The organism is Acidobacteriota bacterium (assembly GCA_040752915.1).
Taxonomy (GTDB): Bacteria; Acidobacteriota; UBA4820; order UBA4820; family DSQY01; genus JBFLVU01.
Genome location: JBFMHB010000020.1, coordinates 1 through 45,141 on the forward strand (window position 1 = coordinate 1; position 45,141 = coordinate 45,141).

A 45,141-nucleotide genomic window follows, 5' to 3' on the forward strand; every position below is an offset into this window, starting at 1 on the left:
CCGATCCACCCCGCCTGAACGTCCGAGAAGCCCACCACGTCGGTGAGGTAGAGCGCCAGCGCGATGAATGTCCCGTAGTAGGCCGCCCGTTCGAAGAGTTCCACGACGTTGCCGGTCCAGAAGGCCGTGGGAAATCTCCACGTGAGCGAGGCCTTTGCGTCGGTCATGAGCCCTCCCGGGTCCGCGTCCGGTGCGGAGAGCCACTCTACCCGGCCTGGGAGGTTCCGCACAAGGCTCCCGGCTGGCGTGGCCGTCGGCCCGAGCCGGAGATCCGGGCCGGACGCGGGGAAGGCCGTGACGCATTGGGGGAATGGCCCCCCGCTCCGGCGCGGAAGCAGGGCCGGGTCGTTGACAGATTCCTCGTTGGATGGTAGCAACGTCGGTCAAGGGAGGTGTGGATTGAAGGGGGCCCTCGCGGCGATGGGGATCCGCCGCTGGAGTGTGGTTTTTCTGGGCCTGTGCGCCCTTCAGACCGCGGCCCTGGACCCCTCCAAGGCCGTGACCCAATACCTTCACTCGACCTGGACTTCCACCGACGGGCTCCCCCAGAACTCGGGCCTGAGCGTGCTGGAGACCCGGGACGGGTATCTCTGGGTGGGCACCCAGGAGGGCCTTGCCCGCTTCGACGGCCTGGAGTTCAAGGTCTTCGATCGCTCCAACGTGCCCGTCATGACGAACCTCACCGTCCAGGCCCTGGCCGAGGATCCCTCGGGAGCCCTCTGGGTGGGGACCGAGGGGGGAGGCGTCCTGTGCTACGAAAAGGGACGCTGGTCGGCCCACCGCGTCTCCTCGGGCCTGCCCAGCGACATCGTCCACGACCTCTGCGTGGACCGGACGGGCGTCCTCTGGGCGGGAACCTACGGCGGGGTGGGCCGTCTGAAGGAAGGGCGGTGGACCGCGTACCGACTCGGCCCCGCTCCCCACGGGTACCGCGTCCGGTGCTTGCTGGAGGACGACGGAGGCACCCTCTGGGCCGGCACCGAGGGGGGCGGGATCTACCGCTTCGTGGGGGAGGGGTTCCAGCCCTACACGCCCTCCGAGTCCCTTCCCGACCGGCGCATCCGGTGCCTGGGGCAGTCGCCCGAAGGCGACCTCTGGGTGGGGATGGAAAACGGGGGCCTGGCGGCGTGGCGCGGGGGGCGGTGGGAGCTCTTTACAGAAAAGAACGGACTCCCGGGCGATCGCGTCTTCTGCCTCCTGTGGGACCGCGACGGGTGCCTCTGGGTGGGGACCGAAGGGGGAGGGCTGGGGCGCTACGCCCGAGGTTCCTGGAGCCGGTTCACGACGCGCGATGGCCTGGGCACGAACCTCATCAACGCGCTCCACGAGGATTCCCAAGGGTCCATCTGGATCGGCGTCTTCGGAGGCGGGTTGGAGCGTCTGCGGGAGGGAAAGTGGACTCCCTACTCCGTCTCCGAGGGGCTCTCCTCGAACACCGTGTGGTGCGCCTACGCGGATCCCGAGAACGGGCTTTGGGCCGGGACGGAGGAGGGGCTCTGCCGCTTCGACGGGGTGAGGTGGACCTCCTGGAGCACCGCCGACGGCCTGCCCCACAACCGGGTCCGGTCCATCCTCAAGGACCGCCGTGGAGCTGTGTGGGTCGGGACGGGGGGAGGGGGGCTGGCCCGGTTCGAGGGAGGGCGCTGGTTCCACGTGACGCCTCCCGGCCTTCCCGCCAACGAGAGGGTCTACGCGCTGTTGGAGGACCGCGACGGGGTCCTCTGGGTGGGGACCTACGGGAGCGGTGTCCACTACTTCGACGGGAAGTCGTGGGGGAGATTCTCGACCTCCGACGGCCTGGGGGGAGACCGGGTGCGCTGTCTCCTCCAGGACCGGTCCGGAGCCATGTGGTTCGGAACCTACGGCGGAGGCGTCAGCCGCCTTTTCGAAGGGCGCTGGACGACCTGGACGACCCGCGACGGACTGCCGAGCGACCTCGCCCTCACGCTCTTCGAAGATTCCCTGGGCTGTGTGTGGCTGGGCACCAGCGGAGGCGGCCTGGCCCTGTGGAAGAACGGAAAATGGCACGGCTTCACGGCGGCCTCGGGGCTGTGCGACGAAAAGGCTTTCCAGTTTCTCGAGGACCGCTTCGGGCGTCTCTGGATCAGCTCCAACAAGGGCGTTTCGGAGGTGGAGCTGAAGGAAATGCACGACTACGCGGACGGAAAGGCGCCCTACGTTCGCTGCCGCCTCCACACCAAGAGCGACGGGCTCCTCAGTCAGGAATGCAACGGGGGCTCCCAGCCCGCGGGTTGCCGCACTCTCGACGGCCGGATCTGGTTTCCCACCCCGGGGGGCCTCGTCGTGCTGGACCCCGAACGAATCCCCCGCAGCGACACGCCGCCCCGCGTGGTCCTCTCGGAGGTCCTCGTCAACAAGGAGCCGGTGGACCTCCAGGGGCCCCCGCGCCGCCCCCTGGGACGGGGAGAGGTGGAGATCCGGTACGCGGGGTTGAGCCTCGAGGCCCCCGAGAAGGTCTCCTTCCGCTACCGGCTCGAGCCCTACGAGAGCGAGTGGGTCGACGCGGGACGCCGCCGGCAGGCCTTTTACACCAACCTGGCTCCGGGCGAGTACCGCTTCCGGCTCATGGCCTCGAGCGAGGAGGGGGTCTGGAGCGAGCCCGTGGAGGCGGTCTTTGCGCTGGACCCGCCGTTCTGGAAGACCGGTCTCTTCAAGGTCCTGACGGCGGGGGGCGTTCTGGCCCTGGGAGCGGGCCTGTTCTTCTTCCTTCTCCTGGGTGCCCGGCGCAGGGCGGCCACCCTGGAGCGGGTGGTGGCCGAGCGGACGAGCGAACTCGCCGACGCGAACCGGAGGCTGGAAGAGCTCTCGGTCCGGGACTTCCTCACGGGCGCCTACAACCGGCGGAGACTGGAGGAGTTTCTCGATCAGGAATGGAAGCGGGGCATCCGCACGGGCCGCCCCCTCTCGGTTCTGCTCGTGGACGTGGACCGCTTCAAGTCCTACAACGACGAGCAAGGGCACGCGGCGGGAGACGCCGTACTGACGTCCATCGTGGGCGTCCTGGAGGGCCTCTGCCGGCGGCCGACGGACCTCGTGGCCCGGTATGGGGGGGACGAGTTCGTGGTGGTCCTGGCGGAGATGGACGTTCAGGCGGCCCGGGAGCTGGCCGAAACCTTGCGGGCGAACGTCGAGAAGACGTGCCGGTCTTCCGCCTCGCCGAACCTGCCCGGAGACGTGACGGTGAGCGTGGGGGGTGCGGGGCGGGTGCCCGCTCCGGACGTATCCTACGAGACCCTTCTGCGGGAGGCCGACGCCGCCCTCCACCTGGCCAAACAAACGGGCCGCAATACGGTTCGGTGGCACGTGCTCTGACGCGCCGCTCCAGGCGGCTCGGGCAACCCCCGTCGCCGGCGAAACCTATCGCTCCCCAAGCCTCCGTCCTGCGGTTTAAGGGAGGATCGGCCTGCCCCCTCGGGTTTCTCCGACGAGCCCCGTTGCGGAGGGGGGATGGCCGTCTCCATCCGTCCCGAGGGCTTCGCCCGGCCGGGAGGTAGGCCGGGAGAGCCCGAAAAGAACGCGGAGCAAAGAGAAGGGAGCCCCGAGGGGCTCCCTTCTTTGCGTCGTTCCACGGGTCCGGCTCAGGTCTTGTCGGCCTTGGCAGACTTGGCGTGGCAGGTCTTCATGCAATCTTCGCGCAGGCCGATCACCTTCTCGAGGTTCTGGGCGTGGGCTTCGAGAAAGGCCTTCTCGGTGGCGGGATCCAAGCCCTTCTTGAGGGTGTCAAGGTCCTGGGAGAGGGCCTTGAAACCGGCAGCCATGGGATCCATGTGGGGGCAGGAGGAGGCCATGGAGGCCCGGTGGGCGCCGCAGGTGGACTCGCACTCACCCTTGGCTTTGAGGAGCTTGTCCAGGTTCTCGGAGTGGGTCTTGAGGAAGGCGGCCTTCTCGGCCTCGGGAACGCCGGTCTTGAGGGCGGCCACGTCCTTCTGCATGAGGGTGAAGCCGTCGGAGACGGCGGTCATGTGGGCCGAGCAGCCGCCCTTGGACATCTCGGCCTTCTTGGAGTGGTCGCAACCCGGTCCTCCCGCGAAGGCGAGGGTGGCGAAGGCGGCGGCGGCCAGGGAAACAAGCAGGACTTTGCGCATCGGAACCTCCTCGAAATGGGGCGCGCCGCTATGGCGCGCGGACTCATGTAACGACCAGGTCCTCCCCCTCCATTCCCGACATGGGTGTGCGCGGCGTCACGTGCGGGCCGAGACGGAAGGGCGGGACGCACTCCACACTATACGGCGTGGACATCTTGGGAGCAAGCCGGGAACACCGATCCCCCCGGCCATGCCAAAGACGCTCCGTCTTTTCCGTCGGGCGCGACCCCCGCCGAGGGCCAAAAGGGTGAAGGCCGGCTCCGGGTGATACCGACCCGCTTGCGGTGAATCTGCCGGGTAGGTACCCTTTGGGGAGAAGGGTCGGGTGAAGATGGCGGCGAGATGGAGCGAATCCGCGCGTCGGGAGGCCCGCTGGACGGTCCTGGCCGTCCTCGTCGCCCTTTCGATGCCATCGGCCCGGGCGGCGGGTCCCCCGTACGATCCCTCGGAGTACGTGGCCGGGCGCGAGGCGCTGGTCCGGGGGGACGTGGAGGGGGCGGTTTCGGCTTTCTGCTCCATGCTTCGCCCCGAGGCGGGGAAGCCCCTCTATACGGTGAGCGTGGTGCTCCTCTGCCGCCGGGAGAACCTGCGGGGCGAGTTCTCCAAACTGACCACCGTCGCCCCCGTCTTCGTCCAAGAGGTGCCCTACAAGGGGCAGATGTGTTACCGGGTCTGCGCCGGGCTGTCCTCGTCCAAAGGTGACCTTGGGGCGGTCCTGGAAAGGCTCTCTCCCGAGGCTCTGGCTCTGCATCCCTTCGTGACCTCCGTGGCCTGGCCCTGCGGACCTCCCTCTCGGGGGAACGGAGACAGGGCGGCGGCGGAGGCGCGGGAGGGGGCGCCGGTGGCGGCCCAGGCGGCGGAGATGGGCTCCGGCGCGCAGACCCCGTCCTCTGTCCCCTCTCCCGATCGCTCCACCCCACCGCCGACGCCTTCTCCCGCGGCGGGCGAATCGCCGGCGGCCTCCTCCGAGGCCTGGTTTCGAAAGGGGCTCGCGGCCTACGCCCAGGGCCGCCGGGAGGAGGCCGAGGCCTGCTACCGGAAGTCCCTTCAGGCCGCGCCCGGACGACCCGAAGTGCTCAACAACCTGGGCGTCCTGTGCCTGGAGGACCGCCGCCTCGAAGAAGCCCGGGGGCTCTTCCAGGAGGCCCTCGGCCGGGCGCCCGCCTACGGCCGGGCGCGCCTGAACCTGGCCGGCGCACTATGGGGGCTCGGGCGCGAGGCGGAGGCCCTCGAGGAGGCTCTGAGAGCGGCCGAACTCGACCCGAAGGACCTGGCGGCCCACCTGACCCTGGCCTCCTTCTATCTGGCCCGGGGCGAAAAGGTCGAGGCCCTTGCGGAGGCGGAGAAGGTCCTGGCTCTGGATCCTTCCAACGAGAGGGCCCAGGTCTTTGCCGCCGCCGCCCGGATGGAAGAAGACCACCAGTGACGTGCGCCCTGGAGGTTTCGGGCCTTCGCTTCGCCTACCCCGCCCTTCCAGGCCCGCTGGCGTGGCTGTCGCGGGGCCCGACCCGGACCCTGCAGGTCCTGGATGGGGTCTCCTTCCGCGTGGATCTCGGCGAGAAGGTCTGCCTCATGGGCGCCAACGGGGCGGGAAAATCCACCCTGCTCAAGGTGGTTCTGGGCTTCCTGAAGCCGTGCGGGGGGGAGATCCGGTTGTTCGGCCGGCCCGCCGACCGGGAGGGGCGCCGGAGGGTCGGATACGTCCATCCCGACGAGAGGTCCTTTTACTGGAGGCTGACGGTCCTGCAGAACCTGGAGTTTTTCGGAGGCCTGTGGGGGCTGGACCGGCGGGAGGCGCGGGCCCGCGCCGCCCTGTGGGCCGAGGAACTGGAGCTGGAGCCGTGGCTCGGGAGGCCCTTCGCGGACCTCTCCACGGGCCTGAGGCAGCGGACGGCCATCGCCCGGGCCCTCCTGCACGGCCCCGACGTCCTGGTGATGGACGAGCCCACGAGGAGCCTCGATCCTCCCTCGGCGGCCCGCTTCCGCCGGTGGCTGTCCGAGGGACCCTTGCGGGACAAGGCGGTCCTGCTCTCCACCCACGGACTGGACGAGGCGAAGGCCCTGGGGGGGGCCTGCCTGGTCCTTGCGGGAAGGCGGCTGGTCTGGCAGGGCGGCCCCCCCGACGAAGAGGCCCTCCGGGGCCTCATGGAGGCGCCGCTGTGAAACTCCTCCGGGTGGCTGCGGCGGTGTTGATCCGGGACCTGCGACTGGCCCTCTCCTACCGGCTCAACTTCCTCCTCACCGCGGCCGCGGGCGTCTTCAGCACGGTGCTGTGGTATTACCTCTCGGCCTTCGTCTCCCCGAAGGCGGGGTCCGTTCCCGGAGGGTACTTCGGCTACGTCGTCACCGGGACGGCCCTCCTGGGATACGTCCACGCCGCCCTCCACGGCTTCTCGCGGAGGTTGAGGGAGGAACAGACCACGGGGACGCTGGAAATCCTCGTCTCCTCGCCGGCCCCCCCCTGGGCCCTCCTCGTGCTTTCCTCCCTCTGGGAGATGGGCGCGAGAACGCTCGAGGCCGCGTTTCTGCTGGCCGTTGCGGGCCTTCTGGGGCTCCAGGTGCAGGTCGCGCACCCCTGGGCCCTCGTGCCGCTCGGGATCCTCACGGTGACGAGCTTCGCGGGCCTGGGGATCCTCGCCGCCTCCTTCCTCCTGATCTTCCAGCGCGGGGAGCCCGTCACGCCCTTCGTGGGCGGGCTGATGGCCTTGCTGGGCGGCGTCTTTTTCCCCCCCGAACTCCTGCCCCCCTCTCTCGCCCTCCTCTCCCGCCTCGTCCCCCTCACCTGGGCCGTGGAGGGTCTGCGGGGCGTTCTCCTGGAGGGCAAGGGGACGGGGGATCTCGGCGTCGTCTTCGCCGCCCTGGGCCTGTTCACGGCCCTGCTCCTTCCCGCATCCTTCGTCTACTTCACCTTCGCCCTGAAGGTCGCCCGCCGCCACGGTCTGCTGACGAAGTATTGAGGGCGGTGGAAGAAGGAAAGGAACGCCCCCCGCGCCTTCAAGGATCCCCCGATGCGAAGGACTTGCCGGCGCACCGTGGCCCCGGAGCCGAGACCGCATGGGCCGTCGTCTGGACTTGGCCGTGCCCGTGCCGTGCGCACGCAACGAGCCGCCGGGCCCGTTCCGGTCCGGCGGCCCTCTCGTCGAGGTGGGGGATAGCGGCGGGTGCGGCCTCCCTCACGGGAGCCTGGGTCCGCCTATTCGGCCAGGGGAGCCTTGATGAGGTGCAGGTCGTCGATCCACACGGTCCCGACGCCGTTCACCACCAGGTTCAGCTTCACCGAATCCGGCTTCTGCCCCTTCTGGAGCCGCAGGGAGGTCTCGGAGGTCGTCCAGTCGGCCGTGCCGCGCAGGGCGTTCTGGTAGTTCTGGGCCGTCACCTCGCCGCCGCCGGGGAAGTGGACCACCATCTGGAGGTAGGCGTCGCCGCCGAAATCCTGAGCCTTGAGCTTGGCCCGGTAGATCAGGTTGGCGTATTCCACGCCGGGGAAGCCCACCTCGTAAAGAGAGACGGTGATGGGCACTTCGGTGGCCACCTTGAGGGAGCCGTTCCCGTCCGCCGAAACGGCCTTGTCGAGGGAGACCTGGCCCGGCATGAGCACGCCGTCGAGGGTGTCCGCGGCATAGGCCTGAATGTCCTTGGGCGGCTCGGGTCCCTTCTTGCAGCCAACGGCCGCGAGGGCCACGGCGAGGGCCGCCGCGGCGGCCCGGATCCACGTGATCTTCATCGTTTCCTCCTCCAGGTACCGATGGTTCGCGAAACGTCCCCTCAGTCCAGGTCGATGTCCCTCGGGATGGGTCCCACGGGACCTTCCTTGGCCTTTTTAAACAGGTCCTGGAACTTCTGCTCCAGCACCTCCTTCTTCGCCTTTTCGGAGCGGATGGACTCCTGGAATTTCTCCTCGGCCTGGCGCTTCTCCTCGTCGAGGCGCTTGAGGCGGTCCTCGAAGGAGGCCTTCTCGGCGGAGGAGGGCGGGGCCTCGTGGGACAGGACCACGCGCGCCTCCGCGTCGAGGGTGATGAGGGCCCCGCAGCAGGGGCACGTGACGGTGAAGCGCGCGCCTTCGGACATTCCCAACGCTCCAGGAGACGAAGGATAGCACATCCGGGCGGGCGGCGGGAGGGTGCCGAGCAGGCCCGCACCGGGGTGCGCGCGGGGCGGTCCGCTCGCCGGGGCGGGTACCTATCCGCGCTCCATCCAGCTCCTGTGCTACCTTGGAACGATGGACGGCCAGGGCGGTCCCTCCCTCCTCGTGCGGGATACGGCGGCGGTGTCGGGGCTCACTCTGCTCAGCCGGGTGCTCGGATACCTTCGGGACCGCGTGGCGGCGCACCTGTTGGGCACCTCCTTCGCCGCGGACGCCTTCTACCTGGCCTTCCGCATCCCGAACACCGTGCGCCGGCTCGTGGCGGAAGGGGCCCTCGCGACCGCCGTCGTGCCCGAACTGGTCCGCGCTTCGGCGAGCGGCGGGATGGAGGACCGATCCACTCTCCTTGGCAGGCGGATCCTGTGGACCTTCGGGACCCTGGCGGGGGCCGTCGGGTTGGCCGGCGTTCTTCTGGCGCCGTGGGTCGTCCGCGTCCTGGCGTGGGATTTCCGCACCACGGCACCCGAGGCGTACCGTCTGGCCGGAGGGCTGACCGCGGCGCTCTTCCCGTACGTCGCCCTGGCGGGGGTCGCGGCCCTTCTCTCGTCCCTCCTCCTCGCGAGGGGCGAATTCGCGGTTCCCACGCTCTCCCTTTCCGTCCTCAACGCCACGGTCATCGCGGGCGCGCTCGCGCTGGCGCCGGTGTTGCCGTCTCCCGCGTGGGCGCTGGCCGGGGCCGTCCTCCTGGGAGGATTCTTCCAGGCGGCCGTCCAGGTTCCGCCTCTCCGGAGGAGGGGGATTCCGCTCGGGCCGGCCTGGGGCTGGTCGGATCCCGCCGTTCGCCGCCTGCTGGCCCGGGCGGCGCCCGCGGTTTTCGGGGCCGGGGCCTCGCAGGTGATCTTTCTTCTGGCCACGGTCCTCGCCCACACGGCGGGGGAAGGCTACGTATCGGCCCTGTACTTCGCCAACCGTCTGGAGGAGATCGCGCTCGGGCTGGTGACCGTGCCCCTTTCCCTGGTGGCCTTGCCGAGCCTCGCGCGGGCGGCCGGGGAGGGCGACCGGGCGCTTTTCCTGGGGACGCTCCGCCGCGTTCTTTCCATGGGCCTCTTCCTCCTCGTCCCCGCCGCCTCGGGCCTGGCCGTCCTGGCGGGGCCCATCGTTCGCGTGCTTTTCCAGACCGGAGAATTCACGGACCTCTCGGCGGACCTCACGGCGGGCCCCGTGGTCTGGCTCGCCGCGGGGCTGGTGCCCTGGGGGGCGGGGGCGCTTCTGGTCCGGGCATCGCACGGGCTGGGCGACGTGCGGAGTCCCGTGGCCGCGGCACTCACGGCTCTTGGGCTCTTCGCCGTGTCGGGTCCCCCCGCCTGCCGGCTCTGGGCCGCCGAAGGGATCGCCGGTGCGTTCTCGGTCTCGGGGTTCGTCTACGCGGGGATCCTGGCGTTTTCCTTGCGAAGGCGCCTCGGGCATCCATTCCTGCCGGGACCCGTCTGGTGGGCGCGCCTTCTCGCCGCCGCCTTCTCCGCGATGCTGGCCGCCACGGGGGCGGCGTGGGTCTGGCCTCCCCGGCCCGGTTGGGCCGGCGCACCCGCCCTCTTCACGGCCGTGGCGTTGGCCGTTATCCTGTTCTCGGCCCTCGCCTGGGTCCTCAAGATGGAGGAGATTCGGGAGTTGCGGGGCGCCATCGGGAAAGGGACACCGCGTTGATCCTGGTCCTCCAGAGAGTCCGTCGGGCCTGCGTCCGGGTGGATGGGGAGACGGTCGGGTCCATCGGGGCCGGACTGGTGGCTCTCGTCGCCGTGGAGTCCTCGGACGGGGAGGCCCAGGCGGCCTGGTGCGCCCGCAAGGTCTCGCAGGTCCGAGTCTTTTCGGACGGCGAGGGAAAGATGAACCGCTCCGTGCTGGACGTGGGAGGCGCCGTGCTCGCCGTGAGCCAGTTCACCCTGGTGGGAGACCTCAGGAAGGGAACGCGGCCCTCCTTCAGCCGCGCCGCGGAGCCGCAGACGGCGAAGCGCCTCTTCGAGTGTTTTGTGAACGGCCTGAGGCAGGAGGGGGTCAAGGTGCAGACGGGCCGGTTCCAGGCCATGATGGAGGTGGACCTCGTCAACGACGGCCCCGTGACCCTCGTCCTGAGGAAATCCGCTCCGGGCCTGGAAGGGGGAGGGGACCATGGCGATTCCTGAGGCCAACGCCCGGGTGACGGGCCGCGCCGAGGTGGCCCCCGGGCTCCTCACCCTGAGGGTGGCCCCCGAAGGCTGGGAACTCCCCGAATTTACTCCAGGCCAGTTTGCCGTGCTCGGTCTCCCTCCCGGATCTCCCCGGTGCGATTTCGCGGAGCCGGAGGATCCCGCCCCGGCCCCCGACCGGCTCCTGAGAAGGGCCTATTCCATCGCCTCCTCCTCTCGCGCGCGGGAGTACCTGGAGTTCTATGTGGCGCTGGTGAGGTCCGGGGCCTTCACCCCGAGGCTCTTCGCCCTGGCGGTGGGGGACCGGCTCTGGCTCTCCCCCCGGATCACCGGGATGTTCACGATCCGGGAGGTGCCCGAAGGGTCCGACCTCGTGCTCGTGGCCACGGGCACGGGCCTCGCCCCGTACATGAGCATGCTCCGCTCCGGCCTCGCGGCGCGGTCCGGGCGCCGCTTTGCGGTGATCCACGGGGCGCGCCATTCGTGGGACCTGGGGTACCGGTCGGAACTCATGGCGCTGGAGCGCGCCTGGCCGCGGTTTTCCTATTTTCCCGTGGTGAGCCGTCCCGAGGAGGAAGACCCGCCGTGGACGGCCCACCGCGGATACGTGCAGGACCTGTGGACTTCGGACGCCGTGGGGCGGGCGTGGGGTCGGACGCCTTCGCCCGAAGACACCCACGTGTTCCTGTGCGGCAACCCCTTCATGGTGGATGGGATGGCGGGGCTCCTGAAGGACGCCGGGTACAGGGAACACACGAGCCGGAGCCCCGGGGAGATCCACGTGGAGAGGTACTGGTGAAGGGGAAACCGGGTCGCCCGGGCCTGCCGGAGGAGGCGGAGCGCTTTCTCGAATACGCCACCGTGGAGCGGGGCCTCTCGCCGAAGACCACGGAAGCCTACCGGGGAGACCTGGGCCGCTTTTTCGCCCGGTGTCGGAAGGCGCCGCAGGAGGTCGGACGGGAGGACATCCGGCGCTTTCTCGGCATGGAGCGGGAGGCGGGTCTCGCCTCCGCTACGGCCGCCCGCAGGCTCGTGGCGCTGCGCACGTTCTACCGCTTCCTCATCCTCGAGAAACTCGTCGAGTCGGACCCCACCGAGAACATCGAGAGCCCGCGCCCCGTGAAGCGCCTCCCCTCCTACCTGACGCCCGAGGAGGTGGATCGCCTCCTCTCCGCCCCCGACGGCGCTTCGCCGAGGGGGCTGAGGAACCGGGCCATGCTGGAGGTGCTCTACGCCACGGGCCTGAGGATTTCGGAGCTCGTGGGCCTCACCACGGAGCGCGTGAATTCCGAGGCGGGCTTCGTGCTCGTCCTCGGAAAGGGCGGAAAAGAGCGGGTCGTTCCCCTGGGCGAGGTGGCCCTGGATTGGCTGGAGCGCTACAGGCGGGAGGCCCGGCCGCTCCTTCTCGGCGAAAGGACGTCGAGGGCCCTCTTTGTCACGTCCAGGGGAGGGGCCATGACGCGCCAGAACGCCTGGATGTTCATCAAGGCCTGCGCGCGGGGCGCGGGCATCACCAAGCCCATGAGCCCCCACACCCTCCGCCATTCCTTTGCGACCCACCTTCTGGAGCACGGCGCCGATCTGCGGTCCGTCCAACTGCTCCTGGGCCACAGCGACATTTCCACCACGCAGATTTACACCCACGTGGAGCAGGAGCGGCTGAAGCGGATCTACCGGAAATACCACCCGAGGGCGTAACGGACGTGGGTACAGGGAGGCGGAATGACCCGGGGGCAGGAGGGCCGGCGCCGGGACGCGCCTTCCTCCGCTTCGCTCCGGAAGGCAGGCGACACAAGGAGGGCAACAAGACCTCGGGCAGGCATGGGATGGCTTGAAGAAAAACAACGGGCGGGGCCCGGCCCCGCCCGCCGCGCGTTCCCGCCCCGATCGGCCTAGCGCATCTGGGAAAGGCCCTGCAGGACGTTCAGGCCGCCGAAGAAGAAGATCCAGATGATCTGGATGCATCCCAGGATCGTAGCGATGATGCCCAGGATCATGCCCGCGACGGCGAAACCCTTGCCCTTGGGGGAGCTCTCCCCCCGATTGATCTTTCCGTTTTCCATCCAGCCGCAGATCAGCGCCGGGATTCCGGCGAACATCCCGCAGCAGCAGAAGCCCAGGATCCCGAGAACCAGCGCCGCGATGGCCATCCCGCTGGCCTTTTCCGGTGCGACCGGCTGTGCCTGATAGACGTCGCTCATACCTCATCCTCCCTGAATTGGCGGCGGGTTTCGAGGCCACCGTTCCCTTCTAAGCAGTCTATGACTCTTTTTCCACCCGTGCAAGGAATGCGTCCCGCCGCCGGTCCCCCTGGGGCAAGTGACGGATCCCTGACCGCCGTTCGCTCTCCGGATAGTCGGAGCCTTGCGCCTCTCGTCGAGGGCGGAGGGGCGAACGCCTGGCGCTCACCGGACCATCTTCCATCCCCAGACGGCGAGGATGAGGATGATGAGGGAGAGGACGACGGGCACAAAGGCCCGCGTGTCGAAGATGTGCTCCAGCGGCCGCCGCCGGCGCCAGGCGAGGGGGAGGTAGAGCCAGGCCCAGAGCCCCGCCGCGAAGACCGCCACTCCGGCCGGTTGCGCCCGCAGGGCCTCGATGGGCCTGCCGTGCATGAGGAGGGAGAAGGCGGTGGTCATGCCGCAGGAGGGGCAGGGTTTGTGAAAGACCGCGTAGAACGTGCAGGGCGGGAGGTGAAGCCCGGTGTGGGTGCCCACTCCCGAGGGGTCGGGGTGGAGCCAGGCCGCCAGGGCCAGCACGGCCGCGAAGCCCAACCAGGCGCCGAGATAAAGGAAGTGGTCCAGCCGCGAGAAACGCCGGGGAACCACCGTGAACCTCGGATTTCCAGCGGCTTCTCCTGGAGTGCCCACTCCCGTCACCGCACGTCCCGCCCGCGTGTTCCCGATTCGAATCCCGCTGTCCGAATTCCCGAATCCGAAATCCGCAATCCGAAAACCGAAATCCGAAATCCGAAATCCGAAATTTCCTCCTCCTTCCTCACCCCCGCCCCCGCATCTTCCGTATGGCGGCCAGGATGGTCTCGATGGAAACGGGGTCGGGCAGCAGGAAGAAGTGTCCCGCAAAGGAGCGGTCCCGGGTGGAGAATTCGGTCTGAATGACGAGGGCCTTGCTCGTCACCTCCGCGAGTTCGATGAGCAGGAGGTCCACCACCGCCTGGGCCATGTCGAGCGAGAACGCAGGGATGGAGGGGATGAGGGGGATGGACAGCAGGCTCCCGATGGCGTTCAGGTAGGAGGATGTGAGGATGTTCCCCACCTCCTTCAGGGCCGAGATCTCCATGTCTCCGAAGGGCTTGGTCGCCCTTTGTCCATTGAAGAGGGCCGAGAGGAGCCGGTCCGCGGCCTGGCGGGGCATCACCACGAGCATGTTGCCCCGGGAGCCTCCAAAAATGCGGAAGAAGAGGCCCACCACCTCCTCCTCTGGCCCGCCCAGCGCTTCCACCACGCGCGAGAAGGGTACGAGGCGGACGTGAGGCACTTCCAGCGTGATGATGCGGTGCGTCATCTGGTGGAGGGCGGTGACGGCATGCCCCGCGCCGATGTTGCTCACCTCGCGGAGGGCGTCCAGATCCTGCGGTTCGATTTCAGAGAGCATGGGCTTCCTCTTCGGATCGGCGGGCCACGACCCGGCCGTCGAGGACGTAGGCCACCTCGCCCGTGGCCAGCAGGGCCCCTCCCATCCACTCGGGGACCATGTCCAGCGGGGGGCCGAGGGGCTGGATCACCACCCGCTCTATCTGGAAAACCGATCCTACGAGCAGGACCCGGTCGGCGCCTTCCAGCGTGAGCCGAAGCCCGAATCCGTCCCGGCCCACCGGCCCAAGACGCCAGGGCAGGACGGGAAGGAGCGATTCCCCGTCCACCAGGAGCTGGCGGCTTCCGGACCAGGTCAGGGCGTGGGAGGACAGGGGATAGATCCGGGACACCTGGGAGGCCGGCAGGCAGAACCGGGCCCCCCCGGGATCCCACGCGAAAACCAGGACCCGCGTGAGCGCCACCGCCGACGGGATGACGAGGGTAAACACGCTCCCCCTTCCCGGGGCGCTCCGGATCTCCAGGTGCCCTCCCAGGGACTCCACGGCGGCCCTCACCACGTCCAGGCCCACGCCCCGCCCGCTCACTTCGGTGACCTCCTTCCGCGTCGAGAAGGCGGGAAGGGTGAGCAGGTCAAAAAGGCGGGCCTCGTCGAGGAGCGAGGATTCCTGGGCCGTCAGGATTCCGCGCTCGACGGCGGCCTGGCGGATTTCCTCCGCGTTGATGCCTCGTCCGTCGTCCGTCAGGGTGACGAAAAGCGCTTCGGCATCCCGGCGCACTTCGATGCGGAGAAGGCCGTCCGCCGGCTTGCCCGCCGCGGCGCGGCCGGCGGCGTCTTCGATTCCATGGTCCAGGGCGTTGCGGACCAGGTGGAGGAGCGGGTCCCTCAGCCGCTCCAGGAGCCCCCGGTCGAGCTTCTCCTCGGCTCCGGCCGCTTCGAGACGCGCGCGCTTGCCCAGGCGGCTTCCCAGTTCCCGCACGGTGCGCTGCAGGTGCTCCACGAGGGGCTCGAAGGGCACGAGGCGGATGGTCAGAACCTGGTCGTAAAGGCGGCCGAGGCGCGATCGGTGCGCGTCCAGCCACAGACCGTGGGCGCGGCGGCCCGCCTCTCCGAGGCCCGCTTCGAACTGGTTCAGGCCATGGAGGAGATCGGAGGTCTGGTTCAGGAGGGCGTCCAGGTCCTTCGCCGGAACCCGCAGGTCGCGGACGATGGTGGCCTCCGGCGCGCGATCTCCTCGTGGAGCCCGTTGGATGGAGACGGCGGCCACCTCGGGGAGCGACTCCACGGTTCGGGCCAGGTCGCGCACGCGGGGGTCCTCGGGCAGGTGGAACTGCACCTGCCGCCCGTTGGTCTGTTGGAGGGTCGCCAGGTCCGGATCCATGCGGGCCTCGGGGAAGACCTCCCGGACCTTCTGCGCCACGACCAGGACGCGCGCCGCCGGCAGGACGGAGGCGCCGTCGATGGACACCGCGAGACGGAGCGCGGCCGAGGGCTCTGGGGAGGGAGGCGGCGTCGGCGGCCTGGCGGGCGGGGCGGGACGGGAGCCCGGTGCCTCGGGCGCCCCGGTGACCCGGAGTCCCTCGCTGGCCGCCGCGGCCGCCGGGGCCGCGAATTCGTCGGAGGCCGTGTCCCGGACGGCGTCCAGGAGCGCCTCCAGGGCGTCGGAGGCACGCAGGGCCGCCTCCACCTGGGGGGGGAGGGGCGGGGATCCCTTTCGCCAGAGGTCGAAGAGGTTTTCGAGGGCGTGGGCGAGGTCACCGGTGGCCGTGAATCCCATGGAAGCCGCCATCCCCTTGAGGGAGTGGGCGTGGCGGAAAAGGTCGTGGACCGATTCGATCCCCGAGCCCTTGAGCAGGTCCTCCAGAAGGCCCCTCAGGCGCGAGAGGTGCTCCCGGCTCTCCGACAGGTAGAGTTCGCGGTACTTGTCGAGGTCCATCGCTCTGCGGCCGAAACGCCGTCACGCGGAGACGACGGCGTCCAGGACCTTGAGCACCTTCTCCGCCGAGAAGGGCTTGACGATGAAGTCCTTGGCGCCGGCCGCGATGGACTCGATGACCAGCGCCTCCTGTCCCAGGGCCGAGCACATGACCACCCGGGCCCGGGAGTCCGCCTTCAGGATCTCCCGCGTGGCCTCGATTCCGTCCATCAGCGGCATGACGATGTCCATGGTTACCAGGTCGGGCCGGAGTTTTCCGTAGAGTTCGACGCACTCCTGCCCGTTGGCAGCCTCCCCGACGACCTCGTATCGGTTGGAGTTCACCAGGATGTCCCGGATCATGGCCCGCATGAACATGGCGTCGTCGACGATCAGGACCCTATGAGGCATGGTCTCTCCCCGGCACGTGAGGATGGATGGCGGAAGCCATGGATCGGGCCAGTTCCCGGGCCACGGCAGGAGGGTTCACCACGTTCACCCATGCGTCCTCCCACGGATACAGCCCCGCCCAGATCCCCTCGGCGCTCTCCTCCCGGAGTCTGAGATCCGAATAGTCCAGGACGGACTGGATGGCGGGAAGTGGGAACCCGATATGATCGTGCGGGGGCGCGAGCCGGAGCAGGAGGCCGTTCTCCGGGGTTTCGGGCGGTTCCCCCATGAGGGGGAAAGTGTCGACCACCGTCACCAGCCGCCCGCTCAAGAAGGCGGTGCCGAGAAGGAGGGGATAGGGCTCGGGGAGGGGCGCGACGGGCGGCATCGGGCGAACGTCGGAGAGGTGGCCCGTGAGCCACCCCGCGTACCGACGGCCGATGCGCGCCACGATGAGTCTCTCCAAATCACCCTCCAGGATCGACCGCCCCGGTGCCGATTATAGCCGAAACCGCTCCACCAGGGATCGGAGGCGGTTGGATTCGTTCAGGAGCGCCTTCGCCTGCTGGTTGATCTCCTCCATGCTGGCGGTGGTCTCCTCGGTGGCCGCCGAGACTTCCTGCGTGCCCGCGGCGTTGTCCGTCGCCACGGCCTGGATCTCCTCCATGGCCGTGTTCAAGGATGCGGCCCCCCGGGCCTGTTCCGCCGCCTCGAGGGTGATGCCCCGGACGGCCTCGCGGGTCTCCGCGGCCTCGGCCGTGATGCGCGCCAGGGACTCGGCGACGGCCCCGGTCCGCCGCTGGGCCAGGAGGGACGTTTCCTGCATCTGCTCCATCCTCCGCACGACGTCCTGGGTCCTGCCCGTGATGTCCTGGGACAGGCGGGCGATCTGGGCGGCCAGGTCCCGCGTGCTTTCCGCCAGGCGCCTCACCTCCTCGGCCACTACCGCGAAACCGCGGCCGGCTTCGCCGGCCCGAGCCGCCTCGATGGCGGCGTTGAGGGCCAGGATGTGGGTCTGGTGGCTCAGGGTGGAGATCCCTTCCACGAGACTCTGGATTTCCATGGAGTGCTGCTGGAAGGTCCGGACCTGGCCCCCCGAGTTCTCCACGTGGACGAGCAGGTCGCCCATGGCGTGGTTGGCCTCTTCCGCCGCGGACGCTCCTTCCGCGGCCCGGCCCGCGGAGGTGACGGCTCTCTCCTCGGCGGCGCGGCTCTTCTCCGCGATGGCCTGGGCCGAGGAGGCCACACGCTGGGTGGCCTCCGCCGCGCGCTCCACCGAGGCCACCTGGGTCTCGGCGCCCTTGGCGATGTTCTGGATGTTCCCCGCCACCTCCGCCGTGGAGGCCGTGACCTCGGTCGTGGAGACGGTGAGATTCTGAACGGCGTCGTACATGAGCGCCGTGCTGTCCTGGACCTGCCGCACGATCTCCCGGAGGTTCGTCACGACGGTCTTGAGGGACCGGGCCAGGAGCCCGACCTCGTCGGAACCCTCGAAGGCGACCTGCTGGGAGAGGTCGCCCTCGGCCAGGCGCTGGCTCACCTCGGCCAGGTCCGTCAGGCGGCGCGTCAAGAACCGCGTCACGACCAGCGCGGAGAAGGCCGCCACGAGAATGCCCGCGAAGATCTTGAGCCACATGCCCTGCCACTGGCCGACGGCCGTCATGGTGTCGAGGAAGATGCCGAAGACCAGCGGAACGAACACGATGATGATGAAGGCCAGACCGATTTTCAGCTTCATTCGGCTCTCCCCGCCCTTTCGTAAATACGGGCCTCCCGGTCCAGAACGGCGAACATACCCGAACAGGCGCGCGCGGGCGCCTCCACCCTACCCAGCACGAGCAGGCCCCCCGGGACGAGGGCCCCGTGGACCTCCCGCAGGAGGCGGGCCTGGGCCTCTTCCGTCAGGTAAATGAACAGGTTCCGCATGACCACCGCGTGAAACCCCCTGCCCGGAAGGCCCTGGGTCAAGTCGGCGCAGACGGCCACGACCCTGCGCCGAAGGGCCGGCGCCACCGAGACCGCGTCTTCCTCCGCCCTAAAATAGCGCGAGAACCTCTCTCTGTTCAACGTTCGGAGGGTCCTGAGAGGATACTCCCCCCGGCTCAGGGTCCGCAGGGAGGCGCGCGAGCGGTCGGCGGCGAGGATCCTGCCTCGAATGCCCCGCTCCTCCATGAGGGCCGCCAGGCTGTACGTCTCTTCGCCCGTGGAACTGGGCGCGCTCAGGAGACGGAGGGTCTCCCATCCGGGGCGCCCAGCCCGGACGGCAAGGAGCGACTGGAGGCGGTCGAAGACCTCGGGATTGCGAAAGAACTCCGTGGTCGGCACCAGGAGCTTGCCGAGGAAGGCTCGGGCTTCGGCGGGGTGGGCGTCGGCGTGGGCGAGGTATGCCTGCAAGGAGGAGATCCCCGTGGCCCGGAGCCTGGGAGCGAGCCGGCGCTCCAGGAAGGAGGCGCGGTACTCCCCGGCCGCCAGGCCCCAGGAGCGTGTGATCCATGCCCTCAAACGGCGCAGGTCCTCGTCCGGGAGGGGGCTCATGGGGACGCATCCCGCGGAAAGGCCGCGAAGCGGGCTCCCCGCAGCCAGGAGGGGTCGTGGGGATCCGTTCCCGTCGGGAGGGCCGCCGCGGGGAGGGGCCCCGAGCCGCCATGACCTTCCGGGGGGCGGCAGGCCCACAGGGCCTCGCTCCAGGTGAGGGCCTCGCCTTCCCGGTGGGTGAGCGCCGCAAGGAGCGTGCGCGCCGGGTCGGGCTCCTCGATGGGAAAGTCCGTTCCGAGGTGGAGGGGGATCCCGGCCCGAAGGAACCGGGCCAGGGCGTAGGCGTCGTCCGAGCGAGAGCCGAGGCGGGCCGGCGCCCAATCCGCGTCCGAGAGCCGGTGGCAGGGCTGAAGAGACGCGCGCAGGCCCAGCCGCGCCATCCGCTGGACGGACCGGGCCGGGGCCACCTGGGCGTGTTCGACCCGCAGAAGGGGGCCCATCCGGGCCGCCTCCGCGGCCGCGAGGACCTGGTCCAGCGCCCGGTCGCCGATGGCGTGGACGGCCGCCTCCATGCCGTCGGCGGCGGTCCTTCGGAGGGCCTCCCCGAGGTCCCCCGTCTCCCAGAGGAGATGGCCCCTCTCCCCCGGAGCATCCGAGTAGTCTTCGAAGAGGGCCGCCCCGCGGCTGCCGAGGGCGCCGTCGGTGAAGAACTTCCGGCCCGCGAGCCGGAACGCCTTGCCCGGTGGCAGGTCCGCGGAGGGAAGGCGGCCGTCCCGGGCCCAGAGGTATCCCACCACCGCGATGGGGAGGCGGCCCGACCGGTCCAGGTCCGAGAGAATCTGTGCGTGTTCGGGCTCCAGCCCCATGTCGGTGGCGCCGCAAAGGCCCAGGGACCGCAGGTGGTTGCAGGCGGAGAGAAAACGCCGTTCGAGAACCTCCCGTCCCGTCTCCCGGGCGGCTTCCTCCACCGGTTCCATGGCCCGGTCCAGGAGGATCCCCGTGAGGCGGCCTTCCCGGCGAAGGAACCTTCCACCTGCAGGATCCTCCGCGTCCTCGGAGATCCCGGCCCTCCGCAGGGCCTCCGTGCTCGCCCACCCGGCGTGGCCGTCGACCCGGTTCGCGAGGACCGGAACGCCGGGCAGGCGACGGTCCAGGAGGTCCCGGTCCGGGAACTCGCCGCCCCAGAGATTCTGGTCCCAGCCGAAGCCCCGGACCCACGAGCCGGGGGCGATTTCCGCCGCGGCCGACGCCAGCCGCTCCACGGCCTCCAAGGCGGAGGCGCTGCCGCGCAGGTCGGTCTGCTCCAGGAGGGATCCCAGCCATAAAAGATGCCCGTGGTGGTCCCACAGCGGGGGGAAGACCGCGGTGTCGCCGTGCAAACCCGCCACCTCCAGTGCGCCGCGAAGGGCCGGGTCGACGGTGCGCGATTGCCAGCGTCCCGCGGCTGGATCGAAAGTCCACGCAGTATTCATAGGCCCATTATATGGGTTTGAGCCCACGCCTGTCCAAAACGAACGGCGGGGGTTCCCGTTTCACAGAGGCGAACCCAAAGCGTCGCCCTTCGGGCCCGTCAGCCCTCGAAAACGAGCCTGTATCCCACGCCGGGTTCGGTGCGCAGGTATCGGGGATTGGCGGGGGTGGCTTCGATCTTGCGGCGAAGCTGGGCCATGTAGACCCGGAGGTAATGGGCCTGGAAGTCGTATTCCGGCCCCCATCCGGCATTCAGGAGCTGACGGTGGGTAAGGACTTTTCCCGCATGCTTCGCCAGGGTGACGAGGAGCCGGAACTCGATGGGCGTGAGATGGACTTCCCGGCCCGCCACGGTGACGACCCTCGCTCCAAGGTCGATGCGCAGATCTCCCGTCGTGAAGACCGGCTCCTGTGGTCCGCTCGCGCGTAAAGCGTGCCGGAGGGCCACCCGAAGGCGCGCCAGGAGTTCGGGGGCCCCGAAGGGTTTGGTCAGATAATCGTCGGCCCCCGCGTCCAGCGCCTCCACCTTGGCCCGTTCCGATTCGCGTGCGGTGAGGACCAGGATGGGAACGGCCGTCCACTCCCGAAGGTCCCGGATGACCTCCATGCCGTCCCGGTCGGGAAGTCCGAGATCGAGGACCACGACGTCCGGACGTTCCGCCGCGGCCTTTTTCAGCCCGTCCTCCGCGCAGGCGGCCTCCACCACTCGAAACCCGCTGCTTGACAGGGTGACGCGGAGGAACCGCCTTATCCCGGGCTCATCTTCGATCAGAAGGACGAGAGGGAGGGCCGGGCTCATGGGGGGGCTCCCGGATGCCCGAGAAGGAGTTCCGGCGGCCCCGCCACGGGAAGGGTGACGACGAAAGCCGCACCGCCTCCGGGCCGGTTGATGCCCCGGATCGTTCCCCCGTGCGCCTCGGCCACAGCCCGGCAGATGGCGAGGCCGAGCCCCGCGCCCTCCGCGTGCCCGGAGGCCCGGAAGAACTTCTCGAAAACGTGAGACTCCTCGCCCGTGGGAAGCCCCGGTCCCCGGTCCGCCACGGTGACGGTCACCCATCCTTCCGAGGCTGTCGCCCGGATTTCCACCGGACCGCTCGGGGCGTGCCGAACCACGTTTTCAAGGAGGTTGATGAAAAGGTGCTCCACGAGCCGGGCGTCGATGGAAACCATGGGCAGAGATTCAGGGAGATCCAGCTTGATCTCCCTTCCCTCCAGACGGGTCCTGACCCGGTCCAGCGCGGCCCCGACCACTTCCTCCACGGGCTGAGGTTCCCGGTTCAGCGACATGGATCCAGCTTGGAGGCGTGTCATGTCCAGCAGATTGGCGACGAAGCGGCTGAGGCGGAGGGACTCGTCATAGACCGACTGGGCCAGCTCCCGGACCTCTTCTGGATCCAGGTTCCCGTCGGCGATGGAACTGGAGGCTCCGACGATGGAGGCCAGCGGGGTCCGGAAGTCGTGGGAGAGCGAGCTGAGCAGGTCGCTGCGAAGGCGCTCCGACTCTGCGTCCATTTGGGACTTCCGGGCCCGTTCCGCCAGAAGGGCCCTCTCGAGCGAGAGGGCCGCCTGATTCGCGGCGGCTTCGAGACGGTGACGGATTTCTGTGGGTTCCTCGCCCCGGTCCTGGGGCAATCTGGCTGCCAAGACACCCAACACCTCGCCGGAGGCCTTCAGCGGGAGGTAAAGCGCCTCGCTTCCCGGAAGGGTGTCGGTGTCCTGTCCGGCGGGGAGCCCTCGCTGGAGGACCCATTTCGCTACCGCCAGCTCGCTGGCCCGATAGGCGAAGGACGCCTCGTCGGAAGAGACGGTCTCGAGCGGAGGGTCGGATCCCGGCAGGAAGACGGCGGAGGGAAGGCCATAGCGGTCCGAGAGGTGCCGGACGGCGACTTCGGCCACGGCCCTGGCGTCTCTCGCCCGGGCCAGGTCTATCGTGAGTTCGGCCATGGCCTCCGATCGCTGTTGGGCCTCCCGTGCCCTCCTCGCCTCACGGCGGACCCTGGCGGCCAGGTTGCTGGTAAGAAGGGCCACCACGAGCATGACTGCGAAGGTGATGAGGTACTGCGAATCGCTCACACGGAACGTCAGGTGGGGAGGGACGAAGACAAAGTCGAAAAGGGCCACGCTCAGTACGGAGGCCAGGACGGAAGGACCCACCCCAAGCCTCGTGGCCACGAGGATTACGCCGAGCAGGAAGACCATGGCGAGGTTCGTGGGTTCCACAAACGGGGAGAGGAGGCCCGAGGCGACGGCGGAGAGGGCAACCACGGCGGATGCCTTGAGGTAGGGTCTCCAGGTCTGCCGCTCGGGACGCCGGAAACGACGTAGCCTTTCCAGCCGCTCGTGGGCCGTTCCTCCCATGATGTAGACGTCCATGCCCTCGCTCCCCCGGATGAGGTCGTCCACGAGCCTGTCGCGGGAGAACCTCCACCAGCCGGCGCGCGGAGGTTTTCCCAGAAGGATCTTGGTGACGTTTCTGGACCGGGCGAAGGACAGGATCTCCTCGACCGTATTCTCAGCCGGAAGGGTAACGGCCTTTCCGCCGAGCTGCTCTACCAGCCTGAGGGTTCGCTGGAGCTGCTCCCGGTCCGCCGGGAGCATCCGGTCGTGGGAAGGGGTTTCCACGTAAAGGCCGATCCAATCCGCCCGGAGGCGCGCCGCCAGGGACCGGGCCGATCTCACCAGATGCTGACCGTAGGGGCTCGCCCCCAGGCAGACCAGGATCCGCTCTTTGGCCGGCCAGGGCTCGCTGACGGCGTGGTCCTTGCGGTAGCGCTCCATCTGCACGTCCACCCGGTCCGCCGTCTTTCGGAGGGCCATCTCCCTCAGGGCGATGAGGTTGCCCGGCCGGAAGAAATTCTCCAGGGCCCGTTCCGCCAAATGGGGAAAGTAGACCTTCCCCTCCTTCAGGCGGAGGATCAGATCGTCCGCCGTAAGGTCCACGAGTTCGACTTCGTCGGCCTCCTCGAACGCGGTATCGGGAACGCGCTCCGAGATGGAGACTCCCGTGACCTGGGCCACGACCCCGTGAAGACTCTCGAGGTGCTGAACATTCAGCGTCGTGTAGACGCCGATACCGGCGGAAAGCAGTTCCCGGGCGTCCTGCCACCTCTTCGCGTGGCGAGATCCGGGGGCGTTGGTGTGGGCCAGCTCGTCCAACAGGATCAGCGCCGGCCTTCGGTCCAGGGCGGCTTCCAGGTCGAACTCCTCCAGTTCACGGCCCTTGTAGCTGAGGACCCTTGGGGGGAGCCGCTCGAGTCCCTCGAGAAGGGCCTCCGTTTCTCTGCGCCCGTGGGTTTCTACCCACCCCGCGACCACATCTACGCCTTCGGACCGCCGGGCCCGGGCCGCTTCCAGCATGGCGTAGGTCTTACCCACTCCCGGGGCGTACCCGAAGAAGATCTTCAGGCGCCCGCAGCGGGAGCGGACCTCGTCGGACTGGATCCGTTCCAGGAGTTCGTCCGGGTCGGGCCGGTCGTTCATGCTCCCTCCGCGTTTCCGGCGATCACGGCTCCATTATGCCACGTGGGGGCGGAGCCCCTCCGGGATATCGCTCGTCCAGGGCCAGGTTCAACTCCATCACGTTCACCCGGGGCTCCCCCAAAATGCCCCAGGTCCGACCCTCCATGTGCGCCTCCACCAGCGCGCGGAGCGCTTCCTCGGATGCTCCCCGGGCCTTCGCCACCCGGCGGACCTGGTAGAAGGCGGCGTCGGGGCTGATGTGAGGATCGAGCCCGCTCGCCGACGCCGTGACCAGGTCCACGGGGACCGGCGAGGCGTTCTCCGGGTCGGCCGACCGAAGGGTATGGAGTCGCCTTTCTACGGCTTCCAGGAGGGCGGGGTTCGCCGGTCCGAGGTTCGAACCCGTCGAGAGGGAGGGATTGCACGGAAAGGGCCGGGTCGCCGAGCCGCGTCCCCAGAAGTGCGCGGGGTCCGAAAAATCCTGTCCGAGCAGGGCCGAACCGACCGCGCGGCCCCCGCGGAAGACGAGGCTCCCCGAAGCCCTGCCAGGGCAGAATAGGGCCGCCAGGCCCGTTACAGCCAGGGGGTAGGCCACTCCCGTGAGGAGGGTCAGAACTCCGACGGTCAGCACCGCAGACAACACATTCCGGTTCATTCGCCGCCTCACGCCAGGTGGAGGGCCGCGAGGGCCATGTCGATGAGCTTGATGCAGGGAAAGGGAAGGACCAAACCGCCTACTCCGTATCGGAGGAGGTTGCGCGCAAGGAGTGCTTTGGCGGTGGACGGCCGGTAGGGCACCCCCCTCAAGGACAGGGGGATGAGAGCCACGATGATCAGGGCGTTGAAGATCACCGCCGAGAGCACGGCGCTCCGGGGGGTGGCCAGGTGCATGATGTTCAGGACGGAAAGCCCTGGATACGTCGCGGCGAAGGCCGCGGGAAGGATGGCGAAGTACTTCGCGAGGTCGTTCGCGATGGAGAAGGTGGTGAGCGCCCCGCGGGTCATCAAGAGTTGCTTGCCGATGGACACGATTTCCAGGAGCTTGGTAGGGTTTGAATCCAGGTCCACCATGTTTCCCGCCTCCTTGGCGGCCTGGGTTCCCGAGTTCATGGCCACGGCCACGTCCGCCTGGGCCAGCGCCGGGGCGTCGTTCGTACCGTCTCCGGTCATGGCCACCATGTGGCCCTTGGATTGGAGATCCCGGATGAGGGAGAGCTTGGTCTCCGGCGTCGCTTCGGGGAGGAAGTCGTCCACTCCGGCCTCGGCGGCGATGGCGGCCGCGGTCAGAGGATTGTCCCCCGTGATCATCACCGTGTGGATTCCGATGCGCCGGAACTCCATGAATCGCTCCCGGATCCCGCCCTTGACGATGTCCTTCAGCTGAACGACGCCCAGCACCGTCGGCCCGTCCGAGACCACGAGGGGAGTTCCGCCTTCCCGGGCCACACGATCCACGGCTCTCCGCACATCCTCTGGCATCGCCCCGCCCAGCGCCACCACGTGGGATTCCACGGCGTCCGCCGCCCCCTTGCGGATCTGCCTTCCGTCCAGGTCGACCCCGCTCATGCGGGTGTGGGCGCTGAAGGGGATGAAAGTGGCGCCCAGGGCGCGCAGGTCTCTTCCACGCAGGCCGAACCGCTCCTTCGCCAACACGACGATGCTTCGGCCTTCGGGGGTCTCGTCGGCGAGGGAGGCGAGTTGGGCCGCGTCGGCCAGGGCCGCCACGGAAACACCGGCGGCGGGGACGAGGTCCACGGCCTCCCGGTTCCCGAGGGTGATCGTGCCGGTCTTGTCAAGGAGCAGGACGTCCACGTCCCCGGCGGCCTCGACGGATCTTCCCGAAAGGGCGATCACGTTGGCTTGGATGAGTCGGTCCATTCCGGCGATGCCGATGGCCGAGAGAAGTCCGCCGATGGTCGTCGGGAGGAGGCACACGAGGAGGGCGAGAAGGGTGGCCAACGGGACCGCCGCTCCGGCCCCGGCCGAGTGCGCGGCGTACAGGGAAAAGGGAAGGAGCGTGACGGTGACCAGCAGGAAGATGATGCTCATGGCGGCCAGGAGAATGTCCAGGGCAATCTCCGTGGGTGTCTTCTGACGCCGGGCTCCCTCCACGAGGGAGATCATCCTGTCCAGAAACGTCTGCCCGGGGTCCGCCGTGACCCGGACGACGAGCCAGTCCGAAAGGACTAGGGTTCCGCCCGTCACCGCGTCCCGGTCGCCACCGGCCTCGCGGATGACGGGAGCGCTCTCGCCGGTGATGACCGCCTCGTTCACGGAGGCGACTCCCTCGACGACCTGGCCGTCGCAGGGGATCTCGTCTCCCGCCTCAACCAGAAAAGCCTCGCCCTTCTTGAGTTTGGAGGACGTGGTGAGCGTGTACGGGGATCCTTTTCGCGCATCGGCCAGGACCTTTGCAGGGACCTGGCGTCGCGATCTTCTGAGGGCGGCCGCTCGGGCCTTTCCCCGCCCTTCCGCCAGGCCTTCCGCGAAATTGGCGAAGAGGACGGTGAACCAAAGGCCCAGGGCCACGGCCAGAACGTAGGACAGGGTGGCTTCCCCGGGTTCCCTCACAGCCTGCACCACCAGCAGTGTGGCGAAGGCGGCCCCCGCTTCCACCACGAACATCACCGGGTTCCTTGCCATTCGGCCCGGAGACAGCTTCAGGAGCGAGTCGAGCAGCGCCCGCCGGAGGAGGGGGGGATCGAACAGGGGAGCTTGACGTCGGGAGTGGCTCATCGGCGTCCTTTCTCTCTCGCGATCACTTGAAGTGGGTCACGTATTCCGCAATGGGCCCCAAGGCCAAAGCCGGAAAGAACGTGAGCCCGCCCACGATGACCACGACGGCGAGAAGCCAAGCGATGAACAGCGGTGAATCCGTGGGAAGGGTCCCCGGGCCTGCGGGCGTGACCTTCTTGCGTGCCAGGGAGCCCGCGAGGGCGAGCACCGGGATCATGACGAGGAATCGACCCGCAAGCATGGCCAGAGCGAGGGCCAGGTTGTAGAAGGGGGTGTCCCCGTTCAGGCCCGCGAAGGCGCTGCCGTTGTTGTTTCCGCAGGAGGAGAAGGCGTACAGGATCTCGCTGAAGCCATGGATGCCCGGATTCGATGGACCCGCCGCCCCGGCCTCGGTGACGCTCGCCACGGCCGTCCCGATGAGCACAACGAGCGGCATGGCCAGGATTCCCAAAGAGGCCATCTTCATGTCGTACGGTTCGATCTTCTTGCCCAGGTACTCTGGGGAACGCCCGACCAGGAGGCCCGCGGCGAAGACGGCTACCACGATGTAGAGAAGCATGCCGTAAAGCCCTGAACCCACTCCCCCCAGAGCCACCTCGCCCAGTTGCATGAGGAACAGGGGAGCGAGGCCTCCAAGCGGCGTGAACGAATCGTGCATGGAATTCACGGCGCCGCACGAAGTGGCCGTGGTGAGGGAGGCCCACGCGGCCGATCCGGATGCTCCGAAGCGGACCTCCTTCCCCTCCATGTTCTCGCCCGGCAAGATGGGGACGGCGCCCGCCTCTGCCCCGAGCCGCATCAGGAGGGGATTCCCAGACTGCTCCTGGTGAACACAGAAGAGCATGGGGAGGACGAGGAGGACGAGCATGGCGGTCAAGACGGCCCATCCCTGGCGTCGATCGCCAACCTGGATCCCGAAGGTCAGGCAGAGTCCCGCCCCGAGGATCCCCATGGCCAGCATCTGCAGGAAGTTGGAGAGCGGCGTAGGGTTCTCGAAGGGGTGGGCCGCATTGGCGTTGAAGAACCCCCCGCCGTTGGTTCCGAGGTTCTTGATGGCGACCTGGGAAGCCACGGGCCCGAGTGGGACCACCTTCCCGATCTCCGGGGATTGGGACCCCGGCTCCGATCCGGGGGGATGCGGGTCAACCGGGTTGTTCGCCCCGCTCGTCGGCACCGCGGCCTCGAGCGGAGTGAGGACGACGGATCCGCGGAGGGTCTGCACGACGCCCTGAGAAACCAGCGCCGGCGCCAGGACGAGGGACAGCGGGAGGAGGACATAGAGCACGGTTCTCACGACGTCGACCCAGAAATTGCCGATGGTGTCCGAGTGCCGCCTCGCGATGCCGCGGACGAGCGCCGCCAAGACCGCCATTCCGGAAGCGGCCGAAAGAAAATTCTGGGCCGTCAAACCGGCCATCTGGGATAGGTGGCTCAGCGTGCGCTCTCCGGCGTAGTTCTGCCAGTTCGTGTTCGTAACGAAACTCACGGCCGTGTTGAAGGCCAGTTGCGGGGGAACGGGTCCCAGGTGGAGCGGGTTCAGGGGAAGCCAGGCCTGAGCCCTTTGGAGCCCGTAGAGCGCCAGCAAGCCCACGAGGTGGAGGAGGAGCATGCTTTTCGTATAGTCTTTCCATCCCATTTCGCTCCTGGCGTCGATTTGGCAGACCCTGTAGAGGAGTCGCTCCACGGGTCCGAACAACCCGCCCGGGCCGGGGCGCCCCCCCTCGAACACTCGGGCCATGTAGGCGCCAAAGGGTTTTGCGAGGGCGACGAGGAGGCCGATGAGGAGCGCAATCTGGAGCAGGCCTGAGGAGGTCATTGGAGCTTCTCGGGCTTGAGCAGCGCGAAGAGGAGGTAGAGGAGCAGAGCGGCAGCGGCCGCCGCTCCCAGGACGTGCATTCCATTCATAGGTCACCCCACCTGTCTCCGGGATCTTCGCGGGACCATTCCTCCCAGCCCCTCTTTCCCCATCTGTACAGGGAGTAGATGATCAGCAGGCCGATCAGGGACGAAACGATGGTCTTTATGGTTGCCATGGATTCGACCTACAGTCTGTCCAGCCGGTCTATGAGGGACCAGAAAAAGCAGAAAATGGCGAGGCTCAAGGCGATCAGCGCGGCGTCCACGGGGCTCTCCTCCTTGCATCCGCTCAGATCATGGGGCCGGATGCGTCAAGGAGGTGCAAAGAAGGGGGCCGCGCGCATCAAGAAAGGGTCAAGACGCGAGGATCCGCCGCGAAGGGCCGGGTCGAAACGGGTCTCGAGGGCGGGGCGACCGCAGGACGTGCCGGGGCAGGGCCTGGAACCGCGGCCTGGTGGGCCGTGAGGGGACTCGCGCCCGGCGGGAGTTGTCCAGCGGGCGGCGGAAAGGCCCTTGCGGCCCACAAGGGGTTTCGCAAGAGCCTGCTAAAGGACCGAGAGGGCCTCCTCGAGGTCGGCCATGATGTCGTCGGCGCGCTCGATGCCGATGCTGATGCGGATCCCTCCCGGGTCCAGGCCCGCGGCCACTTGCGCCTCCACGGGAAGGGGAGCGTGGGTCATGGAGGCGGGGTGTTCGATGAGGGTCCGGATCTGTCCCAGGGAGACCGCCAGGGTCACGGAGAGAGCGTGATCGGCCAGGTGGTCCATCATCTTCCGGCCGGCTTCCCGGGCCTGCTCGGGGGTCCCCTTGAGGATGAAGTAGATCATGATGCCCGGGGCGAAGTTCCCATCGGGGTCGAGCATCTGCTTGCGGGCCAGGGTGTGCTGGGGGTGCGTCGGCAGACCGGGATAGAGCACCTTCGCGACCGCCGGGTGGCCTTCGAGGTAGCGGGCCACCTTGGTGGCCGTCTCGATCTGCTGGCGGGACCTCAGGGCGAGGGTCGGAAGCCCGTACACGAGGGGCGGCCAGGCGTCCTTGGGGGCGAGGGGCGCGCCGAAGTCCTTGCGGAAAAGGAGAACGTCGGGCTCGAGCAGGCGGGGGCCGACCCAGACGCCGCCCATGTCCGTTCCGAAGCCGCCCACGTTCTTGGTCAGGGAGGCCACCACGACGTCGGCGCCAAGAGTGATGGGGCGCTGGCAGAAGGCCGTGGCGAAGGTGTTGTCCACCACGATGAAGATCTTCCGCTTCTTCGGGTTTCTCGCGGCGTTGGCCCGGTCCACGGCCTGGCGGATCGAGGCCAGGTCCACGATCTCGAGGATGGGGTTGCTGGGGGTCTCGAAATAGACGGCGACCACGTCCTCGGTCAGCATGCGCTCGAGGGCCGCCACGTCCTTCATGTCCACGAATTTGGCGGTGATGCCGAAGCGGGGAAGCCAGTTGGCCATGAGGGAGTAGGTGCAACCGTACATGGTCCGGTGGGCGAGGATCGTGTCGCCGGCCTTGGCGAGCACGCCCAGACTGGCCGTGATGGCCCCCATCCCGGTGGCGAAGCAGACGGCGCACTCCCCCTCCTCCGCGGCCGCCAGGTTGTCCTCGAGCATGGAGCGGCTGGGTTCGTCGAGGCGGTCGTAGATGTAAATCGGCGGCTGGGTGTGGCGGTTGAGTTCCGGGTTGGCGAAGGCCTGAAACCCTTGGGCGCCGCGCTCGGCGCTCTCGAGCCGGTAGGCGGCCGAGGCCGAAATGGGCGGGACGATGTGGTCGCGGTAGTCCCAGTGGGGCGAGTGGAAATCCCCGTGAATGAGGCGGGTTTCCTTGTGGTAGGCGCGCTTCTTGTCTTTCCGGGCGGTCATCCCCGTGCCCTCCTCGGCGCTCATTCTACTCCAGTCGGCGGACCGCGCCAGGGTTTTCCGCCTCCGGGGCCGGGGCGTGGGGCAAAATGTGCTATGTTGGGGCGCTGTTTCCGGGCCCGAAGGTCCGGGAAGAAAGGAAGGACGGATCGTGGATCTGGGGTTCTTGAGGTCCGTGGCCAAGCCCACGCGCTACACGGGCGGCGAGGTGAATCAGGCGGTCAAGGCGGAGCGGGAAGGCCTGCTCCATGTGGCGCTCGCCTTTCCGGACGTCTACGAGATCGCCATGAGCACCCTGGGCCTCAAGATCCTCTACGGGGTGCTGAACGAGCGGGAGGACGTCTGGGCCGAGCGCGTCTTCATGCCCATGCCCGACATGCAGGAGGCCCTCGAGGCTCGCGGTCTGCCCCTCTACGGGCTCGAATCGGGCCGGCCGCTGAAAGCCTTCGACCTGGTCGGGTTCACGCTGCAGTTCGAGTTGACGTACACGAACATCCTCCACATGCTCCGCCTGGGGGGGGTGCCCCTGAGGGCGGCCGACCGTGGCCCCGAAGATCCCGTGGTGGTGGCCGGCGGACCCTGCGCCGTGAATCCGGAACCTCTGGCCCCCTTTTTCGACGGGTTCTTCGTGGGGGACGGCGAGGAGGGGATCCTCGACCTGTGCGAGGCGGTCCGGGCTACCCGCGGACGTCCCCGCCGCGACGTGTGGCGCGCCCTGGCCTCCGTGGAGGGGACGTACGTTCCCGCGCTCTACCGCACGGAACGCGACCCGGCTACGGGAATGGAGGTGGTGACGGGTCCGGCGGAGGAGGGAGCCCCCTTCCCCGTCCGCCGCCGACTCCTGAGGGACATCGACGCCTTCCCCTTCCCCTCCAAGGTCATCGTTCCCCACCACGAAGTGGTCCACGACCGGTACAGCCTGGAGCTTTCCAGGGGATGCGCCGTCGGGTGCCGCTTCTGTCAGGCGGGGTACATCTACCGTCCCCAGCGGGACCGGGACGCCGGGGCGGTTCGCGCCGCGGTGGCGCGAGGGCTCGAATCCACGGGCTTCAACGAGGTGACGCTGTTGAGCCTGAACGCGGGGGAGTACGCGGGGATCGAGCGCCTGGCCCGAGCCATCGCCGCCGAGGCCGCCGACCGGGGCGTGGGCGTCGCCATGCCCAGCCTGCGCGTGAGCAGTCTCACGCGGGAACTGGTGGGGGCGCTCTCGGCGGGGCGGAAGTCGGGCTTCACCATCGCCCCCGAAGCCGGGACCGAGCGCCTCAGGGCCGTGATCAACAAGAAGATCTCCGAGGAGGACCTCGTCAACGCCGTGACGGTGGTCTTTTCCTCGGGGTGGAGCGTCCTCAAGCTCTACTTCATGATCGGACTCCCCACGGAGCGGCCCGAAGACGTGGACGCCATCGCACGCCTGGCGGATCTTTCGGCCCGGGCGGCCAAGAATGCGGGCTGCCGAAACCCCGTGGTGACGATTTCCACCTCCTCCTTCGTGCCCAAGCCCTTCACCCCCTTCCAGTGGTTCCCCATGGAAGGCCCGGACTCGCTCCGAGACAAGCAGGCCCGGCTCAAGTCCCTCCTTCGCCGCCCCGCGCAATACCGGTGGCACGACGTGGAGGGAAGCCTCCTGGAGGGGGCCTTCTCCCTCGGGGATCGCCGGCTGGCCGACGTCCTGGAAGAAGCTTCCGGGCTGGGGTGCCGCCTCGACTCCTGGACCGAGCACTTCCGGCCCGATCTCTGGAGGGAGGCCTTCTCCCGAAAGGGCCTGACTCCGGAGGAATACCTCCACCGGGAGCGGGGCCGGGAGGAGCGCTTCCCGTGGGAGGTGGTGGACGTCGGGGTGACGCGGTCCTTCCTGTGGCGGGAGCGGGAGAGAGCCCTGGCGGGGGAAACCACCGAGACCTGCGGCCCCGAGGCCTGCCACGGCTGCGCCCCCTTCGCCAAGGACTGCCTCGCGAGCGTCTTCGCCCGCGCGCTTCCAAAGGAGGCCGCCTCGGTCCCCCGTCCTCCGGTACCGGCGCCCGCCCGCCATCGGCTGCGGTTCCGGAAGGAGGGGCCCTCCGTTTTTCTGGGGCACCTCGACCTCACGGAGGCCCTCGTCCGGGCCCTGCGCCGCGCCGGAGCCGCCCTGGCCTATTCGCAGGGGTACCACCCCATGCCCAAGATCGAGTTGTGCGCGCCCCTCCCTCTGGGCGTGGAGGGGAGGGAGGAGTGGATGGACTTCACGGCCCACGTGGGGGACCGGGGGCTCTTCCTGGGGCGCCTCGCCGCCACCCTCCCCAGCGGCATCCTCGCCGAGCGCCTGTTTCCCGTTCCGGAGGGCTCGCCTTCGCTCTCGGAACTCGCCCTCCAGGTCTATGAAGTGGGGCTCGGCCGCCTGGACGAGGCGGAGCGGGCCGAGGTCCGGCGGAGAGCCGAGGCCTTCCGGGCATCCGAATCGTGGCCCGTCACCCGGGAGGGGAAAGGAAAGACCCGCACCTTCGATCTTCGGGCCCGCGTCCAGGGTCTGGAGGTGGAGGAGGGCCGCATCGAAGTGCGGCTCCTCCAGGGGGGCTTCATGGACCTGGTGGAGGCCGTCGCGCCCGAGCCGCTTCGGGACCGCCTCTCCCTGGTTCGGTTGGGTCTCCGTTTCGCCCCCCGGCCCGCCCCGCCCCCCGCCCAACCCGCGTCGAAGGGGCGCGCGGAGCGTTGACAGCGAGGGGCCGGGCTGGTAGCCTGAAACCCTTGCGGGGGCGGGGCCCCGGCCAAGGGAGACCGGATTGAGACGGACGAGGTTCCTCTTTCAGGCGGCGCTGGTGGCCGCGGCCGCGGGGGCCGGGTTTGCCTACAGCCGGGGGTGGCTTCTGGGCAGCGTGGAAAAGTACTGCCCCTTCGGCGGACTCGAAACGGCCTACGCCTTCGTCACCAACCAGCGCTTCACCTGCGCGGCGGGGGAGCTGAACCTGGCCTTGTTCGTGGCCCTTCTGGGGCTCACCTTCGTGGCGCGCAAGGCCTTCTGCGCGTGGGTCTGCCCCGTGGGGACCGTCTCCGAATGGCTGGGCCTCCTCGGCGAGAGACTCTTCCGAGCGGGCCGCAAGGAGGCGTCCGGCGCTCCTCTCCGGGCTCTGGAGCCGCCGCGGAGCGCCGACCGCGTCCTCCGCTGGCTCCGGCTGCCGGTCCTGGCCATCGTCCTCTATTTCACGTACAAGACGGGGGAACTGGTGTTCCGCGGCTACGACCCCTATTACGTGCTCTTCAGCTTCCACGGCCACGACGTGCGCGGGTGGAGCTACCTCCTCGTGGCGGTCCTCCTCGCGGCGGCGGTGGCGGTCCCCATGGCCTGGTGTCGGTACTTGTGTCCCCTCGGATTGGCCTTGTGGCCCTTCTCGGCGGTTGGCCGGCTGCGGTTGAGGCGCGACGCCGAGACCTGCACCTCCTGCCGGGCCTGCGACCGGGCCTGTCCCCACGCCATTCTGGTTTCCACGGCGGGGGAGGTGAGGTCCGGTGAATGCACGCTCTGCCTGGCCTGCGCGGACGCCTGTCCGGCGGGCGAAACCTTGACCTTGCGGTTGAAGGCGCTCAAGCCGTGAGAGTCCCCATGGCCGCCGTGCCCGCCCTCGTGGTCCTCTTTGCCCTGGCGGGCCTTGGGTCCGCCCGGTTCTTCGCCGTTCCCACGCTGACGAGGGACTTTGCGGCGGGCGGGGGGAGCGCCCTCAGGACGTCTTCCTTCCGGGTGGAAGGCCTGAAGTGCCGCGACACCGCGGAGAAGGCTTTCGAGCACCTCGATGGCCTGCAAGGCCTCGGGCGGGCCGAAGCCTTCGCCTCTCGAAACGAGATCCGCCTGACCTACGACCCATCCGTGACCGGCCCCCAGGCCATTCGGGAGGCCCTCGAGGGCCCCGAGTTCGACCCCGCCACCGGGGAGATTTGGTTCGGGCGCTTTCGCGTGATAGAAATAGACGGGAAGCCCCTTCCAGTGGGGACGGGGAGTGCGTCCTCCGGGGCACCGTAGTCCGTAGAGGGAGATTGCACATGAGGTCGAATCTGCGCGTGTGGGTGCTGGTCCTGTGTGCCGCCGTGTTGGCCGGGGCGGTTCTCGCCGCCGACCCGGCGCCCGCCGCCGGTCAGGAGACGGCGGTCTTCGAAGTGGCCAAGCTGTCCCAGGGTACCGTGGTCAAGGACCTGGCGGGGGCCCTCGCCAAGGAGCCGGGCGTGGTCAAGGCGAAGGCGGATCTGGACCAGGGGCTTTTCTCCGTGACCTTCGAGCACGGAAAGACCAATCCCGAGGTCCTCGCCAAGGTGGTGAACGCCGTCGCGGGCGAATCGAAGCTGAAGGAAGTCGTCGCCGCTCCAGGCGGAGCGAAGGCCGCCTCGGGTTGCGGGGCGTGCCCCAGCCGGAGCACCTGCTCCTCCAAGAAAAAGTAGCGCGAGCACCAGGGTTTTGTGGAGGCGGCGGCCCCCAGGACGGGGACTGCCGCCTCGTCGCGTCCGCCGGGGGGCGGCGTTTCCCTCCGGCCCGCGGGCGGGTACAATAGGAGCTTGCAGGGAGGCTGAGGTTCCTCAACCCGATGCCATGAAGCTGGAGCTCCTGATCACGCGAGATGCCTGGCAGACGCAGGTGGCCGTCCTGGAGGACGGCTTGCTGGTGGAGTTCCAGCAGGAGCCCCGACACCTGGACGGCCTGGTGGGCAACCTCTACCTCGGGCGCGTGAGCCGGGTCCTGCCTGGCATGGAGAGCGCCTTCGTGGACGTGGGGCTGGACCGTGACGGCTTCCTCTACGAGGGGGACATGGGCCCCCTGCCCGACCTCGCCGACGCCGATGGAATCGAGGGCAAGTTTCGGAACCCCTCCATCCGCGACTTGAAGGAAGGGTCGGGGATCCTCGTGCAGGTGACGAAGGAGCCCATGGGGGCGAAGGGCGCGCGGCTCTCCACACAGATTTCCCTTCCCGGGTCCTACGTGATCTACCTGCCCTTCATGGAGCACGTGGGGGTTTCCAGGAAAATATCGGGCGGAGAGCGGGCCCGCCTGAAGGAGATCGTGCGGCGCCTCAAGGCCCGGGTTTCGGGCGGGTTCATCATCCGGACGGCCGCCGAGGGGGTGGCGGAGGAGGATCTCGCCCTGGAGATGCAGGGCCTCCTGGACCAGTGGGCCCTCATCCGTTTGCGAGGACAGCGGGCCGAGCCCCCGGCGGTCCTCCACCAGGAGGCCGACCTGGTGGCGCGCCTGATTCGCGAGGTTCTGTTGAGAGCCGACGGGGAGGTCCTCACCGACGACGCGGAAGCGGCGGAACAGGCTCGCGACCTGCTCTCCTCCATGGGCCATCCCCGGGAGAAGGTGCACCTCTGGCCGGGGAAGCCGGGGTCCCTCTTCGAGCACTTCCGGATTCAGGAGGAGATCGACAAGGCCCTGCGGGCGAGGGTGTGGCTGAGGTCCGGCGGATGCATCGTGATCCAGTCCACGGAAGCCCTCGTGGCCATCGACGTCAACTCGGGGCGCTTCACCGGGAAGCGCTCCCTCGAGGAGACGGCCTTCGCCATCAACATGGAGGCGGTGGACGAAATCGTCCGGCAGATCCGCCTTCGGGGCCTGGGGGGCATCCTCGTCATCGATTTCATCGACATGACCAAGAAGGCCCACCGCGAGGCCCTCTTCGCCCGGCTGAGGGAGGCCCTGGAACGGGACCGGGCCAAGTCCAGGATCCTCAACATCTCGGAATTCGGCCTGGTGGAAATGACGAGGAAGCGGAGCCGGAGGAACTTGGAGCGGGTCATGACGGGCGTTTGTCCCTGCTGTGAGGGTCGCGGCCGGCTTCCCGCACCGTGGCGGACGGCCCAGATGATCGCCGAGACGCTTTCGGGCCGCCACGCGCCGAAGAAAGCCGTGGTGACGGCATCGCAGGAGGTGGTCCGGTTTATCGAGGAAAACCGGGACCGGTACGCCTTCCCCTCCGGGATCTCCTTCGAGGCGGCGGAGACGCCGCGCCTCTCCCACTTCACGATCCGGCCCGCTTCCTGACGGGGCCGCCCCGCTCAGGACGTCAGTTCCGGCAGAAGCTCAAGAAACCTCTCGTACTCCGCGCAGGCCAGGAATTTGTTGAGGATCGCCTCCTCCCCGAGGGTCCTCTTCTCCACGGCCCCATAGTGGTGGCCGGGGTGGATCACCAGCGCCGAGGGCAGGGAGCGAAGGCGGGCGAGGCTATCGAACAGGGCCCGTGGATCGCCGCCCGGAAGGTCGGCGCGGCCCACCCAGTCCACGAAGAGGACATCGCCGGTGAAGAGCGCCCCGTCATAGAGGTAACACACCCCGCCTGGCGTGTGGCCCGGAGAGTGGAGGGCCCGGACTTCGGGAAGGCCGGGGAGGGGCCCGTCCGCTTCGATCAGAGAGGATCCGGCGGGGATGGCTCGCTCCGTCCAATGAACCCAAACGCGCGGATCCGAGGCGGCCCTCAGCTCGGGCAGGGTGGCGGTGTGGTCTCCGTGGGTGTGCGTCAACAGAACATCCGTGAGGCGGCACCCCGCCTTTCGGCACAGCGAAAGGACCGCGGAGGCGGCGTAGGAGGGGTCCACGCACCAGGCGACCCCCCGGGACCTGGAAAGGACCACGTAGGTTCGGTTCTCGTCGCCTCCGGCGTCGAGTGTCGCGATCTCGTCCATGGGGCCCGTGCGCGGAAGGCGACCGGCGGTTCGGTCGTCAGAAGGGGATGTCGTCGTCGCTGAACTCGGGGGAGGCTTCGGCGGCGGTGCGCCCGCCCTCTCCCGAACCGCCTTCCGGGCGACCCACCATGACCAGGGTGTCGGCCCGGATTTCGGTGGCCGTGCGGTCGTTGCCGTCCTTGTCCTTGTAGGTCCGGCTGCGGATCCCGCCTTCGATATAGACCTGGCGGCCCTTCTTGAGGTATTCGCCGGCCACTTCGGCGAGCTTTCCCCAGACCACGACCCGGTGCCATTCGGTGTGTTCCTGCTTCTGCCCCTCCTTGTCCTTCCACACCTCGTTGGTGGCCAGGGTGAAATTGGCCACGGGCGTGCCGTTGGGGGTGTAGCGAAGCTCCGGATCCCTGCCCAGGTTGCCCAGGAGGATAACCTTGTTCACGCTTCCCATGACGCACTCCTTCACGAGGGGCCGCCCTTGCTTATAGGACGGATCGATTTTCCTTATAATACGGGCCTGTCCGGGAGGGAGTCAACTTGAGGATCGTCGGCGGGGATCTGAGGGGGCGAAGGCTGGACGTCCCGCGGGGCATGGACGTGAGGCCCACGTCTGAGAAGGTCCGCGAAGCCCTCTTCGACATTCTCGGTTCGCGTGCGGCGGGCGTGGTGTTTCTGGACCTGTACGCGGGGACGGGTGCCGTGGGCCTCGAAGCCCTGAGCCGGGGGGCCGCGGGCGCCGTGTTGGTGGAAAAAAGCGCGAGGGCGCTGGCGGCCCTCCGGTCGAACGTGGAGCGGCTGGGGGTCGGCGGCCGGTGCCGGGTTCTGCCCGTGTCCTCCGAGAAGGCCCTGCGGGTCCTTTCGGAGGAGGGGGCCGCGGTGGGCGTGGCCTTCTGCGACCCGCCCTATGCCGATCCGGGCTGGCCGGACCTTCTCGGCCGGCTGGCCGCCTTCCCGATCTGGGTCCCTCCGGGAATCCTGGTCGTGGAGTCCGCCGCCAGGTCATTGCCTGCGTGTCCCGCGGGCTTCGAGGCGGGGAGAACCTATCGCTACGGGGACACCGCCCTGTCCGTGTATCGGTTCTCGGACGAGCGGGCCGGCCTGTCTCGGGAGGCGACGCCATGAGGGACGTGGTGGTTGGAACGGCGGGGCATATCGACCACGGGAAGACCCTTCTGGTGAAGGCCCTCACGGGAATCGACGCGGACCGGTGGGAGGAGGAGAAGCGGCGCGGCATCACCCTGGACATCGGATTCGCCACCCTCGAAACCCCGGAGGGGGCCCTCCACTTCGTCGATCTTCCGGGCCACGAGCGCTTCATCAAGAACATGCTGGCCGGGGCCACCGGAATCGACCTCTGCCTCCTGGTGGTGGCGGCGGACGAGTCGGTCATGCCCCAGACTGTGGAGCACGTTGAGATCCTCGGGCTCCTCGGCGTGTCCCGCGGGGTCGTGGCCCTGAACAAGGTAGACCTCGTGGATGTGGAAACCCGCGAACTGGCCCTCTTGGAGCTCTCCGAATTCCTGGACGCCCACGGCCTCGGGCACCTTCCCGTGGTTCCCGTCAGCGCCGCCTCCGGAGAGGGTCTGGAGGCCCTGCGGGAGGCCCTGTTCCGGGAGGCCGCCCTGTGCCCCGAACCCCCGGCCGACCGGCCCTTCCGTCTGCCGGTGGATCGCACCTTCCCCGTGAAGGGCTTCGGCACGGTGGTGACGGGAACCTGCATCGACGGCTCCTTGAAGGTGGAGGACCCGGTGGAGGTCTTTCCCCAGGGCTGGGAGAGCCGGGTTCGCGGGCTCCAGATCTTCGGCAAGCCGGTGGAGGCGGCCCGGGCGGGCCAGCGGGTGGCGGTCAACCTCTCGGACATCCACCACGCGGACCTGAGGCGCGGACATCTTCTGGCCCGTCCCGGGACGGTGTGGCCCACACACCTCCTGGACGTGCAGCTGACCGTCCTGCCCTCGGCGAAAAGGCCCCTCAAGACGGGCGCGATCTGCACCCTCCACCTCCACACCCAGGAGGTGGAGGCCCACGTTCACCTCGCGGATGCCGGGGCCCTGGCGCCCGGGGAGGCGGGTCTGGCCCAGATTCGCTGCCCGGAGAAGGTGAGCGCCTGGCCCCAGGACCGGTTCATCCTCCGACTGCCCTCCCCGGCGCGGACCGTGGCCGGCGGCGAAGTCCTCCTTCCAGCCCGTCGCCGTGCTCGCTGGAGGCGTGAGCGGGACCGCGCCGTGGGCCAGGCCCTTCTGGGGAAGGATGCCCTGAGGGCCATGCTCGTGGAGGCCGGTCCCGCCGGGATCCCCCCGAAGGACGGCTTGGCCCGCCTCGGGGTGACGCCCGGGCGTTTGGCAGCCCTTGCGTCGGAGGGAGAGAAGGCTGGAAACCTGGTTCGGTGGGGAGAAGGGACCTGGTGGCTCGATGCGGGGGAGGCCTCGGGGTGGTTGGACCGCGCCGCGGCCTGGCTGAAGGCGCGCCATGCGGGGAAGTCGCCCGTGGATTCGATCCCACGCCAAGAACTCCTGGGCCGGTGGAGCCGGATGCTCGGTGCGGCCCGCTGCGAAGCGCTCCTTCAGGCCCTGGTGGCGGCGGGGCGCGTGGAATTGGACGGGGACAGGGTGCGTCCCGCCGGCCACCGCGTGACCCTAACGCAGCCCCAGCGGGCCGCATGGGACGGGATCCTGCAAAGGCTGGCCGAGGCCGGCACGCCCGTCCAGACGGGCAAGGAACTGGAGGAGGCCTTCGGGCCGGCCGCACGGCAGGTCTTGCCCCTGCTCGCGGCGGAGGGCCGATTGCGCCGGTTCGGGGGAGATTTCTTCATCGCGCCCGCCACCCTGGACACCCTCCGTCTGGCCCTGGCCGCGTGGGGGAAGGGCAAGTCGCCCCTCATCGCGGTGCCCGACTTCAAGGACCTGTTGGGCATCACCCGCAAGTACGCCATGCCTCTCCTGGAGTTCCTCGACGAAATGAAGTGGACCCGGCGGGAGGGAGAGGGGAGGAGGATCCTGGTCTCCTGACCCCCTCCACGGTCAGCGCGGTTGGCTCAAGAAACGCATCTTGGCCCGCGAGGCCGGAGGGCTTCGCCACCTGAATCAGTGCCGGGCGTCGCATCATGATGCACCGTTCGGCGAGTGTCGAGCCGCCACCGCGAGGCCCCATCGCGGGATAGACATCCACTCGCCGCTCCCACTCCGAGGTCGGGCGGTGATATGATAAACATCTTCTTGGGGGGGCTCCGGCTCGCATTGGAGGAACGCATGGTAGACGTCGGCGGGAAACGTGCGTCATTGGAAGGGAAGGGGAGGAAACGGATCCGATCCCGGGTTCTCCTCCTGATCTTGGTCCTATCTATCTTGGCCTTCGGCACCACGGGGTGGCTGGCCTCCGAAGGGGCGCCCGCGGCGCTGGAACACCCGCCCATCGGGGAGGTGCTACCGCTCTGGTCCGTCCTGCCCTTCGTTGGGATCCTCCTCTCCATCGCCCTCTTCCCCCTGTTGGCTCCCCATTTCTGGCACCATCATTATCCCAAGGTCTCCCTGGCCTGGGGGCTTCTGTTTCTTCTCCCGTTTCTCCTGGCCTTCCGCGGGGAGGCGGGTCACGAGACCCTGCACATTTTCCTGATCGACTACGTGCCCTTCATCATCCTGCTGTGGGGCCTGTTCACCGTTTCCGGCGGAATCGTGGTGCGGGGCACCCTGGCGGGCACTCCGGGGATCAACACGGCGCTCCTCGCCATCGGGACCTTGATCGCCTCGTGGACGGGCACCACGGGTGCGGCCATGCTCCTCATCCGCCCACTCCTGAGGGCCAACGCCGCGCGGAGGCACAAGGTCCACGTGATCGTCTTTTTCATCTTCCTGGTGGCCAACATCGGCGGCTCCCTGACGCCTCTGGGGGATCCGCCGCTCTTCCTCGGTTTCCTCCACGGGGTGCCCTTCTTCTGGACGATGAAACTCCTTCCCGTAATGGGCGCGGCCTCCGCCTTCCTGCTGGTCCTCTTTTACCTTCTGGACCGCCACTACTATAAGAAGGAAGATCCACAGGCCGTGGCCGTTCCGGATGGAGAGAAGACCCCCCTTCGGGTGGACGGCCTGGTGAACCTCCTCTTCTTGGGAGGCATCTTGGGGGGAGTACTCCTCTCCGGCTTCTGGCGCCCCGGGTCCTTCTCCCTCCTTGGCATCCACATGGAGATCCAGAACCTCGTGCGGGACGCCATCATCGTGGCCATGGGTGGGCTCTCCCTCTGGGCCACGCCGAAGGCCCTCCGGGACGACAACGGGTTCACGTGGGAACCCATCCGGGAAGTGGCCATCCTCTTCGCCGGGATCTTCGCCACCATCATTCCGGCCCTGGCCATCTTGAAGGCCGGCGAGCAGGGCCACCTCGCCTTTCTGATCCGGTCCGTGAAGGAGCCCTGGCAGTACTTCTGGGCGGCGGGCGGCCTCTCGTCCTTCCTGGACAACGCGCCGACCTACCTCACCTTCTTTAACATGCAGTTGGGGCGCTTCTACCCGGGGCTGCCCGAGGCCCAGGCCGTTCCTCAACTGATCGCCCAGAACGCCGTGTTCCTCAAGGCTGTGGCCGCCGGGGCCGTCTTCATGGGGGCGAACACCTACATCGGGAACGCTCCCAACTTCATGGTGCGCTCCATCGCCGAGGAAGCGGGTGTGGACATGCCTTCCTTCTTCGGCTACATGTTCAAGTGGTCCATCCCCGTCCTGATCCCGCTGTTCGTGGGCATCGGGCTCATCTTCTTCTGATCGGGAGGCTCAGCCATGGCAGTCAAGTACTGGGAACTGGTGATTGACGGCCCGAAGGGGTGGGACATTGGCTTTCTCAGGGGCTACCTCGCCGGCAAGGGCCTGGATGGGAACATCGTGGACCTGGAGGCGGAAGGGTTCGACTGCGAGCCCTATCGAGAGAAGATCCGTGAGCTGCTGAACCCGGGACAAGACACCCTCCACGTGGCGGTGCCCGAAGGGTCCCTCGAAGGCGTGGCGCAGGCCTTGGGCGAATCGGCGGCGGCGGGCCGCCCCATGGTTCTGCGTCACAAGCGGCTCCTCGCCGGGGCTGGCTTCGGCTTCTCCCTGCGGGTCTACTCGCGCGAACACGGAGCCCGCTTCCTCGCCTACTTCCGCAACCTCCCCGCTGGATGCCGACTCGTGGAGGAGGAGCCCCTTCGGGAGAAACAGGACCCCAACTCCAAGGGGGTGGAGCTGTATGCGCCCTCTCATGACTACGAACTGGCCGGCCGCGGACGGGTGGAGGGAGCCTTCGATGCCGTATTGGAAGCCTACCGCTTCTGCCGGAAAGAAGACCTCATCCACCAGGAGCGGGCCGAGGTCCATCCCGAGTAGGGTCAGCCTTACGGACAAAAGAACAGGGCGCCGGCCGTGAGGCCGGCGCCCTTCTTTCTGCCCTGCTATGAACTCAGCCGCCGTAGTGGATGGCGTAGAAGATGGGGGCCAAGATCATGGCCACCACGCTGATGAGCTTGATGAGGATGTTCAGCGAAGGACCGGAGGTGTCCTTGAAGGGGTCCCCGACGGTGTCGCCGGTCACCGTTGCCTTGTGCATGGCGTCGTAGTTCTCTCCATACACCTTGTGACCTTCTTCCTTCACCTGCTTCTTGGAGTTGTCCCAGGCGCCGCCCGCGTTGGCCTGGAAGATGGCCAGGCAGACGCCCGAGATGGTGACGCCCACAAGCAACCCGCCCAGCATGTCGGGGGAGATGAGGCCCACGATCAGGGGGGCGGCGAGCGCCATGATGCCGGGGGCCATCATCTTCTTGATGGCGGCGGCGGTGGAGATGTCGATGCACTGCGTGTACTGGGCCTTTCCGTCCGCGGCGCGGATGATCTTGGTCTCCTCCGCATTGGGCTCGCGCTCCTCGCTCTCGGCCTTCTGGGCGGCGATGAGGGCAGGGCGGAGTTCGGGAATGTCACGGAACTGGCGGCGGACCTCCTGGATCATGTCCTGGGCGGCCTTGCCCACCGCGACCATGGCCATGGCGGAGAAGCGGAAGGGGAGCATGCAGCCGATCAGCAGGCCGACGAGGACGTAGGGGTTGGCGGCGTCCATGTCGATCTTTCCCTGCATCTTGGTGATGTAGGCGGCGGTCAGAGCCAAGGCCGTCAGGGCCGCGGATCCGATGGCGAAGCCCTTGCCGATGGCCGCGGTGGTATTGCCGACGGCGTCGAGCTTGTCGGTCCGGGCGCGCACGTCGCGCCCCAGGCGGGACATCTCGGCAACTCCGCCGGCGTTGTCCGCGATGGGTCCGTAGGCGTCGGTGGCGAGCTGGATGGCCAGGGTGCTGAGCATGCCCACGCCCGAGAGGGCGATGCCGTAAAGTCCGGCGAACTTGTAGGCGACCAGAATAGCCGCGCTGATCATGAAGATCGGCAGGGTGGTGGAGTTCATGCCCACCGCGATGCCCTGGATGACGGTGGTGGCGGGCCCCGTCTTGGAGGCCTCCACGATGCTCTGGACGGGCTTCTTGAAGGTGGCGGTGTAGTACTCGGTGATGAGGCCGACGGCGATACCGGCGACGAGGCCGGAGACCACGGATAAGGCCACGCCCCACCAGTGGTAGGTGGCCGTCTTGCCGGTGATGATGTCCATGACCTGCACGTCGCCGGCGGGGATGAGCCAGCGGATGGCGAGGATCGTGGCGATGACCATGAGGATGCCCGAACCGAAGGTTCCCATGTTCAGGCCAGTCTGGGGGTTCCCGCCCTCTTTCGTGCGGACGAAGAAAAAGCCGATGATGCTGGAAAGGATGCCGATAACCGCCACGATCAACGGGAGATACACGGCGTTCATGCTGGCGCCCTGCTGGAGCGCGCCGAGCCCGCCGAACCACGCCACGCCGAGGATCATGGCCGAGACGATGGCCCCGATGTAGGACTCGAACAGGTCCGCGCCCATGCCCGCCACGTCGCCCACGTTGTCGCCCACGTTGTCGGCGATGGTGGCCGGATTCAGGGGATGGTCCTCGGGGATTCCGGCCTCGACTTTGCCCACCAGGTCGGCGCCCACGTCGGCGGCCTTGGTGTAGATGCCGCCGCCCACGCGCGCGAAGAGGGCGATGGAGGAGGCGCCCAGGGAGAAGCCGGAGAGGAGGTTCAGGACGAGCATCATGGCCGATTCGCTCGTCTGGGACTCGGGGTACAGGAAGGTGTAGAGGATGAAGAGGAGGCCGAAGCCCGTGATGGCCAGTCCCACAACGGAGAGGCCCATCACGGAACCGCCCGCGAAGGCCACCTGCAGGGCGTTGTTGAGACCGAAGCGCGCGGCGGCCGTGGTCCGGACGTTGGCCTTGGTGGCGGTCTTCATGCCCAGGTATCCGGCGAGGGCGGAACAGGTGGCGCCCAGTACAAAGGACAGCGCGATGAAGGCGTTGGTGTCCTCGGCCACGTAGTGGTTGGAGACGCCGAGCAGGATGGCCACGGCCACGACGACCACCGACAGCGTCTTGTACTCGCGCTTGAGAAATGCCATGGCGCCCTGGGCGATCCAGCTCGAAATGAGTTGCATGCGCTCGTCGCCCGGATCCTGCTTGGCCACCCAGGACGCCTTGATGAAGGCGTATACCAGGGCCGCCAGGGCCGCCAGCACCGGAAGGTAGTAGTACAGGAACATCTTCATGCGGATCCTCCCTTTCTTCGAAACCTCGCCGCGTCAAACGATTCCGCGTTCCCCTGTGTCCTTGGCTTCCCCTCCCATGTGAACGCCCCCCCTTCGGGCCCGCTCCGTCGGAGCCGCGGGTTGGTTCGGAAGGCGTAAGTGTCTGCGCGTCAATCCGTTGCGTGCGCCGAGAAGGCGCCGACCCCCCCCCCATGCTCCTCCAATATTGGCACGGCGGCGAAGCTGGGTCCATATGGACCGCGGGGCGGAGTGGACGACTGTGCAATTTGCCCGAGCCGTTCGTGCCCCTGGGGTGCGAGCGTGGAGTTCGGTCCTTCGCCCCGTGGGGGAGGGGCGCTCGTAATTTACTGATCAGACTGGGCATTTGTAAAAGGAAGTGGGAGCCTCCTGCGGGAGGCTCCCACTGACAAGTGAAACAACTTGAACCGCTGCCCCTTGAAAAGCGGGCGGCTGGTTCAGTTCAAGACGAACCCGATGGTCTCGACCTTGCCGGGGCCGCGGGCGATGTCCAGGGCCTTCACCACGGATTCGTAGGGGGCCTTGTCGTCCACGTCGACGAAGAGGACCTTGTCCGCGCGTGTGGCGAAGATGGCGCCGAGCCGTTCGCCCAGGTCCTGCAGCGTGACGGGTTGACGGTTGATGGACATCCCGCTTCCGGCGTCGATTTGAAGGACGATCGCGTTGCTCTGGCTGGGGTTGGTGGACGGAGGCGCCTTGGGGGGCACCTGCGTCGTGAAGCCCTTCTGGAGGATGGGCGTGATCACCATGAAGATGATGATCAGCACCAGGAGAATGTCCA

At 68.4% G+C, this 45,141-nt stretch carries 41 protein-coding genes; 17 read left to right on the forward strand and 24 right to left on the reverse strand.

Translation table 11 applies throughout. The features are described from left to right. On the reverse strand, positions 1–167 hold a 167-nt coding region (locus AB1824_05495), incomplete at its 3' end, for an MFS transporter (protein ID MEW5764412.1). Positions 168–399: 232 nt separating this feature from the next. On the opposite strand from AB1824_05495, the gene AB1824_05500 reads away from it, so the two are divergent. After that, entirely contained in the window at positions 400–3,333 is a 2,934-nt protein-coding gene (locus AB1824_05500) for a two-component regulator propeller domain-containing protein (protein MEW5764413.1), read from the forward strand. A gap of 266 nt (positions 3,334–3,599) precedes the next feature. Here AB1824_05500 and AB1824_05505 read toward each other — a convergent pair whose 3' ends face one another. Further along, positions 3,600–4,106, reverse strand: coding sequence for a hypothetical protein (locus AB1824_05505; GenBank protein MEW5764414.1), 507 nt, complete (start codon positions 4,104–4,106; stop codon positions 3,600–3,602). 331 nt (positions 4,107–4,437) lie between these two features. On the opposite strand from AB1824_05505, the gene AB1824_05510 reads away from it, so the two are divergent. From AB1824_05510 to AB1824_05520, 3 genes are read left to right on the forward strand one after another with little or no spacing between them, the layout of a single operon-like run. Beyond that, entirely contained in the window at positions 4,438–5,532 is a 1,095-nt protein-coding gene (locus AB1824_05510) for a tetratricopeptide repeat protein (GenBank protein ID MEW5764415.1), read from the forward strand. Then, positions 5,529–6,269 (forward strand): ABC transporter ATP-binding protein, encoded by a 741-nt coding sequence (locus tag AB1824_05515; GenBank protein MEW5764416.1) that lies wholly within the window; start codon positions 5,529–5,531, stop codon positions 6,267–6,269. The genes AB1824_05510 and AB1824_05515 overlap by 4 nt, the downstream gene beginning before the upstream one ends. Beyond that, positions 6,266–7,063 carry an ABC transporter permease gene (locus tag AB1824_05520; protein ID MEW5764417.1) on the forward strand — a complete coding sequence of 266 codons (798 nt, stop codon included), beginning with the start codon at positions 6,266–6,268 and terminating at the stop codon, positions 7,061–7,063. The genes AB1824_05515 and AB1824_05520 overlap by 4 nt, the downstream gene beginning before the upstream one ends. A gap of 236 nt (positions 7,064–7,299) precedes the next feature. On the opposite strand, the gene AB1824_05525 is transcribed toward AB1824_05520, so the two are convergent. After that, entirely contained in the window at positions 7,300–7,830 is a 531-nt protein-coding gene (locus tag AB1824_05525) for a hypothetical protein (protein MEW5764418.1), read from the reverse strand. Positions 7,831–7,871: 41 nt separating this feature from the next. After that, complete coding sequence (locus tag AB1824_05530) at positions 7,872–8,174, reverse strand: hypothetical protein (GenBank protein ID MEW5764419.1); 303 nt, start codon at positions 8,172–8,174, stop codon at positions 7,872–7,874. Positions 8,175–8,226: 52 nt separating this feature from the next. On the opposite strand from AB1824_05530, the gene murJ reads away from it, so the two are divergent. Genes murJ through xerD form a run of 4 tightly spaced genes read left to right on the forward strand, consistent with a single transcriptional unit; the run spans position 8,227 to position 12,071 of the window. After that, positions 8,227–9,894 (forward strand): murein biosynthesis integral membrane protein MurJ, encoded by a 1,668-nt coding sequence (murJ, locus tag AB1824_05535; GenBank protein MEW5764420.1) that lies wholly within the window; start codon positions 8,227–8,229, stop codon positions 9,892–9,894. Then, complete coding sequence (dtd, locus tag AB1824_05540; GenBank protein ID MEW5764421.1) at positions 9,891–10,370, forward strand: D-aminoacyl-tRNA deacylase; 480 nt, start codon at positions 9,891–9,893, stop codon at positions 10,368–10,370. The genes murJ and dtd overlap by 4 nt, the downstream gene beginning before the upstream one ends. Next, positions 10,357–11,172 (forward strand): ferredoxin--NADP reductase, encoded by an 816-nt coding sequence (locus AB1824_05545; GenBank protein ID MEW5764422.1) that lies wholly within the window; start codon positions 10,357–10,359, stop codon positions 11,170–11,172. The genes dtd and AB1824_05545 overlap by 14 nt, the downstream gene beginning before the upstream one ends. Continuing rightward, positions 11,169–12,071 carry a site-specific tyrosine recombinase XerD gene (xerD, locus tag AB1824_05550; protein MEW5764423.1) on the forward strand — a complete coding sequence of 301 codons (903 nt, stop codon included), beginning with the start codon at positions 11,169–11,171 and terminating at the stop codon, positions 12,069–12,071. The genes AB1824_05545 and xerD overlap by 4 nt, the downstream gene beginning before the upstream one ends. Before the next feature lie 194 nt (positions 12,072–12,265). Here the strand turns inward: xerD and AB1824_05555 are convergent, their stop codons facing one another. The 16 genes from AB1824_05555 to AB1824_05630 form a co-directional block, all read right to left on the reverse strand. Beyond that, positions 12,266–12,574 carry a DUF4190 domain-containing protein gene (locus AB1824_05555; protein ID MEW5764424.1) on the reverse strand — a complete coding sequence of 103 codons (309 nt, stop codon included), beginning with the start codon at positions 12,572–12,574 and terminating at the stop codon, positions 12,266–12,268. A gap of 204 nt (positions 12,575–12,778) precedes the next feature. Then, positions 12,779–13,201 (reverse strand): DUF2752 domain-containing protein, encoded by a 423-nt coding sequence (locus AB1824_05560; GenBank protein ID MEW5764425.1) that lies wholly within the window; start codon positions 13,199–13,201, stop codon positions 12,779–12,781. 169 nt (positions 13,202–13,370) lie between these two features. Then, positions 13,371–13,988 (reverse strand): chemotaxis protein CheC, encoded by a 618-nt coding sequence (locus AB1824_05565; protein ID MEW5764426.1) that lies wholly within the window; start codon positions 13,986–13,988, stop codon positions 13,371–13,373. After that, positions 13,978–15,864 carry an ATP-binding protein gene (locus AB1824_05570; protein MEW5764427.1) on the reverse strand — a complete coding sequence of 629 codons (1,887 nt, stop codon included), beginning with the start codon at positions 15,862–15,864 and terminating at the stop codon, positions 13,978–13,980. The genes AB1824_05565 and AB1824_05570 overlap by 11 nt, the downstream gene beginning before the upstream one ends. Before the next feature lie 21 nt (positions 15,865–15,885). Beyond that, positions 15,886–16,254 carry a response regulator gene (locus AB1824_05575; GenBank protein MEW5764428.1) on the reverse strand — a complete coding sequence of 123 codons (369 nt, stop codon included), beginning with the start codon at positions 16,252–16,254 and terminating at the stop codon, positions 15,886–15,888. After that, positions 16,244–16,699, reverse strand: a complete 456-nt coding sequence (locus AB1824_05580; protein ID MEW5764429.1) for a chemotaxis protein CheW — start codon at positions 16,697–16,699, stop codon at positions 16,244–16,246. Before AB1824_05580 ends, AB1824_05575 begins: the two co-directional genes overlap by 11 nt. A 33-nt stretch (positions 16,700–16,732) precedes the next feature. Further along, on the reverse strand, positions 16,733–17,971 hold the full coding sequence (locus AB1824_05585; GenBank protein ID MEW5764430.1) for a methyl-accepting chemotaxis protein: 1,239 nt from the start codon (positions 17,969–17,971) through the stop codon (positions 16,733–16,735). Then, a complete protein-coding gene (locus tag AB1824_05590) occupies positions 17,968–18,768 on the reverse strand; it encodes a CheR family methyltransferase (GenBank protein MEW5764431.1) in 801 nt (266 codons plus the stop codon). The genes AB1824_05585 and AB1824_05590 overlap by 4 nt, the downstream gene beginning before the upstream one ends. Continuing rightward, complete coding sequence (locus AB1824_05595) at positions 18,765–20,087, reverse strand: amidohydrolase family protein (protein ID MEW5764432.1); 1,323 nt, start codon at positions 20,085–20,087, stop codon at positions 18,765–18,767. The genes AB1824_05590 and AB1824_05595 overlap by 4 nt, the downstream gene beginning before the upstream one ends. Positions 20,088–20,278: 191 nt before the next feature. Beyond that, entirely contained in the window at positions 20,279–20,977 is a 699-nt protein-coding gene (locus AB1824_05600; protein ID MEW5764433.1) for a response regulator, read from the reverse strand. Next, positions 20,974–23,658 carry a sensor histidine kinase KdpD gene (locus tag AB1824_05605; protein MEW5764434.1) on the reverse strand — a complete coding sequence of 895 codons (2,685 nt, stop codon included), beginning with the start codon at positions 23,656–23,658 and terminating at the stop codon, positions 20,974–20,976. The genes AB1824_05600 and AB1824_05605 overlap by 4 nt, the downstream gene beginning before the upstream one ends. A gap of 22 nt (positions 23,659–23,680) precedes the next feature. Continuing rightward, a complete protein-coding gene (kdpC, locus tag AB1824_05610; GenBank protein ID MEW5764435.1) occupies positions 23,681–24,292 on the reverse strand; it encodes a potassium-transporting ATPase subunit KdpC in 612 nt (203 codons plus the stop codon). A gap of 8 nt (positions 24,293–24,300) precedes the next feature. Then, positions 24,301–26,373, reverse strand: a complete 2,073-nt coding sequence (kdpB, locus tag AB1824_05615) for a potassium-transporting ATPase subunit KdpB (protein ID MEW5764436.1) — start codon at positions 26,371–26,373, stop codon at positions 24,301–24,303. A gap of 22 nt (positions 26,374–26,395) precedes the next feature. Continuing rightward, on the reverse strand, positions 26,396–28,189 hold the full coding sequence (gene kdpA, locus AB1824_05620; GenBank protein ID MEW5764437.1) for a potassium-transporting ATPase subunit KdpA: 1,794 nt from the start codon (positions 28,187–28,189) through the stop codon (positions 26,396–26,398). Continuing rightward, a complete protein-coding gene (locus AB1824_05625) occupies positions 28,186–28,278 on the reverse strand; it encodes a potassium-transporting ATPase subunit F (GenBank protein ID MEW5764438.1) in 93 nt (30 codons plus the stop codon). The genes kdpA and AB1824_05625 overlap by 4 nt, the downstream gene beginning before the upstream one ends. Positions 28,279–28,775: 497 nt before the next feature. Further along, entirely contained in the window at positions 28,776–30,080 is a 1,305-nt protein-coding gene (locus tag AB1824_05630; GenBank protein MEW5764439.1) for a PLP-dependent transferase, read from the reverse strand. A gap of 148 nt (positions 30,081–30,228) precedes the next feature. Between AB1824_05630 and AB1824_05635 the strand changes: the two genes are divergently transcribed. From AB1824_05635 to AB1824_05655, 5 genes are all read left to right on the forward strand, one after another. Next, a complete protein-coding gene (locus AB1824_05635; GenBank protein MEW5764440.1) occupies positions 30,229–32,766 on the forward strand; it encodes a TIGR03960 family B12-binding radical SAM protein in 2,538 nt (845 codons plus the stop codon). A gap of 67 nt (positions 32,767–32,833) precedes the next feature. Then, positions 32,834–33,643, forward strand: coding sequence for a 4Fe-4S binding protein (locus AB1824_05640; protein ID MEW5764441.1), 810 nt, complete (start codon positions 32,834–32,836; stop codon positions 33,641–33,643). Positions 33,644–33,651: 8 nt separating this feature from the next. Beyond that, positions 33,652–34,065, forward strand: a complete 414-nt coding sequence (locus AB1824_05645) for a hypothetical protein (GenBank protein ID MEW5764442.1) — start codon at positions 33,652–33,654, stop codon at positions 34,063–34,065. Between the two features lie 20 nt (positions 34,066–34,085). After that, a complete protein-coding gene (locus tag AB1824_05650; protein ID MEW5764443.1) occupies positions 34,086–34,478 on the forward strand; it encodes a hypothetical protein in 393 nt (130 codons plus the stop codon). A 148-nt stretch (positions 34,479–34,626) separates the two neighbouring features. Further along, positions 34,627–36,072, forward strand: a complete 1,446-nt coding sequence (locus tag AB1824_05655) for an Rne/Rng family ribonuclease (GenBank protein ID MEW5764444.1) — start codon at positions 34,627–34,629, stop codon at positions 36,070–36,072. 14 nt (positions 36,073–36,086) lie between these two features. Here AB1824_05655 and AB1824_05660 read toward each other — a convergent pair whose 3' ends face one another. Further along, positions 36,087–36,710, reverse strand: coding sequence for an MBL fold metallo-hydrolase (locus AB1824_05660; GenBank protein MEW5764445.1), 624 nt, complete (start codon positions 36,708–36,710; stop codon positions 36,087–36,089). 37 nt (positions 36,711–36,747) lie between these two features. Further along, a complete protein-coding gene (locus tag AB1824_05665; GenBank protein ID MEW5764446.1) occupies positions 36,748–37,155 on the reverse strand; it encodes a single-stranded DNA-binding protein in 408 nt (135 codons plus the stop codon). 86 nt (positions 37,156–37,241) lie between these two features. Between AB1824_05665 and rsmD the strand changes: the two genes are divergently transcribed. The 4 genes from rsmD (at position 37,242) to AB1824_05685 (ending at position 42,052) form a co-directional block, all read left to right on the forward strand. Continuing rightward, entirely contained in the window at positions 37,242–37,826 is a 585-nt protein-coding gene (gene rsmD, locus AB1824_05670) for a 16S rRNA (guanine(966)-N(2))-methyltransferase RsmD (protein MEW5764447.1), read from the forward strand. Continuing rightward, positions 37,823–39,712: a selenocysteine-specific translation elongation factor gene (gene selB, locus AB1824_05675; protein ID MEW5764448.1), complete on the forward strand. Its 1,890-nt coding sequence runs from the start codon at positions 37,823–37,825 to the stop codon at positions 39,710–39,712. The genes rsmD and selB overlap by 4 nt, the downstream gene beginning before the upstream one ends. A gap of 387 nt (positions 39,713–40,099) precedes the next feature. Then, positions 40,100–41,455, forward strand: coding sequence for a sodium:proton antiporter (locus AB1824_05680; protein MEW5764449.1), 1,356 nt, complete (start codon positions 40,100–40,102; stop codon positions 41,453–41,455). Positions 41,456–41,470: 15 nt separating this feature from the next. Further along, positions 41,471–42,052, forward strand: coding sequence for a hypothetical protein (locus tag AB1824_05685; GenBank protein ID MEW5764450.1), 582 nt, complete (start codon positions 41,471–41,473; stop codon positions 42,050–42,052). Positions 42,053–42,125: 73 nt separating this feature from the next. Here AB1824_05685 and AB1824_05690 read toward each other — a convergent pair whose 3' ends face one another. Both AB1824_05690 and AB1824_05695 read right to left on the reverse strand, forming a co-directional pair. Then, entirely contained in the window at positions 42,126–44,342 is a 2,217-nt protein-coding gene (locus AB1824_05690; protein MEW5764451.1) for a sodium-translocating pyrophosphatase, read from the reverse strand. Between the two features lie 455 nt (positions 44,343–44,797). Further along, positions 44,798–45,141 (reverse strand): biopolymer transporter ExbD (locus AB1824_05695; protein MEW5764452.1); only part of this gene is annotated, 344 nt, incomplete at its 5' end.

What these genes read in the sequence shown, in the direction of transcription:
- AB1824_05530 (MEW5764419.1), bottom strand. Translation starts at nt 8,174, where the DNA reads ATGTCCGAAGGCGCGCGCTTCACCGTCACGTGCCCCTGCTGCGGGGCC.
- AB1824_05565 (MEW5764426.1), bottom strand. Translation starts at nt 13,988, where the DNA reads ATGCTCTCTGAAATCGAACCGCAGGATCTGGACGCCCTCCGCGAGGTG.
- AB1824_05655 (MEW5764444.1), top strand. Translation starts at nt 34,627, where the DNA reads ATGAAGCTGGAGCTCCTGATCACGCGAGATGCCTGGCAGACGCAGGTG.
- AB1824_05665 (MEW5764446.1), bottom strand. Translation starts at nt 37,155, where the DNA reads ATGGGAAGCGTGAACAAGGTTATCCTCCTGGGCAACCTGGGCAGGGAT.
- AB1824_05590 (MEW5764431.1), bottom strand. Translation starts at nt 18,768, where the DNA reads ATGAGCCCCCTCCCGGACGAGGACCTGCGCCGTTTGAGGGCATGGATC.
- AB1824_05510 (MEW5764415.1), top strand. Translation starts at nt 4,438, where the DNA reads ATGGCGGCGAGATGGAGCGAATCCGCGCGTCGGGAGGCCCGCTGGACG.
- selB (MEW5764448.1), top strand. Translation starts at nt 37,823, where the DNA reads ATGAGGGACGTGGTGGTTGGAACGGCGGGGCATATCGACCACGGGAAG.
- AB1824_05625 (MEW5764438.1), bottom strand. Translation starts at nt 28,278, where the DNA reads ATGAATGGAATGCACGTCCTGGGAGCGGCGGCCGCTGCCGCTCTGCTC.
- AB1824_05600 (MEW5764433.1), bottom strand. Translation starts at nt 20,977, where the DNA reads ATGAGCCCGGCCCTCCCTCTCGTCCTTCTGATCGAAGATGAGCCCGGG.
- AB1824_05685 (MEW5764450.1), top strand. Translation starts at nt 41,471, where the DNA reads ATGGCAGTCAAGTACTGGGAACTGGTGATTGACGGCCCGAAGGGGTGG.
- kdpC (MEW5764435.1), bottom strand. Translation starts at nt 24,292, where the DNA reads ATGAACCGGAATGTGTTGTCTGCGGTGCTGACCGTCGGAGTTCTGACC.
- AB1824_05660 (MEW5764445.1), bottom strand. Translation starts at nt 36,710, where the DNA reads ATGGACGAGATCGCGACACTCGACGCCGGAGGCGACGAGAACCGAACC.
- AB1824_05605 (MEW5764434.1), bottom strand. Translation starts at nt 23,658, where the DNA reads ATGAACGACCGGCCCGACCCGGACGAACTCCTGGAACGGATCCAGTCC.
- AB1824_05570 (MEW5764427.1), bottom strand. Translation starts at nt 15,864, where the DNA reads ATGGACCTCGACAAGTACCGCGAACTCTACCTGTCGGAGAGCCGGGAG.
- AB1824_05545 (MEW5764422.1), top strand. Translation starts at nt 10,357, where the DNA reads ATGGCGATTCCTGAGGCCAACGCCCGGGTGACGGGCCGCGCCGAGGTG.
- AB1824_05575 (MEW5764428.1), bottom strand. Translation starts at nt 16,254, where the DNA reads ATGCCTCATAGGGTCCTGATCGTCGACGACGCCATGTTCATGCGGGCC.
- AB1824_05645 (MEW5764442.1), top strand. Translation starts at nt 33,652, where the DNA reads ATGGCCGCCGTGCCCGCCCTCGTGGTCCTCTTTGCCCTGGCGGGCCTT.
- kdpA (MEW5764437.1), bottom strand. Translation starts at nt 28,189, where the DNA reads ATGACCTCCTCAGGCCTGCTCCAGATTGCGCTCCTCATCGGCCTCCTC.
- kdpB (MEW5764436.1), bottom strand. Translation starts at nt 26,373, where the DNA reads ATGAGCCACTCCCGACGTCAAGCTCCCCTGTTCGATCCCCCCCTCCTC.
- AB1824_05505 (MEW5764414.1), bottom strand. Translation starts at nt 4,106, where the DNA reads ATGCGCAAAGTCCTGCTTGTTTCCCTGGCCGCCGCCGCCTTCGCCACC.
- AB1824_05650 (MEW5764443.1), top strand. Translation starts at nt 34,086, where the DNA reads ATGAGGTCGAATCTGCGCGTGTGGGTGCTGGTCCTGTGTGCCGCCGTG.
- AB1824_05585 (MEW5764430.1), bottom strand. Translation starts at nt 17,971, where the DNA reads ATGAAGCTGAAAATCGGTCTGGCCTTCATCATCATCGTGTTCGTTCCG.
- AB1824_05690 (MEW5764451.1), bottom strand. Translation starts at nt 44,342, where the DNA reads ATGAAGATGTTCCTGTACTACTACCTTCCGGTGCTGGCGGCCCTGGCG.
- AB1824_05630 (MEW5764439.1), bottom strand. Translation starts at nt 30,080, where the DNA reads ATGACCGCCCGGAAAGACAAGAAGCGCGCCTACCACAAGGAAACCCGC.
- AB1824_05555 (MEW5764424.1), bottom strand. Translation starts at nt 12,574, where the DNA reads ATGAGCGACGTCTATCAGGCACAGCCGGTCGCACCGGAAAAGGCCAGC.
- AB1824_05525 (MEW5764418.1), bottom strand. Translation starts at nt 7,830, where the DNA reads ATGAAGATCACGTGGATCCGGGCCGCCGCGGCGGCCCTCGCCGTGGCC.